Consider the following 55,714-nt stretch of genomic DNA (forward strand, 5'->3'; position numbering starts at 1 on the left):
CGGGGGGGGCCCCCCCGGCCCCCGCGGGCCCCCCCCCGGGGGGGGGGGCCCCCACCCCCCCCCCCCGGGGGGGGCCCGGGGGGGGCGGGGGGGCCCCCCCCGGGGGGGGCCCCCCGGGCGGCCACCGCTAGCCGGGGCAGCGGCTTGGGGGCCTGGCTGTACCGGCGCTTCGGCAGACCCTAGGCCCGGTTGCCGCTAGAAATAGCCCTTCGCGCCGTCGAGGAGCTCGCGGACGATGTCCGCGTGCCCCGCGTGTCGCCCCGTCTCCTCGACGAGGTGGATCAGCATCCAGCGGAGGTTGGCGCCGGCGGTGCGGTAGCCGGTGTGGCGGCCGACGTCGTCCAGGGAAGCCGCGGCGACGATCTCGTTGCTGCGGGCGCACTGGGCCTCGTACTCCGCGAGGAGCTCGGCGATCGGGCGGCCGTCGGTGTGCCAGTCGGCGTCCTCGCTCGACTCGTCGAACGCCGGGTTCTGCTTCTCGTCGCCGCCGAGGAACAGCACCTCCAGCCACAGGTGTTCGGTCCAGCGCATGTGGGAGATGAGGCCGGCCATCGTCATGGCCGGTGAGGTCGGGATGACCGGGCGGTGCGCGTCCTCGCCGTCCAGCCCCTCGCACTTCCAGCGCAGGATCTGCCGCTGCAGGTCCAGCCAGCCGATGAGCGCAGTCCGTTCGTCCGCTTGGAGCGGGGGGCGTTCCAGTTTCGATGCCATGTCGGCGCAGGCTACCGGCGCCGCCAGGAGAAGGCACCTGGATTTCCGGGCCGGCCCCTCATCCGGGCCTGCGCGAGATGACCATGAGGTATTCGCAGGGGGCGTCCGCCCGGTTGGCGAAGCCGTGGTCCGCGTCCGCCTGGAAGAACAGGGAGTCGCCCGCCTCCAGGGCCTCGCTGATCCCGCCGACCGCGACGGTGAGGGTGCCCCGGAGGACCACGATCTGCTTCTCGGTGCCCGGCGGGTAGGCGGGCAGTAGGCCGGTGGAGACCTGTGCGGGCAGGTGGTGGGCGACGATCTCGGAGCGCCCGGCGCCCGGGGCCGCCGAGACGATGTGCCGTTCGAAGCCGGTCTCCGGGTCGCGGAAGACGGGGCGGTCGGCCTTGCGCATCACGATGGCCGTGCCGGAGGCGGCGCCGGCCGGAGTGCCGATCAGGTCGGAGAGCGAGACGTCGAGGGCGTGGGCGATCCGGGAGGCGATGCCGATCGTCGGGCTCTTCTCGCCGCGTTCGACCTTGGACAGCATCGCCCGGCTGACCGAGGACCGCGTGGACAACTGCTCCAGCGTCAGGCCCGCCTCCTCGCGGTGCCGCCGGACGGTGGCGCCGAACGCGCCTGCCAGATCGTCACCGTGTTCCTGCTCGACCACCGTGCTCCTCGATCGATGGGGATTCCGCCGCCCACAGTGTAGGGTTTCTTCCATAGAAGACCTGATCTTCTATGGAAGACGACGGAGGGGGTTCCATGCGTCTCATCTCGACCGGCCGGCTCCACGCCACGTTCGACTTCGGCGGCCTACAGGTGGTCTCGCTGCGGGACGGGTACATCGACATGCCGCCGACCCGGCTCCGCGACGAGCACGGCTGCCCGCTGGAGCCGCTGCCGGCCGCGGTGCCGCTGGTCGGGGAGAACCTGCGGCTGGCGGTCAACGCGTTCTTCGTGACCGACGGCGCGCGGTCGGTGCTGATCGACACCGGCGCGTCCAATGCCTGGCACGACCCCACCATGGGGCTGATCTACGACGCGCTGGCCGAGGCGGGCGTCGACCGCGCGCGGATCACCGACGTGGCCATCACCCACCGGCACGAGGACCACGTGAGCGGCCTGATCGCGCCGGACGGGTCGGAGGCGTTCGCCGGGCTGGAGCGGGTGTGGATCGGTGCGGGGGACGCCTCGGTGTTCACCGGGCGCCTGGAGCCGATCCGCGACCGGGTGGTGCCCGTGTCGGGGGAGGTCGCGATCAACGACTGGACCACCGCGGTTCCGACGCCGGGACACACACCCGGGCACACCGTGTACGAGGTCAGGAGCGGCGGCGGCTGCCTCCTGGCCTGGGGCGACACGGTTCACGTTCCCGCGCTCCAGTTCGAAAAGCCCCGCGTCTCCTGGGAGTTCGACGGCGACCAGCCCCAGGCCCGGGCCGCACGGGCGGGCCTCCTGGAGCAACTGGTCCGGCCCGGCCACTTCGTGGCCGGCGCCCATCTCGACTCACCGGGCATCGCCCGGGTGGCGCGCTCCGGGGACGGGTACGCGCTGGAGTACCTCGCGCCGCCGATCGGCTGAGCCGGCCCGTTGGCGGTGAACTCCCCGGGGAGCGCCCTGCCGTGCCCGGCTGCTGCTCAGCTCCTGCGGCTGCTCAGGATGCAGAACTCGTTGCCCTCCGGGTCGAGGAGGGTCACCCAGTGCTGCTCGCCCTGCACGGTGTCGGCGCGCCGGGCGCCGAGGGCGAGCAGCCGGGCGACCTCGGCCTCCTGGTCGTCGGGGCGGAAGTCGGGGTGGAGCCGGTTCTTCGACGCCTTGCCCTCGGGGACGGGCACGAAGAGCAGTCCCGGCATCCGGTCCGGCTCGGGCCGGATCTCGATGATCTCCTCGGTCTCGTCGACCACGACCCAACCGAGAGCCTCGGCCCACCAGTGCCCGAGAGCGACGGGGTCGGCGGAGTCGACGATGATCTGTTCCCATTCCAGTGCCATGGGTCTGAGCATAGGCAGACCTGCGGCTTGGTCTCCAGGACGGGCGGGACCCACGATCGGCCGGGGCTTCTCGGGGAAGGCCGGGGAAGGAAGGCGGTGACGATGGGCAGGGGCACGGAGATGTGAACCGGTGGGCGAGTTGGTCGATTGCGGGGCGATCGGCGGGCTCGCCGGAGGCATCCGGTAGGCGGACGGATCCGGCACGCGCGGCCACGGAGCGTGTCCGCTCCCTTGAAGGGGTAGCCAAGTTGGCCGATCATCGGGCGATATGACGATGCCTCAGCCGCCGGACCCGAACTACCCGCCGCCGAACTACCCGCCCCCGAACTACCCGCCAGCGCCCGGGTACGCCCAGCCCGGATATCCGCCGCCCCCGAACTACGGCCCGCCCGGCTACCCGCCCACCGGCTACGCGCCGCAGCCCCGGTACGGCGGGATGCGGGCCAACGCGTTCATCGTGCTGATCCTCGCCGCCCTGGTGCTGGGCACGCTGGTGATGCCGTGGGCCGGGTACAGCGGCGAGAGCGGCGACCTGCAGTGGTCCGCCTCCGACTTCCTGAAGCACCCCGACCGGTTCGGCGACATCAAGTCCGCCGTCACGGGCATGGAGGTGATGCTCTGGGTGGGCCTGGGCCTGGTCGTGCTCTCGCTGCTGCGCCTGATCGCCCCGGCCGTCCGGCTCGGCTGGCTTGCGTTCACCGTCGCCCTGGCCCTGCTGATCGCGACCATCGCCACCGTGGCGAACTTCGCCCACGCACTCAGCCAGGGCGAGTACGCGCCGACCCTGCAGAGCGGCGCGGTGCTGTCCGTCGTCCTGGCGGTGCTCTGCGCGGTCGCCGCCGTCTTCGGGCCGGTCGCCCAGCGGCGGATATATCGCTGAACCCTTGGGGGTGCTCATGGCAAGATCGCGGATGTCCGAGTCCGTCCGCCCTGAGGAGTGCCCCCCGTGACGTCGATAGCCCTGGTGACCTGCAACGGTGCGCCGGACCAGGACCTGCCGCTGCTGCGGGAGGCGGTGGGCGCCGAGGTGGTGATCTGGGACGACCCGGCGGTGGCGTGGGAGCGGTTCGACCTGGTGGTGCTGCGGTCCACCTGGGACTACACCGCGCGGGCGGCGGAGTTCCTGGCGTGGACGGAGCGGTGCGCGGCCGTGACCCGGCTGGCCAACCCGGCGCAGGTGGTGCGCTGGAACGCCGACAAGCGGTACCTGGGTGAGCTGGCGGCCGCCGGGGTGCCGGTGGTGCCGACCCGGTACCTGGCGCCGGGGGAGGACGGGGTCGAGCTCCCCGCCGACCACGAGTTCGTGCTGAAGCCCGCCACCAGCGCCGGCGCCCGGCTGTCGGCGCGCTACCGGCCGGAGGAGCGGGAGCAGGCGCTCCGCCACCTGGCCCGGCTGCACGAGGAGGGGTACACGGCGCTGCTGCAGCCGTTCGTGCGGCGGATCGACAGCACCGGCGAGCGGGCCCTGGTGCACTGCGCGGGAACGTTCTCGCACGCCATCCGCAAGGGCAGCGTGCTGGAGCCCGGGGTGCGGTACGACGAGCAGAAGAACGCGCACCCGGGCGTGTCCCGCTGGGAGCCGACCGAGGCGGAACTGCGGGTGGCGCGGCAGGCGCTGGCCGCCGTGCCCGGCTCCCCGGAGCTGCTCTACGCCCGGGTCGACCTGGTGGACGGCGAGGACGGCGAGCCGCAGCTGATGGAGCTGGAGCTGATCGAGCCGCAGCTCTTCCTGACGGTGGACCAGGACGCGCTGTCGGTCTTCGCGACCGCGATCAGGAAGTCGGCGGAGTCGACGCGCTGAGCACCTCCGCCAGCCTTCGCGGCGGTGTCCACTCTTCTACTCTCCGTCAGACCGGTACCCGAGAACAAGACTGCAATTCTCCCCGGGGATTCGGGACCCTTGGTCTCCCAACGGGAGGGAGCCACCATGACCGGGACCTGGGATCCGCACGGCAGCCTGCGCCGGATGCTGTGGATCGGCGGCGCGCAGTGGGCCGGCAAGACCACGGTGTCCGAGCTGATCGCCCATCGGTACGGACTGACCGCCTACCACTACGACTACCACGACGCGCGCGGCCACGAGGACCGGCGGATCGCCCGCCGGGTCGCCCTCGGCGAGCCCGCCGCCGGGCCCACGCCGGAGCAGCGGTGGCTGAGCGGCACGCCGGAGGAGCTGGCCGCCGAGACGCTGGCCGGGTTCCCGGCGCGCTTCGCGTGGGTGCTCGACGACCTGCGGGCGCTGACCACCGGACGGCCCGCCCTCGCGGAGGGGTGGGGGCTGCGGCCGGAGCTGGTGCTGCCGCTGGTCGACTCGCCGCGCCGGATGGTGGTGCTGGTGCCGACCGAGGAGTTCCGCCGGGCCCGGCTGCGCGCCCTGCCTCGGGCCGGCGCGGTGCACGGCCCGGTGAGCGATCCGGCGCTGGCGCAGCGCAACCGGCTGGAGCGGGACCGGCTGGTCGGGCGGGACGCGGTGCTGCGGGCGCGGGAGCTGGGCGTGCGGGTGATCGAGGTGGACGGGAGCGCGGACGCGGAAGGGGTGGCGGGGATGGTCGCCGAGCACTTCGGGGAGTACCTGTGAGCTGGGAGGGGCTGTTCGAGGGGGAGCTGTCCGCCCTCGCGGTGCAGGGGTGGCTGATGGGGCTCGGGTACAACCGGGCGGCGCCGGCGCAGGTGCTGACCGCGCTGTTCGACGTCGGCCGGGCCGACTTCCTGATGCGGCGAACGGAGCTACCGGAGGGGGTGATGGATGCGGCGGCCGTGCACCCGCTGAAGAAGGTCTGGGGCAGCGCGGTGGACTCCTGCCGGTTGACGGAGGAACAGTGGGAGCGGTTGCTGACGGCCCGTGGGCGGCCGGCGCAGCTGGTGGAGCTGGCGGAGGAGCAGCGGGCTGCCAGGGGAAGGCCGCCGGGTGTGAGGGGGGTGGAGCAACCGCCGTCCCCGGAGGCCCGGCCGCCCGCGACGGCTGAGGAGCTGGCCGCGTTGGTGGCGGACGTGCCCGAGATCGACTCACGCGATCACACCCGTGCGCTCTGGTGGGTCGCCGCCCTGTTCGACGACCCGGAGGCGATGCGCCTGCTGGCCGCCTCCTCGAAGACCTGGGTCCGCCGCAGCGTCGCCCGTGCCCCGCACCTGCCGCGGGACGTGGCCGAGTTGCTGGGCCACGACGAGGACCGGACGGTGCGGCTCTTCCTCACCGAGTCCTGCGAGGACGCGCCGGCGGAGACCCTGCTCGAGGTCTGGAGCTGGTGGCAGGGCAGCCTCTCGTTCCCGGACCGGCCGCGCGGGCACCCCAACTTCCCGCGCGACGGTCTGCTCCGCTTCGCCGAGGACCCGCGGCCGCGGATGCGGGAGCTGGCGTTGGACGATCCGGAGTCGACGCCCGAGCTGGTGGAGCGGTTCGCCCGCGACCCGGCGGTCGAGGTGCGGCTGCGGGCCGCCGGGGATCCCCGGCTGTCGCCCGCCACGGCCGTGCGGCTGCTGGAGGACGAGGAGGAGAGCGTCCGGCGGCGGGCCCGGATGAATCCGGCGCTGCCGGTGGAGGTGCTGGTGGCGCAGCTGCGAGGGCCGCAGAGCGCGCGGGCGGCGGTGGAGAACCCCGCCATCCCGGTGGAGGTGATGACCCAGATGGTCATGAATATGATCATCCCGCGCACCTGACCATCCCAACGGGGGAGACCAGCATGATCGAGTTGTCCTCGGACCCCATGACCTGGGTGTTCACCGGAGACAGCATCACCCAGGCGGTGCTGCACACCCACGGTGAGCGCGGCTGGGTCGAGCACGTGCACGAGCGGATCCGCTGGCAGCTCGACCGGATCACCGACATCGTGGTCAACACCGGAGTCTCCGGCTGGCGGGCCCGCGATGTGGTGCCGCACTTCGACCACCTGATCGGGCGGTTCCAGCCCGACGTCGTGTCGATCTCGCTCGGCACCAACGACGCGCGGGCCGGGCGCGACGGGCTGGACGAGTTCCGGCAGTCGATGCGGGAGCTGGTGAAGCGCAGCGCCGGTGCCCAGCTGGTGCTGCACACCCCCGTACTGGTCAGCCAGGAGGGCAAGGCCGCGCGGGGTGCGATGCCCGCCTACTGCCAGGCGGTGCGCGAGCTGGCCGGGGAGACCGGTGCGCTGCTGGTGGACCACGAGGCCCACTGGCTGGCCGCCTTCCCAAAGTCCGACCCGATCCCGTGGCTGGACGACCCGGCGCACCCCAACGCCGTGGGCCACCGCAAGATGGCCGACCACACCCTGCGCGCCCTCGGCCTGGGCGAGCTGGACGAGCTCTAGGGTCTCAAGGCCTCAGGGCTGGACCAGGCCCGACTGGTAGGCCAGCACCACCAGCTGGGCCCGGTCCCGGGCGGCCAGCTTGGCCATCGCCCGGTTCACATGGGTCTTGGCGGTCAGCGGGGTGATGAAGAGCCGGTCGGCGATCTCCTCGTTGGAGAGGCCGGCCGCGACCAGGCCGACCACCTCCAGCTCACGGGCCGTCAGCACCGAGAGCTCGGCGGGCGGCCCGGCCGGGGCGGCCGGCTGCGAGAGGAACCGGGAGATCAGCGAGCGGGTCGCGGTCGGCGAGAGCAGTGCCTCGCCGCCCGCGACCACCCGGATCGCGCTCAGCAGCTCGCCCGGGTCGATGCCCTTGCCGAGGAACCCGCCCGCGCCCGCGCGCAGCGCCTCGGCCACGTGCTCGTCGTTCTCGAAGGTGGTCAGCACCAGCACCTTCACCGTGCCCAGCGCCGGGTCGGCGGTGATCTCCCGGGTGGCCGCGATGCCGTCCAGCTCCGGCATCCGGATGTCCATCAGCACCAGGTCCGGCCGCAGCGCCCGGGTCATCGCCACCGCCTGACGCCCCGTCCCGGCCTCGCCCACCACCTCCAGGTCGGGGGTGGAGTCGATCAGCAGCCGGAAGGTGCCGCGCAGCAGGGCCTGGTCGTCGGCGAGCAGCACGCGGATGGTCATCGGTCGGCCCCCAGGAGGTCGGTCACGGGTTCAGCTCTTGGGCCGCAGCGGGAGTTCGGCGTGCACCCGGAAGCCGCCGCCCGGGCGGGGTCCGGCCGTCAGGGTGCCGCCGGCCGAGCGCGCCCGCTCGTACATGCCGATCATGCCGTGGCCGGTGCCGGCCCCGCCACCGCGCCCGGTGCCGTCGTCGGTCACCGTCACCGCCAGCACCCCGCCGCCGTTGGCCAGCTCGACCAGGGCCGAGCCGGCGCCGGCGTGCTTGTGGGTGTTGGTCAGCGCCTCCTGGATGATCCGATAGGCCGTCAGCGCGGTGAGCTGGGCGGGTTCGGCGGGCGGGCCGTCCTGGCGCAGTTCGACCGCGAGCCCCGCGTGCCGGAAGGAGTCCAGCAGGGCCGGCAGCTCGGCCAGGCCCGGGGCGGGCTCGCGCGGCTCCTCGCCGTCGTCGCGCCCGCGCAGCAGGCCGACGGTGGCGCGCAGCTCGTCCAGCGCCGTCCGGCTGGTGTCCCGGATCCGCTCCAGCGCCTGGTAGGCGTGCTCCGGGTCACTGCCCATCAGGTGGTGGGCCACCCCGGCCTGGGCGTTCACCAGGGTGATGTGGTGGGCCACCACGTCGTGCAGCTCGCGGGCGATCCGGATCCGCTCCTCGGTGACCCGGCGCTGGGCCTCGGCCTCCTTGGTGCGCTCGGCCCGCTCGGCCCGTTCGCGGTAGGAGTCCAGCAGTTCGCGGCGGCTGCGGATGGCATCGCCGAGCGCCACCGCCGCCGAGCTCCAGCCGATCACGGCCAGGTTCTCCGGCAGCGGCGCCAGGCCGGGCCGGAAGACCAGCCCGGTGACCAGCAGGATGCCGGCCGCGCCCGCGCCGGTCCGCCAGGCCGTCTCCCGGTCGGTCTGCACGGCCACCGAGTAGAGCGCGAACATGGTGGCCGCGTTGGCGGGCGCGCCGGCCGGCCGGATCAGGTAGCTCAGCTCGGCCACCAGCACGCAGGCCGCCGCCACCGGGATCGGCCACCGGGAGCGCACGGTCAGCGGCAGCACCGAGAGCGCGGTCAGCAGCACGGTCACGGTGACCGACTTGTGCTGCTGGTAGGCGGAGGCCAGCGCGACCGGCAGCCCGATCAGCAGGCAGAGCAGTGCGACGGCGACGTCGGTCGCCCAGGTCCGGGCCCGCAGCCACCGCCGGCACTCCTCGATCATCGCCATCCTCCTACCGTAGGGCCGCGGGCTAGCGCACGGCCGCGAGCTCGCGGTCCGGCTGCTCCTCGTCGACCGGGTCGGGCTCACCCTCCACCGAGACGTGCGGCAGGAGCCGGTCCAGCCAGCCGGGCAGCCACCAGTTGGCCCGCCCGAACCGGTGCATCAGCGCCGGGACCAGCACCAGCCGGACCAGCAGCACGTCCACCAGCACCGCCACCGCCAGGCCGAGGCCGAACTCGGCGATCATGCGCTGGCCGCCGAAGACGAAGCTGGCGAAGACGGAGCCCATGATCACCGCCGCGGCCGTGATCACCAGTCCGGTCTCGCCGTGGCCGACCCGGACCGAGCGGTGGTTGTCGCCGGTGCGGTGCCACTCCTCGTGCATCCGGCTGATCAGGAAGACCTGGTAGTCCATCGAGAGGCCGAAGAGGATCGCGATGATCATCGTCGGCGCGAAGGCCTCCACCGGTCCGGCCGCGCCCGCGCCCAGCGCCTCCGAGCCCCAGCCCCACTGGAAGACCGCGACGATCACGCCGAAGGCCGTGCCCATGGTGAGCAGGTTCATCACCGCGCCGAGCAGCGGCACCAGCAGGCTGCGGAAGGCGATCATCATCAGCAGGCAGCCCAGGCCGACGATGATGCCGACGAAGAGCGGCAGCTTGGAGGTGAGCACCTGGGCGAAGTCCGCCGAGATCGCCGTCGTCCCGCCGACCAGCACCTTCAGCCCGGTGCCCTGCTCGGCCTGCGGGATCACGTCGTGGCGCAGGTGGTCGATCAGCGCGGAGGTCTGCGCGGACTGCGGGGAGGTGGTCGGGACGACCGTCACCGGGATCACCGGCTGGCCGGGCTGGGCCGGCATCTCGGCGACCCGGGCCACGCCCGGGGTGCTGCGCAGCTCGGTGACCAGGTGGTCCAGGGCCGCCTTGTCCTGCGCCTGGTCTGCGCCGGTCTGCGCGACCAGCAGCAGCGGGCCGTTGGAGCCCGGGCCGAAGCCCTCGGCCAGCAGGTCGTAGGCCTGCCGGGTGGTGCTGGTCCTGGGGTTGTTGCCCGCGTCCGAGGTGCCCAGGCGCAGCGAGGCGACCGGCGCGGCCACCGCGGCGATCAGCGCCAGCGCGACCACCGCCTTGCCCAGTGGCTTGGCCTCCAGCCGCTGTGCCCAGCGGGTGAAGAAGTCCCCGCGGGCGGCGGCCCGCGGCCGCCTGCCGGCCAGTTCGGCGCGCTGGCGGCGGCTCAGCACCCGGTGCTTCAGCAGCCCGAGCAGGGCGGGCAGCAGGGTGACCGCGGCGAGCACGGTGAGCGCCACGGTGACGGCGGCGCCGATCGCCATGCCGTTGAGGAAGCCGATGCCCAGCACCAGCATGCCGAGCAGGGCGACCACCACGGTCAGGCCGGCGAAGACCACGGCCCGCCCGGAGGTGTTCAGCGCCCGGACCACCGACTCCTCGACGCTCAGCCCGGCCATCAGCCCCTTGCGGTGCCGGTTGACCACGAAGAGCGCGTAGTCGATGCCGACCCCGAGGCCGACCAGCATGGCCAGCGTCGGCGCGGTGTCGGCCAGGCTGATCCCGTGGCTGAGCAGGCCGATGCTGAGCACACCGGCGCCCACCCCGGCCACGCCGGTGAGGATCGGCAGCACGGCCGCCCAGACCGAGCGGAAGATCAGCAGCAGGATGACCAGCGCGGCCACCACGCCGACCAGCTCGCTGGTGCCGCCCATGTGCCGCTCGGAGTTGGCGATCGCCTGGCCGCCCAGTTGGACGTCGAGCGAGGAGCCGCGGGCCTGCTCGGCCAGCTTGACCACCTTGTCCACGTCGCCCGCGGCCACGTGCTGGGCGTCCTGGGTGAAGGCCACCGAGGCGTAGGCGGTGCTGCCGTCCTTGCTGATCTGCGCGGCGCCGTGCGGGCCGTACGGGCTGGTGACGGAGGACACACCCGGGCTGTGCGCGATGGCGTCCAGGGTCTGCGTCATCCGCTCCTTGACCGCCGGGTCGGTGACCGGGCCCGCGGTGCTGTGCCAGACCACGGTGTCCGAGTCGCCCGCGGCCGCCGGCATGCTCGACTTCAGCAGGTCCAGGGCCTTGCTGGAGTCGGTGGCGGGCAGCGTCAGGCTGTTGCTGTACGCGGTGCCGAGACTCCCGGAGACGGCGCCGAGGCCGAGCAGCAGCCCGAGCCAGAGCAGCACGGTGACGACCCGGTGCCGGTGGCACCAGCGGGCAAGGACGGACATCTGACCTCCAGGATCCAGGTTCCGTCCCAGCCTGTCCGCCGCGGCCCGTCCCGTCGTCCGCCGTCCGCAGACTCCTGACCTGCTGCGTTCGCAGTACGCCGGGCCGCCGCGTACCGCGGGCGCGGACCCGCTGCCGCCCGCTGTCGGTGCGGCCGGGCAGACTGGGCCCCATGGTGCGCAGGAGCGAGAACCCGACCGCCGACGAGCTGAAGGCAGCCTGCCTGGAACTCACCGGTGCCGAGGAGACCTTCCCGTTCGGTCCGGAGACCTCGGTCTTCAAGGTCGGCGGCAAGGTGTTCGCGATCAGCGCGCTGGACGGGGAGCCGCTGCGGATCAGCCTGAAGTGCGATCCGGACCTGGCGGTGCGGCTGCGCGCCGACTATCCGGCGATCACCGGCGGCTGGCACCTCAACAAGCGGCACTGGAACACCGTGCTGCTGGACGGCTCGGTGCCGCGCCGGCTGGTGGACGAGATGATCGAGGACTCCTACGACCTGATCGTGGCCAAGCTGCCGCGCCGTCAGCAGCTGGCGCTGGACTGGCCGGGGCTGCGCGCCGGGAGCCAGCCGGGCTGACGGCCGGTCAGGCCTGGCGGGGCCGGGGCCGGCTCCGCCACTCGCCGGAGCCGAGCGGCAGCCAGCCGGCGCCGTCGCAGCCGGTGCAGTGCTCCGGCAGGTGGTAGCTACCGGTGGTGAGGGTGCCGTCCTCCTGGCGGCGCACGCCGCCGGTGGCGCGGTGCCGCACGCCGCCCAGGCAGCACGGGCAGAGCAGCCGGAACTGGAGGAAGCCGGGCGGTCGGTGGCGCGGGCTCTGGTCGGGCATCTGCTCCTCCGGCGCTCTGGTGCTCGGATCGTACCCGTCGATCGATGAGTATCACGGGCGGATGTCCGGCGGGCGGCCGGAGGCCGTGGATCGAGCGAACCTGCGCGGGATCGACGCATTCGGATCCCCGTGCGTCGGAAACCGACGGGGTTTCAGTCGGCGGCGGCCGCCCGGGTGCGGGCCAGGCGCTCCTCCAGGCCGTCCAGTACCAGCTCCAGGCCGAAGCGGAACCGGGCCTCCATCGCCGGGCCGCTGATCGCGTCGGCCATCGCCACCAGGTTGGGGAAGGTCTCCGCGGGCAGGCCGCGCAGCTGTTCGCCCGCCGCGGCGGCGATCTCGCCGCGGCCGGTGCCGGTGGTCTCGGCGGCCGCCAGCGGGGCCTGCTCCTGGAGCACCATGCCCTGGACGTAGCTGCTCAGGGTGTAGGTGGCGAGCGCCGCGTCCTCGGGGGTGAAGCCCGCCTCGCGCAGCCGGTCCAGCTGCTCCTCCAGCAGCCGCAGCACGTTGGGCCCGAGCACGAAGCGGCCGCCGACCACCTTGGCCGCGTCCCGGACCGAGAGCAGCAGGCGGCGGTGGATCAGGCAGTACTCGCGGAACTGGTCCCGCCAGGGGCCCTCGCGCGGCGGCGGCTCGGCGCCGGTCAGCAGCTCGTCGGTCAGCAGGTCGAGCAGCTCCTCCTTGTTGCGCACGTGCCAGTAGAGCGAGGCCGCCTTGACGTCCAGCTCCGCCGCCACCCGGCGCATGGAGAGGCCGGCGAGGCCCTCCCGCTCCAGCACCCGCCGGGCGGCCCGGGCGATCGCCGCCCTGGTCAGAGCCCCATCCATCGGCACCTCCAGCACCCGTCGAGAAGAACGCACTTGCCAATCTAACAGTGTTAGGTGCACGCTGGGCGCGCCGAATCCGGACTAACACCGTTAGGGAACCCCGATGGACCTGCCCGCCGGGCGCCGCCGAGCCGTGCTCGCCTGCCTCTGCGCCACGATGTTCATGGCGATGCTGGACAACGTCATCGTCAACAACGCGCTGCCGCGGATCGGCGGCGACCTGCACGCCGGGGTCAGCAGCCTGCAGTGGGTGGTGGAGGGCTACAGCCTGGTCTACGCCGCCCTGCTGCTCACCGGCGGCAGCCTCGGCGACCGGTTCGGGCGGACCCGGACCTACCTGGCCGGCCTGGCCCTGTTCACCGCCGGCTCGGCCGCCGCCGGCCTGGCCGGCGGCATCGGCGAACTGGTCGCCGCGCGCGGGCTGCAGGGCGTCGGCGCCGCACTGCTCACGCCCGGCAGCCTGGCCATCCTGCGGCACGTCTTCACCGACGAGCGGGAGCGGGCCAGGGCGATCGGCACCTGGTCCAGCGTCTCCGCGCTCGGCCTGGCCGCCGGGCCGGTGATCGGCGGCCCGATCGTGCAGCACGTCGGCTGGGCCGGGGTGTTCTGGGTGAACGTGCCGATCGGCCTGCTCGCGCTGCCGTTCGCCGCCCGGGCGCTGCCCCGCATCCCGGGCCGGGAGCGCCGGCTCGACCTGCCCGGGCAGCTGCTCTCCGCGCTCGGCACCGGCGGACTGGTCTACGCGCTGGTGGAGGGCCCGGCCCGGGGCTGGACCGACACCCGGGTGCTGGCCGGCGCGGTGCTCGCGGTGCTCGGCCTGGCCGCCTTCGCGCTGGTCGAACTGCGCACCGCCGAGCCGATGCTCGACCTGCGGCTGGTCCGTGACCCGGTGCTCGGCGGGGCCTGCCTGAGCGGGTTCATGGTCAGCTTCGGGGTGTTCGGCGCCGCCTTCTTCCTGCCGCTGCTGATGCAGGGCGTGATGGGCTGGAGCCCGTCCGCCGCCGGCATCGCCGGGCTGCCCAACACCGTGATGATCGTGCTCGCCGCCCCCGTCGCCTCCGCCGTGACCACCCGGTTCGGCCCGCGCGCCGCGATCGTCACCGGGCTGGCGCTCACCGCCACCGCGCTCGGCGGCCTGTCGCTCTACGACGGCCACGCGCACTACCCCGCCTACCTGTGGGTGCTGCTGGTGCTCGGCCTCGGCATGGGCCTGACCTTCACGCCCGTCTCGATCGCCGTGCTGCGCCGGGTGGAACCGCAGCAGGCCGGGATGGCCTCCGCCACCATCAACACGCTGCGCGAGCTGGGCGGGGTGGTCGGGGTGGCCGCGCTCGGCGCGGTGCTCAGCAGCCGGATGACGACGGTGCTGACCGGCGGGCTGGACCGGCTCGGCGGCACGCCCCGGCAGGCCGCCGAGATCTCCCGGGCCTTCACCGGCGGGGCCGGCGCCGCCCTGCCCGGGCCGGTCCGGGCCGCCGCCACCGGCGCCTTCGTCGACGGGCTGCACCTGGCGCTGCGCTGCGGCTCGGCGGCGCTCGCGGTGGCCGCCGTGCTGGTCGCGGTGCTGCTGCGGCCGGCCCCCGCGGCGCCCGCCGGCGCGCCCGCCGACCCGCGCCGCGCGCCTGCCGCGACCCGCTGACCGGACCCCGCGGATCCCGGCCGAACCGGTGAGCGCGCTGGTCAGCCGGGGTCCGTGCCAGCAGCCGAACACCCGCTCGGTAGCATGGGCGCATTGCCTGGCTACCCTCGAAAGATGAACTTGTGACTGTCAACGAAGACGTGTTCACGAACTGGATGCACCGCGAGGAGATCGCGGAGTCGATGATCCCGATCATCGGGAAGCTGCACCGCGAGCGGGACGTGAACGTTCTGCTGCACAGCCGCTCCCTGGTGAACAAGTCGGTGGTCAGCATCCTGAAGACCCACCGCTTCGCCCGCCAGATCGACGGCGAGGAGCTGTCGGTCACCGAGACCATGCCCTACCTGCAGGCGCTCACCGCGCTGGACCTGGGCCCCTCGCAGATCGACCTCGCGCTGCTCGCCGCCGGCCACAAGGCCGACGAGCGCGGCCTGAGCGTCGCCGAGTACACCGCCGAGGCGGTGGCCGGTGCCACCGGTGCCAACAAGCTGGAGCGCGGCGGCGCCCGCGACGTGGTGCTCTACGGCTTCGGCCGGATCGGCCGGCTGCTCACCCGCCTGCTGATCGAGAAGGCCGGCTCCGGCAACGGCCTGCGGCTGCGGGCCATCGTGGTCCGCCGCAGCGGTGACGAGGACCTGGTCAAGCGCGCCTCGCTGCTGCGCCGGGACTCCATCCACGGCCAGTTCCAGGGCACCATCACGGTGGACGAGGCCAACAACAAGATCATCGCCAATGGCAACGAGATCACCGTGATCTACTCCGACGACCCGTCGACGGTGGACTACACCGCCTACGGCATCAAGGACGCGATCCTGATCGACAACACCGGGCGCTGGCGGGACCGTGCGGGTCTCTCCAAGCACCTGCGCCCCGGCATCGCCAAGGTCGTGCTGACCGCCCCGGGCAAGGGCGACGTGCCGAACATCGTGCACGGTGTCAACCACGAGGACGTCAAGCCGGACGAGCAGATCATCTCCTGCGCCTCCTGCACCACCAACGCGATCGTGCCGCCGCTGAAGGCGATGGCCGACGAGTACGGCGTGCTGCGCGGCCACGTGGAGACCGTCCACTCGTTCACCAACGACCAGAACCTGCTGGACAACTTCCACAAGGCCGACCGCCGCGGCCGCTCGGCCCCGCTGAACATGGTGATCACCGAGACCGGTGCCGCCTCGGCCGTGGCCAAGGCGCTGCCGGACCTCAAGGCGAAGATCACCGGCAGCTCGATCCGGGTGCCGGTGCCGGACGTCTCGATCGCCATCCTCAACCTGCAGCTGGCCCGCGAGACCAACCGCGACGAGGTACTGGAGTACCTGCGCGAGGTGTCGCTGACCTCGCCGCTGCGCCGGCAGATCGACTTCACCAGCGCGCCGGACGCGGTCTCCAACGACTTCATCGGCTCGCGCCACGCCTCGATCGTGGACGCCGGGGCGACCAAGGTCGAGGGCGACAACGCGATCCTCTACCTGTGGTACGACAACGAGTTCGGATACTCGTGCCAGGTGATCCGGGTCGTGCAGCACGTCTCCGGCGTGGAGTACCCGACCTTCCCGGCGCCGGCCGTCTGATCCGGACGCCGCGCTGCCGGACCGGGCGGTCCCCCTTCGCGGGGGCCGCCCGGTCCGTTTTCAGTTGAGCGCCATCAGCAGGAGGACGAGGAGCGTGCCCAGGGCGGCGAAGAGGGCGATGGCGAGCCAGCGCTGATCGCGCTCCGGGGGCTGGTGGGGCTTCAGCGGCTGGAAGGACGGGGCCTGGAAGGCGGGGACGGGCTTGCCAGCGGGCTCGTCGGCGGGTTCTTCAACGGGCTCCTCGGCGGGCTCGACGGGCGCGGGCCCGAGGTCGCGGAGGTCGCGGAGGAGCTGCTGCCAGAGCACGGGCGGGAGGTCCGGGGGAGCGACGCCCGGCGGGGTGTCGAGGACCAGGCGCTCGAGCAGGGCGCGGGTGTGCGCGGAGCCGTGGCGGGCCAGCTCGTGCAGCAGCCCGGACAGGCCCGGCTGCTGGGCCGGATCGCGGACCAGCGGGGAGACCGCCCAGTCGAAGAGCCAGGCCGCGCGCAGCGCGTCGTCCTCGTCGGGCAGGTCCAGGCGGAGGTAGAGCCGGTGCCGCAGCAGGTGGGCGCAGAGCTCGGCGGCGAGCCGGTCGCTGCGGGGGCGGGTGTGCAGCACGGTGAGCGCGTCCCAGGCGGCGTGGGCGTCCCCGCCGGCGGCCAGCACGGTGTCCAGCAGGCCGCGCTCGACCGGGGGCTCCGGGGCCGGCCGGTGCTGGGCGGTGGCCTGCAGCCGGTGGGCGAGGGCGTCCAGACGGTCCGTCAGCGGGGCGTCGGCGGTGCCCGGGCAGTGGGCCAGCACCAGGCCCTCGGTGCCGTCCGGCAGCCGGTCCAGGAAGCGGGCGACCAGGGCGGCGGCCAGCTCGTCGGCGCGCTCGCCGGCCGGCGCGGCCAGGTCGACCAGGTGCGCGGCGCCGCCGGGCGGCTCCGGCACCGCCGTCACCCAGAGCCGCGGGGCGGTGTCATAGGTGGCGAAACTCCAGAACCTGTTCAGCCAGTTGAAGGTGATCCCGCGCAGGCCGAAGGCGACCAGGGCGGTCGGGTTCCGCTCGGGCCAGTCGGGGAGCGAGCTGCCGAGCAGGGCCAGCGGGCGGCGCGGGTCGGTCAGCAGGGCGGCGGTGGCGGCGGCCAGCACCGGCTCGACGGCGCGGAGTTCGTCCTCGCCGGGGAGCTGGCGGCGGGCCGCCTCGCGCAGTTCGCCGACCGGCACGGCGGTCAGCCGGCCGGTCGCGCGGGCGGCGAAGTCGCGACCGCGCAGGGTCAGTTCGTGCAGGCTGACGCAGGTGCCCATGCTCAGCGCGGCGACCGGGCCGATCAGCGCGTGGCTGATCGTGCCCGGGTGCCCGTCGGGGTCGAGCGCGGGCCAGCGCTGGATCAGGGCCGCCGCGCCGGAGGCGGTCCGGCAGCGGACCAGGCTCGGCTGCCGCCCGCCGTCCTCCGCGCGCAGCAGCGGGGTGAGCTGACGGGCCAGCAGCTCGGCGTCCTCCCGGTGGAAGGAGGCGGCCGCCGGTATCAGGTCACCGCCCTGCCGGCGGAAGACCACCTGATCGACCAGACCGGGATCCTCGCCGAGCCGCCGGCCGTGGTTCATCCGTCCCCCTCCTCCGCCCGGGATCGTCAGCAGAGGGTTCAATACCCGCTGTGCGCACACTCGTTCGCGATTTCGGCGGACGAATCGGTGATCGGATCGCCGAATAGCGGACCTGGAGCGCCGCACCCGTGTACGCTGACCGGCGTCCTCGGTTGTCAGGGGGGCGTCACCCGGGGCGGCGGAGACAGGTCCGGCCCCAGCACAGCCGAGAGCCGTGAGGGGCCGGTGCGAGTGGGAGCGGTGGGGCCGGCGCGGTCAGGCGCAGTCCGGGCAGAGTCCGCGGTAGGTGACCTCCACGGCGGAGACGGTGAAGCCGAACCGCTCCTCCGCCGGCAGGTGCGCCATCGGGTCGCCCGCCGGGTGCACGTCGCGGATGGTGCCGCAGCCCGAGCAGACCAGGTGGTGGTGCGGCCGGTGCGCGTTGGGGTCGTAGCGCCGCGCGCGGCCGTCGGTGGAGACCTCTATGACCTCGCCGAGCGAGACCAGCTCGCCCAGGGTGTTGTACACGGTGGCGCGGGAGATCTCCGGCAGCAGCTGTGCGGCCCGGGCGTGGACCTCGTCGGCGGTGAGGTGCACGTGGTCGCCGTCGAGCACCTCTGCGACGACGCGCCGCTGCGAGGTCAGTCGCCAGCCGCGCCCGCGCAGTCGCTCCAGCAGGTCGCTCATCTCAGTTCACCTATTCAGCCGCAGAGAGGTTCCGGAAATTTTAACAGCGAGTGTCCGAGCTCCGATCGGCTCCGGTACTGGTGTTCTTCTTGACTTGGACTCTGTCCATCGTAGGATCGGTTCCAGCGATAGCCAAGGGGTAGAGCGCCGTCGGTGCGGCCCAGGCGGTGAGCCGACCGCACCGGCACAGAGGAAGACAGAGGAAGGACTCCCATGTCTGAGAACCATGAAGCGAATGCTGCCGAGGGCCGTTGCCCGGTCGTGCACGGCCGAGCGGCCCACCCGACCCAGGGCGGCGGGAACAGCCAGTGGTGGCCGGACCGCCTGAACCTGAAGATCCTCGCCAAGAACCCCGCGGTGGCCAACCCGCTCGGCGCCGACTTCGACTACCGGGCCGCGTTCAACGCGCTGGACCTGCCGGCCGTCAAGCGGGACATCGCCGAGCTGCTGACCAGCTCGCAGGAGTGGTGGCCGGCCGACTACGGCAACTACGGCCCGCTGATGATCCGGATGGCCTGGCACAGCGCCGGCACCTACCGGATCAGCGACGGCCGCGGCGGCGCCGGCGCCGGCCAGCAGCGGTTCGCCCCGCTGAACAGCTGGCCGGACAACGCCAGCCTGGACAAGGCGCGCCGCCTGCTCTGGCCGGTGAAGAAGAAGTACGGCCAGAACCTCTCCTGGGCCGACCTGCTGATCCTGGCCGGCAACGTGGCGCTGGAGGAGATGGGCTTCGAGACCTTCGGCTTCGCCGGCGGCCGCGAGGACGTCTGGGAGTCGGAGGAGGACGTCTACTGGGGTCCCGAGACCACCTGGCTCGGCGACGAGCGCTACACCGGCGACCGCGAGCTGGAGAGCCCGCTCGGCGCCGTGCAGATGGGCCTCATCTACGTCAACCCGGAGGGCCCCAACGGCAACCCGGACCCGCTGGCGGCCGCCCGCGACATCCGCGAGACCTTCCACCGGATGGCGATGAACGACGAGGAGACCGTCGCGCTGATCGCCGGCGGCCACACCTTCGGCAAGACCCACGGCGCCGGCCCGGCGGACAACGTCGGCGCGGCCCCCGAGGGCGCGCCGCTGGAGGAGCAGGGCCTGGGCTGGAAGAGCGGCTTCGGCACCGGCAAGGGCGCCGACGCGATCACCAGCGGCCTGGAGGGCGCCTGGACCCCGACCCCGGTCGCCTGGGACAACAGCTTCTTCGAGACCCTGTTCGGCTACGAGTGGGAGCTCACCAAGAGCCCGGCCGGCGCCCACCAGTGGAAGCCGAAGGGCGGCGCCGGCGAGGGCACCGTGCCGGACGCCTTCGACCCGGCCAAGACCCACACGCCGATCATGCTCACCACCGACCTCTCGCTGCGGATCGACCCCGCCTACGAGGTCATCTCGCGCCGGTTCCTGGAGCACCCCGACCAGTTCGCGGACGCCTTCGCCCGCGCCTGGTACAAGCTGACCCACCGTGACATGGGCCCGATCGCCCGCTACCTCGGCCCCGAGGTCCCGAGCGAGGTGCTGCTCTGGCAGGACCCGATCCCGGCCACCACCCACCAGCTGGTGGACGCGGCGGACGTCGCGGACCTCAAGGCGCGGATCGCCGCCTCCGGTCTGAGCGTCGCGCAGCTGGTCTCCACCGCCTGGGCCGCCGCCTCCTCGTTCCGCGGCAGCGACAAGCGCGGCGGCGCCAACGGTGCGCGACTGCGGCTGCAGCCGCAGGCCGGCTGGGAGGTCAACGAGCCCGACGCGCTGGCCGTCGTGCTGCGGGCGCTCGAGGGCGTCCAGCAGGCCTTCAACTCGGCTCAGGCCGGGGACAAGCAGGTCTCGCTGGCCGACGTGATCGTGCTGGCCGGCGGCGTCGGCGTGGAGCAGGCCGCCAAGGCGGCCGGCTTCGAGGTCGAGGTGCCGTTCCACCCGGGCCGCGGCGACGCGACCCAGGAGCAGACCGACGTCGAGTCCTTCGCGGCGCTGGAGCCGACCGCGGACGGCTTCCGCAACTACCTCGGCAAGGGCAACCGCCTGCCGGCCGAGTACCTGCTGCTGGACAAGGCCAACCTGCTCACCCTGAGCGCCCCGGAGCTGACCGTGCTGGTCGGCGGCCTGCGGGTGCTGGGCGCCAACCACGGCGGTTCGGCGCACGGTGTCTTCACCGAGACCCCGGGCGTGCTGACCAACGACTTCTACGTCAACCTGCTCGACCTGGACACCACCTGGTCGCCCACCTCGGCCGACTCCACCACCTTCGAGGGCCGCGACGCCAGTGGCGCCGTGAAGTGGACCGGCACCCGGGCCGACCTGGTGTTCGGCTCCAACTCGGAGCTGCGCGCGCTGGCCGAGGTCTACGCGAGCGACGACGCCAAGGAGAAGTTCGTCACCGAGTTCGTGGCCGCCTGGACCAAGGTGATGGAGCTGGACCGGTTCGACCTGGTCTGATCCCCGCCCCTGGCAGCTGCCGGGCCGGCTCCCGTTCGCGGGGGCCGGCCCGGTCGGTTTTCTCATGACGGCGGCTCAGGCGAGCCGGCGCCGGACCGCCCGGGTCGCGGCGCGGACGGTGGCCGCCGCCGCGATGCCGAGCAGCGCGCCCGCCAGCACGTCGCCCGGGTAGTGCACGCCGGTGTGCACCCGGGAGCAGCCGACCGCCGTGGCCAGCAGCGAGAGCGGCAGCGCCGTGCTCGGCAGCTCCCCGCCGACCGCGGAGGCGAAGGCCACCGCGGCGGCGGTGTGGCCGGAGGGGAAGGAGGCGGAGCCGGGCATCGGCACGTGCCGGCCGGGGAACGGCGCGTCGGCGGGCCGCAGCGGCCGGGGCCGGCTGACCAGCTGCTTGCCGACCAGATTGGCCGTGAACGAGGCCAGGGCGAGGGAGGCCACCCCCTGCACGGCCGCCCGGCGGGGGCGGCCGGGCCGGACGGCGAGCAGGCCGGCGACGGTGAGCGAGATCTTGGAGTGGTTGGCGGCGGCCGAGAGCCGGCGCATGCCGACGTCCAGCGCCGGGGTGGGGGTGACGGTGACGACCTGGTAGACCGCCCGGTCCAGGGCGTCCAGGTCAGTGCTTAGCCGGGTCATGCGGGGCCTCTCCGTGGATGGCCAGGCGGACGATCTGCCGCCAGCGGACGGGCGGGGGAGCGGTGGCGGCGGCGCCCGGGCGGTGCCGGGGGACCCGGACCCGCAGGGCGGCGGGGCGGATCCGGCAGCGCACGGGGGTGGGCAGGGTCAGCGCCTCGCCGTCGACGGCCACCGGGAGCTCCGGCTGATCGGCCGTCACCTCCACCTGGCGGACCGTGAGGGCGTCGAGGCCGCGGGCCTGGGTGCCGAGCAGGGCGAGCCGGGCGGCGTCGGCGGCGCTCGCCACGGTGATCGCGAGCAGGCCGAGGGTGCCGCCGTCCAGCCGGGGGCGGCGGGCGCCGCCGAGCGGGTCGTCGGCGCCCGCGTAGGGGTTGTTGCTGACCAGCAGGGCCTGGGGCGCCGTCAGGGTGGTGCCGTCGGCGCTGGCCCGCAGGCCGGAGCCGTCGCCGATCAGACCCGGCAGCTCGGCGAGGGCGGTGCCGGCCTTGGCCTCGCGGTACTCGGGGCTCTGCACGATCGCCGCGTAGAGGCCGAAGGAGACGGTGTTCACGAACGGGCGGCCGGCCACCTCACCGAGGTCCACCAGCAGCTCCACGCCGTCGGTGAGGGCGTCCAGGCAGCGGGCGGGGTCGGCGCGGTCCAGGCCGAGGTCCATGGCGAAGTGGTTGCGGGTGCCGGCCGAGACGACCAGGAAGGGCAGGCCGTGCTCGGCGGCCACGGCGGCGACCAGCGCCTGGGTGCCGTCGCCGCCGGCCACGCCGAGCAGGTCGGCGCCGTCGGCGACGGCCTGGCGGGCGAGCGCATCGACGTCGGTGGGGCGGGCCGGGTCCAGGAGGTGCACCTGGGCGCCGAGGGCGCGGGCGCGGTCGGCGAGGCCGAACTTCTCGACCTTTCCGCCGCCGGACTCGGGGTTCATGATCAGCACCGGGCGGCGCGGCGGCGGGGTCTCGCGCGGGGCCATCGGGCGGGGGCGGGGGAGCCGGCGCACGGCCAGTCGGGCGCAGGCGAGCGCGAGCGCCCAGAGGGCGAGCACGGCGACGGCGAAGACCCACAGGCCGGTGAGGATGTAGAGCGCCAGCACGGCGGCGGGGGCGCCGACGGCGAGGACGGCGCCGCCGAACCGCTGGAGGCCGTGGCGGCTGACGGCCCACCAGACGCCGGCGGCGCCGAGCGCGAGGCCGAGGATGCCGATCAGCAGGGCGAGGACACTGCCGTAGCCGGCGGCGGCGAGCACCAGGAGGACGGCGGCGAGCACCGCGACGAGGGCCAACTGCGCCCAGCGGCGGGCCTGGTGGGTCGCCCCGCTGCCGCTCTCTGCGCGCATCCGCCCTCGCTCGGTGGTCGATCGGCCGTCCGGTCGATGCTCGCGCCGGTGGGCGGGGGCGGCAAACGGGGGTGGGCCGGGCGGGTGAGGGGGAGGGGCCGCCGGGGCGGCGGTCGCCTGGTGGACGGGCGTTGACGGGGTCCGTTCGGGTGACGTACGTTCGAGAACATGGCGCGTCCCCTCCGGCTCATCGTCCGAGGCCACATCGACTTGCTGCGAGTGGCCTCCGCGGCGTGTCCGCTGCCGCTGCCGCGCGGCTGACGCACTGCCAGTTCCTCCCGCACTCCGACGGCCCCCTCGACGGGCCCGGGCTGCGCTTCCACCAGCACGGCCGGTCCGCCCCGTTCGCCGGGGCGGAGCCTGCCGTGACGACCTGCCAGGAGAGCCGCCGCGATGACCTCGCGCCCCGCCGACACCTCTGTCGCCATCGACCCGCTGTTCGCCGAGCGCTGGAGCCCGCGGTCCTTCGACCCCGCGCACCAGCTCTCGGAGCTGGAGTTCGCCCAGCTGCTGGAGGCCGGGCGCTGGGCGCCCTCGGCCCGCAACCTGCAGCCCTGGCGGTTCCTGGTCGGCCGGCGCGGCGATGCCGCGTTCAAGCTGCTGTTCGACGCGCTGATGCCCGGCAACCAGCTCTGGGCGGGCAGCGCCTCGCTGCTCTTCGCCGGGGTGGCCGAGGAGTCTGCCCACCCCGGCGCCGCCTACGACCTCGGGCTGGCCGTCGCGCAGATCACCCTGCAGGCGCACGCCCTCGGCCTGCACGCCCACCAGATGGGCGGCTTCGACGCGGCGGCCGTCCGGGCCTCGTTCGGCGTGCCGGAGGGCTTCCGGCCGGTGTCGGTGGTCGCGATCGGCGCCGCCGCCCCGGCCGAGCTGCTGACCGACGAGGGGCTGCGCGAGCGCGAGGGCGCCGCCCGTGAGCGGCGCGAGCTCGGCGCGAGCTTCTTCGCCGAGTCCTGGGGCCAGCCCGCTATCTGACGGCACATCAGGTCATCTGGCGCAGCGTCGGATCCGAGACAGGGAAGGAGGTGCAGGGGTGAGGCGGTCCGCGCAGCATGCGCAGGTGCCGAGCCGCGGGGTGCTGTTGCACTCGCGGCCGGTCATCGACTTGGTGCGGGTTGCCGCCGGGCTCTGTCAGGACTGATCTCCGCGCCGCCCGGTCCCCCGACCCGGCGGCTCCGCACCGCAGATCAGGAAGGAACCCGCACGTGTCCGTGAACGACGCACCCCTGCACCTCGCCGCCGCCCTGGACGGGGCCGGCTGGCACCCCGCCGCCTGGCGCGAACCCACCTCCCGGCCCGGCGAGTTGTTCACCGCCCGGTACTGGGCCGACCAGGTCGCCGAGGCCGAGGCCGGCCTGCTCGACTTCGTCACCCTGGAGGACGCGCTCGGCCCGCAGTCCTCGCACTTCTTCCGGCTCGACGAGCGCACCGACCAGGTGCGCGGCCGGCTCGACGCCGTGCTCACCGCCGCCCGGGTGGCCCCGCTGACCCGGCGGATCGGCCTGGTGCCGACCGTGGTCTCCACCCACACCGAGCCGTTCCACGTCTCCAAGGCGATCGCCACCCTGGACTACGTCAGCAAGGGCCGGGCCGGGCTGCGGATCCAGATCACCGCCCGCTACCACGAGAACGGGCACTTCGGCCGGCGCACCCTGCCGCCCTTCAACCCCGACCACCTGTGGGACATCGAGGGCGAGGGCGTACGGGAGCTGAGCGAGGAACTGTTCGGCGAGGCGGCCGACCACGTGGAGGTGCAGCGCCGGCTCTGGGACAGCTGGGAGGACGACGCGGTGATCCGCGACGCCGCCACCGGCCGGTTCGTGGACCGCGCCAAGCTGCACTACATCGACTTCGAGGGGCCGCACTTCAGCGTCCGCGGCCCCGCCATCACGCCGCGCCCGCCGCAGGGCCAGCCGCTGGTCACCGCGCTCGCGCACTCCACCATCCCGTACCGCCTGGTGGCCAAGGCCACCGACCTGGGCTACGTCACCCCCTTCTCGCCCGAGGAGGCCCGGGAGACCGTCGCCGAGGTGCGCGGCTACCGGGAGGCGGGCGAGCGGGCCGGCGAACCGCTGCACCTGTTCGGGGAGTTCACCGTGGTGCTGGGCGCCAGCGCGGGCGCCGCCGCCGACCGGCTGGCCCGGCTGGACGAGCTGGCCGGCCAGGCCTACACCAGCGACGCCCCGGTCTTCACCGGCACCCCGGCCGAACTCGCCGACCTGCTGCTGGCCTACCGGGCGGCCGGGCTCTCCGGCTTCCGGCTGCGCCCGGCCGTGCAGAGCGTGGACCTGCCCGCGATCACCCGCGGCCTGGTGCCCGAGCTGCAGCAGCGCGGCGCCTTCCGCCGCGGCTACGAAGCCGACACCCTGCGCGGCCACCTGGGCCTGGACCGGCCCGCCAGCCGCTACGCCGCCGCCTGAGCCGGAGAGGACGCACCGAGCAATGAGCAAGCCCCGCAAGCAGATCCACCTCGCCGCGCACTTCCCCGGTGTCAACAACACCACCGTCTGGAGCGACCCGGCCGCCGGCAGCCAGATCGAGTTCGACTCCTTCGCGCACTTCGCCCGGACCGCCGAACGCGCCAAGTTCGACTTCCTCTTCCTGGCCGAAGGCCTGCGGCTGCGCGAACAGGGCGGCGAGATCTACGACCTGGACGTGGTCGGCCGCCCCGACACCTTCACCGTGCTGGCCGCGCTGGCCGCCGTCACCGAGCGGATCGGCCTGACCGGCACCATCAACTCCACCTTCAACGAACCCTACGAGGTGGCACGGCAGTTCGCCTCGCTGGACCACCTCTCGGCGGGCCGGGCGGCGTGGAACGTGGTGACCTCCTGGGACGCCTTCACCGGGGAGAACTTCCGCCGCGGCGGCTTCCTGGCGCAGGACCGGCGGTACGCCCGGGCCCAGGAGTTCCTGGCCACCGCGCACGAGCTGTTCGACTCCTGGAGCGCGGGCGCGGTGGTCGCCGACCGGGCGAGCGGCACCTTCGTCCGGGAGGGCACCGAGGGCGCCTTCCGGCACCAGGGCGAGGAGTTCGACATCGCCGGGCGGTTCAACGTGCCGCGCGGTCCGCAGGGCCGGCCGGTGATCTTCCAGGCCGGCGACTCCGACCAGGGCCGGGAGTTCGCGGCCGCCAGCGCCGATGCCATCTTCGGCCGGCACGGCACCCTGACGGAGGGCCAGGCCTTCTACCGGGACGTCAAGTCGAGGCTGGCCAAGTACGGCCGGCGCGAGGACCAGCTGCTGATCCTGCCCGCCGCCACCTTCGTGCTCGGCGACACCGACGAGGAGGCCGCCGAGCTGGCCCGCGAGGTACGCCGGCAGCAGGTCAGCGGCGCCACCGCGCTGCGGCACCTGGAGTTCGTCTGGAACCGCGACCTGTCCGGCTACGACCCGGACGGGCCGCTGCCGGAGATCGACCCGGACCCCGGCGAGCACACCGTGGCCCAGGGCCGTGCCCAGGTGCGGATGTACCGGGACCCGCTGGCCACCGCCCGGGAGTGGCGGGAGCTGGCGGCGAAGAACAACTGGTCGATCCGGCAGCTGGTGATCGAGACCGGCAACCGGCAGACCTTCGTCGGCTCGCCCGCCACCGTGGCCGAGAGCATCGACGCCCTGGTGCAGGCCGACGCCTCGGACGGCTTCATCCTGGTGCCGCACCTGGTCCCGGCCGGGCTGGACCGGTTCGCCGACCAGGTGGTGCCGCTGCTGCAGGAGCGCGGGGTGTTCCGCACCGACTACCAGGGGACGACGCTGCGCGAGCACCTCGGGCTCGACCACCCCGACGCCTGAACCGACGCCCGGCCCGAAGCCCGGCGCCGCGGCGGTCAGCCGCCGCGCCGGGCTTCGGCCCGGTAGCCGTCCAGCACGTCCTGGCGCAGCAGCAGGCCGAACCCGGCCGACTCCAGCCGCAGCCCGAACTGGGCCGCCGTCACCCCGAACTCCTCGGCCGTGCGGCCGAGGTGCCAGTCGTGGGCGGCCAGCCGGGCGAGCAGGTGGGCCCGGCGGGTCTGCTTCTCGGAGAGCCGGAAGGTCTTCAGGTAGGCCAGCCGGCCGTCCTGGTGGGTGATGGTCTCGCCGAGGTGGTTCTCCCGCTTGGGCACCAGCGAGGGCAGCAGCCGCCGCAGGGTGAACGGGCCCATCCGGTAGACCCGGCGGGCGGTGTACTCGGCGTCCAGCAGGCCGGCCGCGAGCAGCCCGTCGTGCTGCTCGCGCCAGTCGGCGGCCACCCGCTCGGCGGCGGCCCGCAGGTCGGCCAGCGAGGCGATGCCCGGCCCCTCGATCCGGGCCCGGAAGTCCGCCACCGGCGGCATCAGCACCGCGTAGTGGTAGACCAGTTCGCCGTAGAGGTCGTGCACCAGGCTGCCGTGCAGCGCCCGGTAGTCGGCCGGGTGCGGCACCACGAAGGCGCCGGCCAGCGCGTCCGCCAGGTAGACCAGCACCCCGCACTGGCCCGGGTGGATCTCGAACACCCGCAGTGCGTCGGCCAGTCCGCGCACCGACAGGCCCAGGTAGGCCTCCTCTGCGCGCGGCGACAGGCCGTTCCGGATCGCCCGCTGCGACCACTCGGCCCAGGCGATCGTCGGGCCGCCGAAGTGCAGCGCCAAGTACCCCTCCAGCGACAGGTGCTGGGGCAGGAAGCGGAGCCGGCCGGCGCCCTCGCGCCTGGCCGTGCGGCGGTGCAGCCGCAGCGGCAGGGCGGCGGGGGCGGGCAGATCGGCCTTGGGCGGGGCGAGTTGGGTGCCGTAGGAGGCCGCCGGGCTGCCGTCGCCGGTCCAGTCGGCCACGAAGGCGTGCGGGATGTAGGAGAAGTAGGAGGTGTCCCGGCCCAGTTCGACCAGACCGCGCTCCTGGCCGGGGAAGAGCCGGCGGTGCAGCCGCAGGTCGGTGATCGGCTGCTCGCGCAGCAGCGGCACCAGCCGCACCGAGCCCCAGACCTGTGCGGGGCCGGCGGTGAGGCCGGCCAGGTCCAGCCGGGTCATCGGGCGGCCTCCGGAGCGCTCAGGAAGGCGGCCACCCGGGCGTCCAGGTGGGCGCGCAGCTCGGCCAGCCCGGTGCGGCCCTCGGCGAACCGGGCCAGCTCCACCAGCGAGGGCAGGTCCTCGGCATCGCGCAGACCGGCCGTCGGCACGGTGGGCGCCAGCCGGTGCACGTCGAACCCCTCCGCGTCGTAGACCGGGTTGAGGTGGACGACGGCCGTCCGGCCGTCCGGGTCCAGCCGGGTGCGCCAGGCGCGCAGCACCTCGGCGGCCAGGCCGGGCGGTGCGTTGTCCCAGCCGTCCGAGACGATCACCAGCCGGTCCGGCCCGCCCTCCAGGGCGTCCAGCACCCGCAGGCCGAGCGGGGTCGGGCCGCTCGGGTGGGCCAGCAGCGGATCGCGGCGGCCCGAAGTCCAGTAGGCGCGGTAGTCGGTGGCCAGCGCAGCCAGCAGGTGGTGGCAGGCCAGCGCGGCCGCCAGCGGGCGGCGGCGCTTCTGGCCCGAGCCGTAGCTGGAGTAGCTGTCGTCCAGCACCGCCGCCACCCTGCCCCAGCTGCCGCGCAGCGGACCGGCGGCCCGCTCGGCGGCGGCGGTCAGCGCGGCCGTCAGCTCGGCGCGGCGCTGCTCGCGCTCCGCCGGCGGCAGGCCGAGCAGGTAGGAGGCGAGGCGGGTGAGCGGCATCCGGGCCAGGTCGACGGCCACGGCGCCGTCCGCCGACTCGCGCAGCCGCAGCCGCTCCAGGCGGGTCAGCCGCGGCTCGATCCGCTCCAGGAACTCGGTGCGGGCGATCCGGTGCTTGGCGGCGAAGCCCTCGGCCACCGTGTACGGCAGCTCGTAGACCGCGCCGCGCTCGTAGTGGGCGCGCCGCCAGGCGTCCAGCAGCGGCTCCGCGAAGGCGGCCTGCCGGGCCGCGCCGGAGAACAGGAAGCGCCCGAACTCCGGCTCGCGGGGCGGCAGATGGGCATGGCGCACGGTGGCCTTCAGGCCGCCGCGGTACTTCACCGCGTCCAGCGCCGGGTTGGGGCGGGCAGCCAGCCAGCCGCGGACGATCGCCCGGGTGCGGCGGTTGTTCACCCGCTCCCGGGCCAGCCGGGCGAACAGCTTGTAGACCCGCTGCGGCGGCAGCAGCGCGAGCCGGCGGGCGATCAGCCGGCCCTCGGCGCGGCGCTGCTCGGGCGAGGCCTCGGCGGCGGTGGCCAGCAGGTTGCGCACCATCAGCGCGGCGTTGTGGTCGTTCACGTCCAAGGCCAGGACGGCGGCGTAGAGTTCGCGGTAGTTGCCGAGCACGTACTCGTGCAGGAAGCCCAGCGAGAAGCGCTGCGCGGCGGCATCGTCGCGGAACTCGCGCTGGCCGGTGGCCGTGATGGCCGCGTTGACGAAGAGCAGCACGTCCTCGGCGGCGATCAAGTCCTCGTACGTGTCCACACCCGCTCCCCTCCAGGTCGGCCGGCCGGGGAGTAACGGGCACGAACTGCGAATCCATGCTGAAAAGGCATCTCCCGGAAGTCGCACCACAGTCCCGCGGCCGGCCGCCACGACGCTAACACGGAGCCGCGCCGGACCTGGGGGAATATCGGCCGCCCCGGAAGGCGGCGCCTTGAGGGGCCGTCAAGTGGACCGCTGGGTAGGCCGCCGACTGGTATGGCGACGGCGCGGGGGGCTCTGGTGGAGTGGGTCGGGCACCGCCACCCCGACGCCCGGCGTTCCGCGATCGTCACCCGATCCGATGCGGCGATCCCGGCGCGGCGACCCGGCCCCGGTGCCGGCCCACCCCACCGAACCCCGACAGGAGGCAGTTCCCCATGCCCTCAACACGTGCGCCCGCCGCCGCCGGCACGGTGAGCTGGAGCGCGGGGGACGGCGACCGGCCGCTCGGGTCCGCCGCCGGCATCCCGGTCCGGGTCGAGTCCCGCGAGGTGGCGGCGCCGGATCCGCTGCAGCTCTTCGAGGCCCTGCAGCGGACCCGGCCGCCGGGCGACAGCTACCTGCTGGAGAGCCTGGACGGCCCCGAGCAGGACCGGCACGCGGCAGTGGTCGGCTGGGGACGGCTCGCCGAACTGCGCTGCCACCCCGACCGCCTGGAACTGCACGGCAGCGAGCCGCTGCTGGCCCGGCTGGCCGAGGTGGTCAGCGAGGCGGTCGGCCGGCCCGCCGAGCCCAGCGGCGACGGCCACGGCTGGCCGCTGGCCGGCGGACCGGCGCTGTGGCGGGTGCTGCGCGCCGTGCAGCGCGGCTTCCGGGTGGAGACCGACGTCCCGGCCGGGCGCTTCGCCTTCGGCTTCCTCGCCGCCTTCACCTACGAGGCGGCCTGGGCCATGGAGGAGCTGCCGCAGAACCAGGTCCCGGCCGACCAGCCGCTCTGCACCCTGGCGCTGTTCCGGCACACCGTCTGGTACGACCTGGACGGCGGCGGCGCCCGCCACCTGGTCGCCTCCGGCCCGCAGCTGCCCGCCGCCCGGGACGGCGCGGACGCGCTGCCGCAGGCCCCCGCCGCCCCGGCGGCCGAGGTGCCGGCCGCCCCCGTGCCGCGTGCGGTGCGGGACAGCGCGACCGCCGAGGAGTACCACGCCTGGGTCAAGCGGTGCCTGGGCCACATCGAGGTGGGCGACAGCTACCAGATCCAGATCGGCCACCGGATCGAGGTCGAGACCGAGCTCACCCCGCTGCAGGCCTACCGCCGGCTGCGGCACCGCAACCCGTCCCCGTACATGTACGTGATCCCGTGGGCCGGCCGGACGGTGGTCGGCGCCAGCCCCGAGCTGTTCATCCGGATCGAGGACGGCCGGATCTCCATGCGGCCGATCGCCGGCACCGCCGTGCGCGCCGCCGACCCGCAGGAGGACGCCCGCCGGGTCGCCGGGCTGCGGGCCAGCGAGAAGGAGCGGGCCGAGCACATCATGCTGGTCGACCTGTGCCGCAACGATATCGGCCGGGTCTGCGTGCCCGGCACGTTGGCCGTGGACGCGATGATGGACGTGGAGCCGTTCGCCTACGTGCACCACCTGGTCTCCACCGTCTCCGGCACCTTGCGCCCGGAGGCCGACGTCTGGGCCGCGGTCTGCGCCACCTTCCCGGCCGGGACCATGACCGGCGCACCCAAGCTGCGCGCGATGGAGATCATCAACGGCATCGAGAGCACCCCGCGCGGCATCTACGCCGGTGCGCTCGGCCTGCTCGACGTCCGCGGGTTCACCATGCTCGCGCTCTGCATCCGCACCGCCGTCCACGAGGGCGGCCGCTACACCATCCAGGCCTCCGCCGGCGTGGTCGCGGACTCCGAGCCGGCCGCGGAGTGGCGCGAGACGCTCGCCAAACTCAGCGCCACCTACTGGTCGTTGACCGGAGAGGAACTGCTGCCGTGAAGATCCTGCTCGTCGACGCGTACGACAGCTTCAGCCACATCATCGACCAGTACCTGCTCACCCTGGGCGCGCGGACCGAGGTGGTGCGCTCGCGCACCCGCAGCACCGGGGAGCTGCTGGCCGCCGCGCCGGACGCGGTGGTGCTGGGGCCCGGCCCCGGGCACCCCGCCGACTCCGGCCACGTCGAGCTGGTCCGGGCCTTCGCCGGCCGGGTGCCGGTGCTCGGCGTCTGCCTGGGGCACCAGGCGATCGGCCTGGCCTTCGGCGCCGAGATCGCGGTGGCCAAGCACCTGATGCACGGCAAGGTGAGCCGGATCGAGCACGACGGCGCGGGCGTCTTCGAAGGCGTCCAGACCCCGCTGGCCGTCACCCGCTACCACTCGCTGATCGTCACCGAGCCGCTGCCCGCCGAGCTGGCGGTGACCGCGCGGGCCACCGACGACGGCTATGCGATGGGCCTGCGGCACCGCGAACTCGCGGTGGAGGGCGTGCAGTTCCACCCGGAGAGCGTGATGACCGAGTCCGGGCTGCGGCTCTTCGAGAACTTCCTGGCCGGGGTCCGCACGCCCGCGATGGCGGGGCGGTGAGCATGGACGGGGCCGCCGACCGGCTGGCCGTGGTCACCGGCGCGGCCGGCGGCATCGGCCGGGCGATCACCGCCGCACTCACCGAGGCCGGCCACCCGGTGGTGGGCCTGGACCTCAGGGCCGAGGCGGACCGCTCGGCGGTGGCCGCGCTCGCCGCCGACCTGACCGACCCGCAGCAGATCGAGGAGGCGTTCGACTGGATCGAGGAGCGGTACGGACTGCCCGCCGTGCTGGTCAACAACGCCGGCCGGTACGACGCCCGGGACTTCCTCGACTACACGCCCGAGAGCTACCGGGCCGTGCTGGACGCCAACCTGGGCTCCGCCTTCTTCTGCACCCAGGGCCTGGCCCACCGGCTGATCGCGGCCGGCCGGCCCGGCGACGTGGTGAACATCGCCTCGATCAGCGGCCAGACCGGCAGCCCCGACACCGCCTACTGCGCCTCCAAGGGCGCCGTCATCGCGCTGACCCAGGGGCTGGGCCGCTCGCTGGCCGCCCACCGGATCCGGGTGAACGCGGTGGCGCCCGGCGTCATCGACACCGCCATGGCGGCCGCCATCCCCGCCGAGCGCGCCCAGGAGTACCGCGAGCGGATCCCGCTCGGGCGCTTCGGCCGCCCGGAGGAGATCGCCGCCGCCGTCCGCTACCTGGTCTCGCCGGCAGCCCGGTACGTCACCGCCACCGTGCTGGACGTCAACGGCGGCCTGCACTAGTTCCGCACGCACCCTCCGAGAGGAAACGATCCGTCATGTGGCTGCCCAGCAGTGGCCCCGCCGTCGAGTTCGCCACCCGCTACCTCGACCTGCACCAGGCGTTCTACGACCGGAGCCTGCCCGCCGAGACCCTGGCGGCCTGGCGCGGCGAGCAGCTGCGCGCCGTGCTCGACCAGGTCTCCACCGGCTCGGCGTTCTACCAGCGGCACCTCAAGGACGTCGACCTGTCCGCGGTCACCCCCGACACGCTCGACCTGCTGCCCTTCACCACCAAGGCCGACCTGCGCCGCGAGATGCTGGACGTGCTCAGCCGCCCGCTGGCCGAGGCCGTCTTCTTCTACGAGACCACCGGCACCACCGGCCCCGCCACCCCCTGCCCGCGGGACGCCCGCGAGGTGATCGCCAGCAACGCCCACGTGACCGAGTCCTGGGCGTCGATCTTCCGCCACCACTTCGGCGAGCACGCGCCGCGGATCGGCCTGATGGGCCCGACCGAGGTGCACTCCTTCGGCGACACGCTCGGCGACGTGGCCCGCAACACCGGCTCGATGAACGCCAAGATCTGGCCGTACTCGCCGGTCATCGGCTTCCCCAAGGCGCTGCAGCTGATGCAGGAACTGGAGCTGGAGGTGATCTGCTGCACCCCCGGCGTGGCGCTGACCCTCTCCAAGGCCGCCGAGCACTACGGCTACGACCTGCGCAAGGACTTCTCGGTCAAGCTGCTCTTCGTCACCGGCGAGATGTGCACCCCGGCGCTGGCCGCCAACCTGGAGTCGGTCTGGGGCGCGGACGTCTACAACATCCTCTACGGCTCGCAGGAGGCCTTCGTCATCGCGACGGCCTGCCGCAACAAGCGGATGCACCTCTCGCAGACCAACTACCTGGTCGAGGTGGTGGATCCGGCCGGCGAGCAGTCCCACGGCCCGCGCGGTGAGGGCGAGCTCACCGTCACCATGCTGATGGACGGCGTCAAGCCGCTGGTCCGCTACCGCACCGGCGACGCCGTGGTGGTGGAGGAGTCGGACTGCGACTGCGAGCTGCCCGGCGACCTGGTCCGGATCGTCGGCCGCACCCTGGACCGGATCGACATCGGCGGGCGGCTCTTCACCGCCGGCCAGATCGAGCTGGCCGTGCTCACCGGCGTCACCGGCTCGGCCGGCTACCAGGTGCTGATCGAGCGCGACGAGGACGGGCAGGACCGGCTGACGGTGCGCCTGGAGTTCCTGAGCCACGTCACCGGGCGGCAGGAGATGGCCGACCAGGCCGCCGAGCGGGCCACCCGGGAGCTGGGCGTCCCGGTGCTGGTGGAGCTGAGCGACGGTCTGGACCCGATCGTCAGCACCGGCGCCTTCGTCAGCTGGAAGGCGGCCCGGATCGTCGACCGGCGCACCGCCCCCGACCACGAGACCCAGGTGGCGCAGCGGATGGCGGCGAACCGTGGTTACTAGCGCCGGCGCGGCGGCGGTGGAGCTGCCGGCCCTGCTCGGCGCGGACTACCAGGCCCGCTGGTCGCAGCTGTCGCGCCGGTGGGCCGAGCGGCCGGGCACCCGGCTGGGCACCCTCGGCCCCGAGGGCACCTCCAGCGATGTGACGGCCCGTTACCTGGCCGAGCGCTTCGACCTGCGGCTGGCCCTGCTGGGCAGCTTCGACGAGGTGCTGGACGAGCTGGTCCGGGGCGGGATCGACTCCGCCCTGGTGCCCAGCGCCTCGCAGGGGATCACCCGGTTCCACTGGCACCCCGCCGTCCGGCTGCAGGCCTTCTTCCCGCACCCGACGCCGGAGTACGGCATCGCCCTGCCGCGGACCGCCGCCGGCCCGCCGGCCGGGGAGGGGCCGGTGCGGGTGGCCACCATCTGGGAGGTCCGCCGGGTCTACCACGAGGTGGTGCCCGCCGCCCTGGCCGGCCGGCCGGTGGACTGGGTGGACGCCGCCTCCACCCAGCACGCCGCCGAACTGCTCGCCGCCGGCCAGGCCGACCTGGCCGTCACCAACTCCTCGGGCGTGGCCGCCCACGGGCTGCGCTGGCTGGCCCGGCGCCCCGGCGCGGAGATCGTCTGGACGGTCTTCGGCGGACCCGAGGACCTCGATGCACGCTGACCGGAACGGAGCCGCCACCATGCCGCGCAAGACCCTGCTGCACCGGGTCACCGTCCAGGAGGGCCTGGGCGAGGACTCGCGCCCCGAGCAGAGCGTGCTGCTCGACGGGGACCGGATCGAGGCCGTGCTGCCCGCCGGCCAGGCGCCCCTGCACGCGCCCGGAGTCGAGGTCGTCGAGCTGCCCGGACGCACCGTCATGCCGGGCATGACGCTGGGGCACACCCACATCGCCTACCTCGACGTGGTCGACGGCCGGGAGATGCTCTTCAAGTACTCCGTGCCGGACCTCGCGCTGGCCGCTGCCGAGAACACCAGCCGGCTGCTCTCGCTGGGCTACACCGCCTTCGTCGGCGCCGGCTCGGTCGCCGGGATCGACATGGCGCTGCGCCGGGCGGTCGACTCCGGCCGGCTGGCCGGCCCGCGGATCACCCCGTGCAGCCGGGACCTGATGGTCTCCGGCCCGCCCGAGCGGCGCAATCCCGAGGTCGGCAAGCGGATCCCCTCGGACCTGATGCGGCTGGCCGACACCCCCGAGGAGCTGATCGCCTACGTCGCCAAGGAGATCGCCGAGGGCGCCGAGATCGTCAAGGTGTTCTCCTCCGGCGACGACACCTTCCCCAATGCCCGCTCCCACGAACTGCTCTTCACCGCAGAGGAGTTGGTGATCGCGGCGCGGACCGCCCACGAGCACGGCGCACGGGTGCGGGCGCACTCGCGCGGGCTGGCCGGCATCCGCAATGCGATCGCCGCGGGCGTGGACGTGATCGACCACGCGACCTACGCCGACGACGCGGCGCTGGAGGCGATCGCCGAGCGCGGCATCTTCGTGGTGCCCAGCCTGCACCAGCCGCACCGGCTGCTCACCCGCGGCACCGAACACGGCAAGACCCCGGAGTACCTGGAGGGCATCGAGTTCCAGGCCGAGGTCGACAACACCCTGCGGATCCTGCCGCTGATGGTGGAGATGGGCATCCCGGTGGTGGCCGGCGACGACTTCGGCTTCGCCTGGACCCCGCACGGCAGCTACGCCGAGGAGCTGGAGACCTACGTCGGCATGGCGGGCATCCCGGCCCGGACCGTGCTGCAGTGGGCCACCGCCAACGGCGCCAAGCTGGCCGGCCGCGGCGACGAGGCCGGCACGGTGCAGGCCGGGCGGCTCGCCGACCTGGTGGTCACCACCGCCGACCCGGCCGAGGACATCACCGTGCTCAGCCGCCCCGGCGGCATCGAGACCGTGCTGCTCGGCGGCCGGGTCGTGGCCGGGACCCTCGCCACCCACCCCCTGACCCCGAACGGAGAGCTCTGATGAACGACAAGCGGGCGCTGATCCCGCCGCTGCCCCTGCTCGCCTTCGGCGCCTTCGCCATCGGCACCGACACCTTCGTGGTGGTCGGCGTGCTGCCGCGGGTCGCCCACGACCTGCACGTGAGCGTCGCCGACGTGGGCTGGGTGAGCACCGTCTTCGCGCTCTCCTACGGCGTGCTGGCCCCGGTGCTCGGGGCGCTCACCGGCAAGGTGGACCGCCGGACCCTGATGGTGCTCTCGCTGCTCGGCTTCGCGGCCGGCAACGTCCTCTCCGCGCTGGCGCCGAGCCTGACCACCCTGCTGCTGGCCCGGGTCGCCACGGCCGCCGCCGCCTCGCTCTACATCCCCTCCGCCTCCGCCACCGCGGGCGCCACCGCGGCGCCCGAGCGGCGCGGCCGGGCGCTGGCCGTGGTGCTCGGCGGGCTCTCCGCGGCCACCGTGCTCGGTGTGCCGTTCGGCACCTGGCTGGCCAGCGACATCGCCTGGCGGGCCACCTTCTGGCTGCTGGCCGGCCTCGGGGTGCTCTGCGCCGCGGCGGTGGCGCTGATGCTCCCGTCGCTGAAGCTGCCGACCGCGCCCAGCCTGGCCGTCCGGCTCGCGCCGGTGCGCGACCTCGGGGCGCTGCTGACGGTGCTCACCACGCTGCTCTTCATGACCGGCGGCTACACCGTGCTGACCTACATCGGCGCGGTGCTGGCGCCCGCGACCAAGGGCAGCGGCAATGTGCTGGCGCTGCTGCTGCTGGCCTTCGGCGTGGCCGGGTTCCTGGGCACCAACCTCGGCGGGCGCGCGGTGGACCGGTTCAAGCCGGTGCCGGTGCTGCTGGTCTCGCTGGTGCTGCTCGGCGCCGTGCTGGCCGTGGTGCCGCTGGCCCGGGACCGGGTCTGGACCGCCGCGGTGCTGATGGCGCTCTGGGGCCTGGCCGCGATGGCGACCCAACCCGCCCAGCAGCACCGGATGTTCGCGATCGCCCCGGCCTCCGGGCCGCTGCTGATGTCGCTGAACTCCTCGGCCACCTTCCTGGGCATCGCGCTCGGCGGCTACCTCGGCGGCCAGGTGGTGCACCAGGCCGATGACGCCAGCCTGCGGCTGCTCGGCCCGATCGGCGCCGGCCTGGTGCTGCTCTCGCTGGTGGCCGGGTACCTCGGCACCCGGGCGGGGGCGGCCGCCGCGCCGGCACCCGCCGCGGTGCCGGCCCGGACCGAGGCCGCACCGGCCCGGAACTGACGGAAGGGGGAGAGCGTGCCGACCAACCGCCCGATCATCCTGGGCATCTGCGGCTCCGAGCGGGCCGGCGGCAACACCGATCTGGCGCTGGAGTACACCCGGACGCTGGTCGAGCAGCGCGGCGCCGAGTTCCGGGTGATCCACCTGCGCGAGCACCGGATCTCGCCCTGCAGCCCGTGCGGCGACTGCAACTACCGCACCGAGCCGTGCGGCCTGCGGGACGACATGCCCGCCGTCGTGGAGCAGATGCGGCAGGCGGACGGCATCATCTACGCCGTGCCGGTGCACGGGTTCGGGCCCGCGCACCTGATGCAGGTCTTCATCGAGCGGGCGGGCGTGGGCTACCTGCGGTTCCAGCGCCCGCTCGCCAACAAGGTCGGCGGGATCGTGATCACCAGCCGCCGGTACAGCGACAGCGCGGTGCACAGCCAACTGGTCGACAACCTGCTGCTGAACCGGATGATCCTGGTCGGCAGCGGCTTCCCGGCCCTGCTTCGCAACACCGCCCCGCAGCCCGCGCTCACCGACCGGGAGGGCCTGGACGCGCTGGACCGCATGGTGCACCGGATGGTGGACATGGTCGGACTGCTGCGCCACCACGCGCAGGAGACCGGCCTGCCCCCGCTGCCGGTGGACGACCGCAACGAGCGCACCTCGCGCCCGGCCCGGAACTCCGTTCCGGCCACGGAGGACGAGGGTGCGGTGGCACAATCCCTCGCATGACAACTGATCAGGACGCCGCCGCACTGGCCGAGCTGCGGGCCGTCATCGACGGGCTGGACGGGCAGATCGTCGCGCTGCTCGCGGAGCGCACCCGGGCCGTCGGCCGGGTGGCGGCGTACAAGCACGACGCGGCGGCGGTGCAGGCGCCGGACCGGGTCCGCCAGGTGGTGGACCGGGTCCGGGCGCTGGCGGAGCAGCACGGGATGCCGGCGGAGATCGCCGAGGCGGTGTACCGCACGATGATCGAGGAGTTGACCCGGTACGAGATGGTGCACGCCGGACACGCCTAACCGTGCTGCTCCCGGCGGAAGGCGCCCGGGGTGCGGCCGGTCTCGCGGGTGAAGAACTTGCCGAAGTTGGTCGCCTCCGCGAAGCCCAGGGCCCGGCCGACCGCCGCCACCGGCAAGTCGGTGTGCGCGAGCAGGCGCTGGGCCTGCAGTGCCACCCGGGCGTCGGCCAGCTGCTTGGCGGTGCGGCCGGTGGCGGCCAGGCAGGCCCGGGTCAGGGTGCGCGGCGAGCAGCCGATCAGGGCCGCGTACTCCTCCACCGAACGGGTGGAGCCGTGCCGCTGCTCCAGGGCGCGGCGGAAGGCCCGGTAGAGCTCGCCGCTCGGGGCCGGCGCCCCGCCCAGCCGGGCCAGCCGGAGCAGCAGCGCCGCCAGCAGCTGGCGCAGCAGTTCGCCGGTCAGCCCGTCGGCCGGTGCGGTGCGCAGGGCCCGGTACTCCGCCGCGATCTCGGCCACCGCCCGGTCCAGCGCCGCGAACCCCTCGGGCGCCGGCTGACGGGCCACCGGGCCGAAGCCGTCCAGCAGCTCGCGCACGGCCGGCAGTGGCGGCGGGAAGTCGGCGGTGAAGAGCAGCAGCACCGCGTCCAGCCGGGCCGGCTGCCCGTCCGGGCCGGACGGCAGCCGCTGCACCTGGCCGGGCCGCAGGTGCAGCAGGGTGCCCGGTCCGCACGGGTGGGTGACGAAATCGACCATCGTGGTGCCGGTGCCGCCGCGGATGAGGATCAGCTGGTGGAAGTCCAGCCGGCTCGGGCGCTGGGAGACGGATCTCCTGAGCCGTCCGGTCAAGGCGTCGAAGCTCAGCACTTCGATGCCGGCCTGCCGCTGGTCGGGGTTGTCGTAGGCGATCTCGACGATCCCGGGCTGCTGTCCACTTTCGACCATCACGCGTCGTGACTGTACCTCGTCCGCGGGGCGGCCGCCGGGAGATCGTGGAGCCATCCGATCGACCCGATGGAGGGACCACCCCATGACCACCGTGAACCCTGTGATCCCCTTCCCCGAGCAGCTGCCGGTGCTCTTCCAGGACGCGCTGAACGCCGGCGACGTCGACGGACTGCTCGCCCTCTTCGCCCCGGAGGCCGGGATGCGGACCGTCCACGGCGAGTACCTGACCGGCGAACCGGCGCTGCGGGCCGAGCTCGAAGGCACCGTCGGCCGCCACGGCCGGCTGACGAATGTTCAGCGGCACACCCTGCCGGGCGCCGGAACCGCACTGCTGGTCACCGAATGGACCATGGAAATCGACGGCGAGGACGGCGAGCGACTCACCGCGACCGGCGCCACCGCCAACATCGCCCGCCGCGGCGGCGACGGCGGCTGGCGGTTCGCCCTGCTCAACCCGCTGGGATTGGACTGAACGTGTAGTGCCACTGGACCGGGGCTGCGTCGGCAACCCCTACTCGGCCCTGGTCCTTCTCATACGAACTTCCAGGAGGTCAAGCTCACACTTCTAGGGGTTGCTGTGATCCCCTTACCGGGCGTTAACCTCCGCACATGACGGTCTCGCCCGAAAGGCTCCCCCTGGCCGCCGAGTTCCCGGAAGCAACCCGTGAGCAATGGCAGCTCCTGGTCGAAGGTGTCCTGCGCAAGTCCGGCGCACCGGCGGCTGACGGTGCGTCGGCCGAGGACGCCCTCGCCACCGACATCGAGGACGGGCTGCGCGCCCGCCCGCTCTACACGGCCGAGGACACGGCGGCCGACCCCGGCCTCCCGGGCTTCGCGCCGTTCACCCGCGGCAGCCGGCCCCAGGGCGCGGTCGTCGGCGGCTGGGACGTGCGCCAGCGCCACGCCCACCCCGACCCCCGGTCGGCCAACGAGGCCGTGCTCGCCGATCTGGAACACGGCGTCAGCTCGGTCTGGCTGACCGTGGGCGAGGCGGGCCTGCCGGTGGACGGACTGGCCACCGCGCTGGACGGCGTCTACCTCGACCTGGCGCCGGTGGTGCTGGAGGCCGGGGCCGAGACCGCGGCCGCCGCCGAGCGGCTGTTCGCGCTGCACGCCGAGCGCGAGGTGCCCGCCGAGGCCGCCCGGGGCAACCTCGGCGCCGACCCGCTGGGCCTGCTGGCCCGCACCGGCCGGGACGACCGGACCGAGCAGCAGCTCGCCGAGGCCGCCGCGCTCGCCGTCCGCTGCGCCGCCGGCCACCCCGGCATCCGGGCGGTCACCGTGGACGCCCTGCCGTACCACGAGGCCGGCGCCTCCGCCGCCGAGGAGCTGGGCTGCTCGCTGGCCACCGGCGTCGCCTACCTGCGCACCCTCACCGCCGCCGGGCTCGACGTCGAGGCGGCCTGCGGCCAGCTGGAGTTCCGCTACGCCGCCACCGCCGACCAGTTCCTCACCATCGCCAAGTTCCGCGCCGCCCGCCGGCTCTGGGCCCGGGTGGCGCAGGTCGGCGGAGCCGCGCCCGCGGCCGCCGCGCAGCGCCAGCACGCCGTCACCTCCAGCGTGATGATGACCGAGCGCGACCCGTGGGTGAACATGCTGCGCACCACCGTCGCGGGCCTGGCGGCCGGCGTCGGCGGGGCGGACGCCGTCACCGTGCTGCCGTTCGACCACGCGCTCGGCCTGCCCGACGCCTTCGCCCGCCGGATCGCCCGCAACACCCAGGCGGTGCTGCTGGAGGAGTCGCACCTGGCCCGGGTGATCGACCCGGCCGGCGGCTCCTGGTACGTCGAGCAGCTGACCGAGGAGCTGGCCCGGTCCGCCTGGGCCTGGTTCCAGGAGATCGAGCGGGCCGGCGGCCAGCGCGCCGCCTTCACCGCCGGCCTGGTGCCCGAGCGGATCGCCGCCACCTGGGCCAAGCGCTCGGTGGCGCTGGCCCGCCGGCGCGAGCCGATCACCGGCGTCAGCGAGTACCCGAACCTGGCCGAGCAGCCGGTGGCCCGGCCCAGCGCCCCCGCCCCGCTGAGCGGCGGCCTGCCCCGGGTGCGCCGGGCCGAGGCCTTCGAGGCGCTGCGCAGCCGCTCGGACGCGGAACTCGCCGCCCACGGCGCCCGGCCCAAGGTCTTCCTCGCCTCGATCGGCCCGACCGCCGCGCACAGCGCCCGCACCTCCTTCGCCGCCAACCTGTTCCAGGCCGGCGGGATCGAGACCGTGGCCGCCGCCTCCGGCGAACCGGCCGAGCTGGCCGGGCAGTTCGCGGCCAGCGGCGCCACCGTCGCCTGCCTCTGCTCGAGCGACCCGCTGTACGCCGAGCACGCCGAGCGGGTGGCCGCCGAGCTGACGGCCGCCGGCGCCGCCAAGGTGCTGCTGGCCGGCCGCCCCGGCGACCAGCGCGAGGCCTACCAGCGGGCCGGCGTCGACGAGTTCGTCTACGCGGGCGGCGACGCGATCGCCGTCCTCACCTCGGTGCTGGACCTGATCATCAGTCAGAACGGAGCGGCGCAGTGATCCCCGACTTCACGCAGATCGGGCTCGACGACGAGGCCGCCGACACCGGGGCCACCGCCGAGCAGTGGCGGGCGGCCTGGGAGCAGGCCACCGGCAAGGCCGCCGAGGAACTGGTCTGGGACACCCCGGAGGGCATCGGCGTCAAGCCGCTGTACACCGCCGAGGACCTGGCCGGCGCCGACTTCCTGGACACGTACCCGGGCATCGCGCCCTACCTGCGCGGCCCGTACCCGACCATGTACGTCAACCAGCCGTGGACGATCCGGCAGTACGCCGGCTTCTCCACCGCCGAGGAGTCCAACGCCTTCTACCGCCGCAACCTGGCGGCCGGTCAGAAGGGCCTCTCGGTCGCCTTCGACCTGCCGACCCACCGCGGCTACGACAGCGACCACCCGCGGGTCACCGGCGACGTCGGCATGGCCGGCGTGGCCATCGACTCCATCTACGACATGCGCCAGCTGTTCGACGGCATCCCGCTGGACAGGATGTCGGTGTCGATGACCATGAACGGCGCCGTGCTGCCGGTGCTGGCGCTCTACATCGTGGCGGCCGAGGAGCAGGGGGTGCCGCCGGAGAAGCTGGCCGGGACCATCCAGAACGACATCCTCAAGGAGTTCATGGTCCGCAACACCTACATCTACCCGCCGCAGCCCTCGATGCGGATCATCTCCGACATCTTCGCGTACGCCTCGCAGAAGATGCCGCGGTACAACTCGATCTCCATCTCCGGCTACCACATCCAGGAGGCCGGGGCCACGGCCGACCTGGAGCTGGCCTACACGCTGGCCGACGGCGTGGAGTACCTGCGGGCCGGTCTCGCGGCCGGGATGGACGTGGACGCCTTCGCGCCGCGGCTGTCGTTCTTCTGGGCGATCGGCATGAACTTCTTCATGGAGATCGCCAAGCTGCGCGCGGCCCGGCTGCTCTGGGCCAAGCTGGTCGCCCAGTTCGAGCCGAAGAACCCCAAGTCGCTCTCGCTGCGCACCCACTCGCAGACCTCCGGCTGGTCGCTGACCGCCCAGGACGTCTTCAACAACGTCACCCGCACCTGCGTGGAGGCGATGGCCGCCACCCAGGGCCACACCCAGTCGCTGCACACCAACGCGCTGGACGAGGCGCTGGCGCTGCCCACCGACTTCTCCGCCCGGATCGCCCGCAACACCCAGATCCTGCTCCAGCAGGAGTCCGGCACCACCCGGGTGATCGACCCCTGGGGCGGCAGCGCCTACGTGGAGAAGCTGACCCAGGACCTGGCCGAGCGCGCCTGGCAGCACATCCAGGAGGTGGAGGCGGCCGGCGGCATGGCCAAGGCGATCGACGCCGGCATCCCCAAGCTGCGGGTGGAGGAGGCCGCCGCCCGCACCCAGGCCCGGATCGACTCCGGCCGCCAGCCGGTGATCGGCGTCAACAAGTACCAGGTCGCCAGCGACGAGCAGATCGAGGTGCTCAAGGTCGACAACTCGGCCGTGCGCACCCAGCAGATCGAGAAGCTGCGCCGGCTGCGCGCCGAGCGCGACGAGCAGGCCTGCCAGGCGGCGCTGGCCGCGCTGACCGCCTCCGCCGAGCGCGGCGCGGCCAACGACGGCTCGCTGGACGGCAACCTGCTCGCCCTCGCGGTGGACGCCGCCCGGGCGATGGCCACCGTCGGCGAGATCTCGGACGCGCTGGAGAAGGTGTACGGCCGCCACTCCGGCCAGATCCGTACCATTACCGGCGTGTACCGAGACGAAGCCGGCCCCTCCAGCGCCGTCGAGCGCACCCGCGCCCTGGTCGAGGCCTTCGAGCGCGCCGAGGGCCGCCGCCCCCGGATCCTGGTCGCCAAGATGGGCCAGGACGGCCACGACCGCGGCCAGAAGGTGATCGCCACCGCCTTCGCCGACCTCGGCTTCACGGTGGACGTCGGCCCGCTCTTCCAGACCCCGGCCGAGGTCGCCCGTCAGGCCGTCGAGGCCGACGTGCACATCGTCGGCGTCAACTCGCTGGCCGCCGGGCACCTCACCCTGGTGCCGGCGCTGCGGGCCGAACTGGCCGCGGCGGGCCGGGAGGACATCACCATCGTGGTCGGCGGGGTGATCCCCCCGCAGGACTTCGAGGCGCTGCGCGAGGCCGGCGCCGCCGCCGTCTTCCCGCCCGGCACGGTGATCCCGGAGGCCGCCCACGACCTGCTGACGGCGCTGGCCGCCGAGCTCGGTCTGGAACTCTGAGGCGCCGATGGCCCGCGTGATCGACCTCGACCAGTACGTCCAGGGCGTCCTCGACGGCTCGCGCGCGTACATCGCGCGGGCCATCACCCTCGTCGAATCCAGTCGGCCCGACCACCGGGAGCTCGCCCAGCGGCTGCTGGTGGAGCTGCTGCCGCACTCCGGCAAGGCGGTGCGGGTCGGCATCACCGGCGTCCCCGGTGTCGGCAAGTCCACCTTCATCGAAGGCCTGGGCACCATGCTCACCGGGCAGGGCCACCGGGTCGCGGTGCTCGCCGTCGACCCCACCTCCAGCCGGACCGGCGGCTCCATCCTGGGCGACAAGACCCGGATGGAGCGGCTGGCCGTCGACCCGAACGCCTTCGTCCGCCCCTCGCCGACCGCCGGCACGCTCGGCGGCGTCGCCCGGGCCACCCGGGAGTCCATGGTGGTGATGGAGGCCGCCGGCTACGACGTGGTGCTGGTGGAGACCGTCGGGGTCGGGCAGTCGGAGACCACCGTGGCCAACATGGTGGACACCTTCCTGCTGCTCACCCTGGCCCGCACCGGCGACCAGCTGCAGGGCATCAAGAAGGGCGTGCTGGAGCTGGCCGACCTGATCGCCGTCAACAAGGCGGACGGCGAGTACGAGCTCGCGGCCCGCGGCGCCGCCCGCGAACTGGCCGGCGCGCTGCGGCTGCTGCGGGCGCCGGACGCCGCCTGGACCCCGCCGGTGCTCACCTGCAGCGGCCGGGAGGGCAAGGACCTGGACACCGTCTGGGACCGGGTCCAGCAGCACCGGGCGATCCTCGACGGGACCGGCGCGCTGGCCGCCCGGCGGCGCGACCAGCAGGTGGACTGGACCTGGGCGATGGTCCGGGACCAGCTGCTCGCCGCGCTGCACGAGCACCCCGTGGTGCGGCGGATCGCGCCGGAGCTGGAGCGCGAGGTCCGGGCCGGCACCCTGACGGCGACGCTGGCCGCCGACCGGATCCTGGCCGGATTCCGCTCCGAGCCCCCGGCCTGAGGGCCTGCTGACGGCACTTCGGAAGCATTTCGATAACGAAGTGTCAAGATCCTTTCCAGCCGCTTTCGAAGACTCCCGATCAGGCCCATACTGTCCCGCGCGGCCCCGCGCGCGCGACAGGGCCAGACCGGACCCGGCGCGCCCGAGCCGTGAAAGCTGGGGGAATCGAGTTCCATGGTTGTCGGAATCGTCGTCGCCGTCGTGGTGGTCCTGCTGCTCTGGCTGGCCACCGGCGTGCGGGTGGTTCAGCAGTACGAGCGCGGAGTGGTGTTCCGGCTCGGCCGGGTGCGCGGCCGGGTCCGCCAGCCGGGCCTGACCCTGCTGGTGCCGGTCCTCGACCGGATGCGCAAGGTCAACGTCCAGACGGTCACCATGCCGGTGCCCGCCCAGGAGGGCATCACCAAGGACAACGTCTCGGTCCGGGTCGACGCGGTGCTCTACTTCCGCGTGGTCGAGGCGGTCCGGGCCACCGTGGAGGTGCAGAACTACGCCTTCGCGATGCTGCAGCTGGCGCAGACCTCGCTGCGCTCCACCATCGGCAAGAGCGAGCTGGACGACCTGCTCTCCGGCCGGGAGAACCTGCACCACGGCCTGGAGGTGATGCTGGAGACCGCGGCCGCCGCCTGGGGCGTGCACATCGACCGGGTGGAGATCAAGGACGTCACCCTGCCCGACTCGATGAAGCGCTCGATGGCCCGGCAGGCCGAGGCCGACCGCGAGCGGCGGGCCCGGATCATCACCGCCGACGGCGAGTTCCAGGCCGCCACCAAGCTGGCCGAGGCGGCCGCCCGGATGGCCGAGAACCCGGCGGCGATGCAGCTGCGCCTGCTGCAGACGGTGGTCGAGGTGGCGGCGGAGAAGAACTCCACGCTGGTGCTGCCGTTCCCGGTGGAGCTGCTGCGGTTCTTCGACTCGCGCAGCGGCGGTGCCGAGGCGGCGCCGGCGCAGGCGTCGGCGTCGGCGCCGGCCGAGACGGTGATCCCGGCGCAGGGGCCGGCCACCGGCGCCTGAGCCCGCGTCACCCGAGGAGCCGGCCGCTGCGGTGGCCGGCTCCTCCGCGTTCGGTGGAGGCGGGCTTCGGAGGCGGGCTTTGGAGGCGGTTTAGCGCGGGGCCGGATACTCCGGGGTGCCACCCACTCACGGGAGACGACACCCATGTACCGCGTTCTGTACGCCGTGGCCCGGCGCTGTGCCCGGCGGCTGCTGGCGGAGCTGGTCGCCTTCGGGCTGCTCTGGATGCACGTGCCCGACCCGCCCGCGCCGGCCGGCTCGGGGCCCGGGCCCCGGCACCCCGAGCGGCTCTGCCCTGAGGTGCCGCTGTCGGCGGTCGAGCTGCAGCTGGCGCGGGAGCTGGGGCTGCTGCCGTACCGCACCGGTTAGGGAGTGACGGTCCAGCCGCCGGTGGTCAGGTGGCGGGACAGCTCGGCCGTGGTGTCACGGGGGACCAGGAGGTCGACCTGGCCCTGACGGGCGGTCGGGGCGTGCTCGATCCGGATGTCCTCGATGTTGACGCCGAGTTCGCCGACCGCGGCGAAGAGGCGGGCCAGTGCGCCCGGGCGGTCGGAGATGGTGACCCGGACGGTGGCCGGGGCGGTGTCCGGGGCGACCCGGGTGCGGCCCTGGTCGCCGCTGCCCAGCAGGTCGTCGAGCTCGTCCATGGCCAGCTTGCGGGCGGTGTCCGAATCGCCGGCCAGGGCGCGCAGGGCGCTGATGGTGGCGTCCAGGTCGGTGGCGTAGTCGGCCAGCACGTCGGCGACGGCGTCCGAGTTGGCGTGCAGGATGTCCCGCCAGGGGACCGGGTCGCCGGCCGAGACCCGGGTCAGGTCGCGCAGGCCCTGGCCCGCCACCCGCATGCTCGACTCGGCGGCGTGCTCCAGCCGGGCCGCCATCAGGGCGGAGATCAGGTGCGGGGCGTGCGAGGTGAGGGCCACCGCGCGGTCGTGGTCGGCGGCGTCCATCACCACCGGGGTGGCCCCGCACATGGTGACCAGCTCCAGCGCCCGGTTGAGCGCCATCGGGGCCGTGCGGTCCGAGGGGGTCAGCACCCAGGGGTGGCCCTCGAACAGGTCGGCCCGGCCGGCCAGCGGGCCGGAGCGGGCGGGCGTGGTGAGCGGGTGGCCGCCGATGTAGCCGACCGGGTCGGCGCCGGCCGAACTCACCTCGTCGTGCGGCAGCGCCTTCACGCTGGCCACGTCGGTGTAGGTGCGGGCCAGCCCGCTGCGCTGGGCCAGGGCCAGCGCCCCCGCCACCTGGGCCGGGGGCACGGCCAGCACCGCCAGGTCCACCGGTCCGTCCGGGAGCTCCAGCGAGCCCGCGCCCATCGCCTCGGCGGTGCGGACGGCCGTGCTGCTGACGTCCTGGAGGTGGACCGACACGCCCTGCCGGACCAGCGCCAGGGCGACGGAGGTCCCTATCGCGCCGGTACCCACGACGGCCGCGCTTCTCATACCGCGATCTCCCGGAGTCGGTGAACGGTGAGCTGGTGCCGGGCCGGTGGTCCCGCGCTCCTGATCCTATGGGGCCCGCCACGGTTTTCCCAACCAGCCAAGAGTGAACGGGAATTGACGATCGTGGCAAGCGACCGCCGATTTCCTGACGGTGCGTCGGCGATCGGGTGGGGAGAGAAATGGCGGGCCGATTGCCGGAAGGCGGGGAAATGCGGCCGCACCTGGGCATGGCGCCCGTTCAACCGGGTACCGAACGGCGGTTGAACGCGCTGGTCGAACGGTGGATCGGCGGCCGCCCGCCGGCCTACGGTGGGGGCGTCCATGTCCTGTTCCGGCAAGGCGGTTGGTGCTGGTCCGATCCACCGGCGGACGGCGGCCGGCGCGATATCCCGTGCCGTTGATGAACCGCGGGTCGGGCGCGGAGCGCTCCGCACCCGACCCGCGGCTCGTCCAGGTCCGGTCGGTCTAGGATCGCCTCATGTCTGTGACGATGGACGACGTGCAGCGGTTCGAGGCCTTCCGGCCACGCCTGGAGGCCATCGCCTACCGGCTGCTCGGCTCCTCGAGCGAGGCCGAGGACGCCGCGCAGGAGACCTACCTGCGCTGGCAGGCCGCCGACACCGGGCTGATCGAGGTCCCGGAGGCCTGGCTGACCAAGGTGGTCACCAACCTCTGCCTCAACCAGCTCGGTTCGGCCCGGGCACGGCGCGAGACCTACGTGGGCCAGTGGCTGCCCGAGCCGCTGCTCGCGGGGGACCCGATGCTCGGCCCGCTGGACACCGCCGAGCAGCGCGAATCCGTCTCCTACGCCGTGCTGGTGCTGCTGGAGCGGCTGACCCCCGCCGAGCGGGCGGTCTACGTGCTGCGCGAGGCGTTCGACTACCCGCACCGGGAGATCGCGCAGATCCTGGACATCTCCGAGGCCGCCAGCCAACAGCTGCTGCACCGGGCGAAGAAGCACGTCGCCCAGGGCAGGGTGCGGGCCGAAGTCGAGGCGGCCACCGCCCGGCGAGTGGTCGAGGAGTTCCTGGCCGCCGCCACCAGCGGCCGGACCGAGCCGCTGGTGCGGCTGCTCACCGAGGACGTGGAGGCGATCGGCGACGGCGGCGGGAAGATCCCGGCCCGGGCCAGGGCGGTCCAGGGTGCGCTGGAGGTAGCGAAGTTCATGCGCGGCCTGTTCAAGCCGAGCCCGGCCAAGCTGGGGCTGGTGGGCGGCGCGGTCGAGTTCCACCTGGCCGCCGCCAACGACCGGCCCGCCCTGGTGGCGGTGGTCGACGGCCGGGTGGTCGGCGTGATGTGCCTGGAGATCAGCGCCGGGGGCATCGCCGCGTTCCGCAACCAGGTGAACCCCGACAAGCTGGAGCGGGCCACCGGGATCTGGGCCGCCACCGAGCACGATGAGCCGCTGGCGACCCTGGGCTGATCCGTGTGACGCAGGTCACTTCCTGCTCCTGTCAGGGAACGGCGGGCCGTCCGGTTCAGAGGACGACACCGCGAAAGACAGGAGCAGGATCATGCAGCACCGCGTCATCGTCCTCGGAGCCGGATACGCCGGAGCGGTCGCCGCCGGGCGGCTCGCCAAGCGCCTGCACCGCCAGGACGTCGCCATCACCCTGGTCAACGCCGAGCCCGACTTCGTCGAGCGGGTCCGGATGCACCAGCTGGCCGTCGGCCAGGAGCTCAGGACCCGCCGGTTCAGCGAGATGTTCGCGGGCACCGAGGTCGAGCTGAAGCTCGCCCGGGTCACCGCGGTCGACGCCGACCGCCGCACCGTCGCCCTCGCGGGCCCGGACGGCGGCGTGGAGGAGCTGGCCTACGACACCCTGGTCTACGCCCTGGGCAGCAGTTGGAACGACCACGGCGTGCCCGGCGCCGCCGAGCACGCCTACCAGATCGCCGGCCGGGCCGGCGCGCTGCGGCTGCGCGAGCGGCTGGCGGGCCTGGCGGCCGGCGAGCCCGTGGTGGTGGTCGGCGGCGGCCTGACCGGGCTGGAGGCGGCGACCGAGATCGCCGAGGCCCGCCCCGACCTCGAGGTCGCGATCGCCGCCCGCGGCGGACTCGGGGACTGGCTCGGCCCCAAGGGCCGGCAGCACCTGCGCAAGGTCGTCGACCGGCTGGCGATCACCGTGCACGAGCACACCGCCGTCACCGCGGTCGCGGCGGACCGGGTCGGCACTGCCGACGGCAGCGGGCTCCCGAGCGCGGCCACCGTGTGGAGCACCGGGTTCGCCGTCCACCCGATCGCCGCGGCCAGCGGCCTGGAGGTCGCCGAGGACGGCCGGATCGCGGTGGACCCGACGATGCGCTCCGTCTCCCACCCCGAGGTCTACGCCATCGGCGACGCCGCGCTGGCGATCGGCCCCGGCGGCAGGCCGCTGCGGATGTCCTGCGCCTCCGGCGTGCCCACCGCCTGGCAGGCCGCCGACGCCATCGCGGCCCGGCTGACCGGCGGCAAGCTCCCCAGGACGCCGATCCGCTACTTCAACCAGTGCGTCTCGCTGGGCCGCAAGGACGGCGTGATCCAGTACGTCACCGCCGACGACCGGGCCCTGGGCGCCGCGCTGACCGGCCGGCTGGCCGCCGTCTACAAGGAGTTGGTCTGCAAGGGCGCCGCCTGGGGCGTCGCCAACCCGACCATGGGCGTGCCGGTCCGGCGCCGCCGCACCACCGGGGAGCCGGCCCGCTCCGCGCAGGCCGCCGGCGCGACGGCCTGACGCGGGCCCCGGGCCGGTCAGCCCCGGCGCTCCAGCCGGCCCGCCAGGGTGGAGAGCGCCGTGTTGATCAGCACGAAGCAGGCCGCGGCGACCAGGTAGGTGGGCAGCACGGTGTGGTAGTACTCGCCCAGCACCTGTGCCTTGTGCAGCAGTTCGAGGTAGCTGACGACGTAGCCCAGGGTGGAGTCCTTGAGCAGCCGGACCAGCTGGCTGACCAGGGTCGGCACCAGCCGGCGGACCGCCTGCGGGATCACCACCCAGGCCATCGCCTGCCAGTAGGTCATGCCGAGGCTGTGGGCGGCCTCGGACTGGCCGCGGTCCAGGGCCAGCACGCCGGCCCGGAAGATCTCGCTGAACACCGCCGCGTTGCCCAGCACGATCGGGATGACCAGCTGCCAGAAGACCGGGAAGGTCAGCCCGGCCCGGGGCAGCCCGAAGAGGAAGGCGTAGAGCAGGAGCAGCAGCGGCACCGCCCGGAACAGCTCCGCGTAGCAGCGGGCCAGCGCCCGGGCCGGGCGGTTGCGGCTCAGCCGGACCAGCGCGACCGACGCGCCCAGTGGCAGCGCCAGTCCGGCCGCGACCGCGGTCACCAGCAGGGTCTTCTCGACGCCGTCGAGCAGGAACCGGATGATCGGCCACTCGGTGAACATCCGCCACTGACCGGCGGCCAGCTGGCCGTGCCGCTCGAACTGCCAGAGGGCCAGCGCGAGCAGGGCGGCGAGCAGCCCGGCGGAGAGGACGGTGGCGAGCAGGATCCGGCGCCGGCCGCGCGGGCCGGGGGTGTCGAACAGCTGGTACTCGTCCTGCCGTCGCCCGCTCACCGGGTGATCGCCACCTTCCGCTCGATCCGGCCGGCGATCAGGCCGGAGCCGAGGGTGATCACCACGTAGACCGCGGTGGTCACCGCGAAACTGGTCAGCGGGTTGTCGTACTTGAGCGTCACCAGCTGGGCCTGGCCGGTGAGTTCGGGCACCCCGACGGCGGCGGAGAGCGAGCTGCCGAGCGCCAGGCCGATGAAGACGCTGCCCAGCGGCTGCACCATCGAGCGCAGCGCCTGCGGGATCACCACATGGCGCAGGCACTGGGTGAAGGTCAGACCGAGGGCGCGGGCCGCCTCGATCTGCCCGCGCGGCACCGTGCGCACGCCCGAGCGCACCACCTCGCAGACGAAGGCCGCCCAGTAGAGCGCCATGGTCAGCGCCACGGTGGTGAACAGCGGGTAGAGCAGCCCGACTTCGGGCATCCCGAAGACGAACAGCACCAGCAGCACCAGCAGCGGGACGTTGCGGAACACCGTGACGTAGACCGCGCCGGCCCAGCGCAGCGGGGGCACCGGGCTGATCCGGCAGACCGCCAGCAGCACTCCCAGCAGCAGCGCGCCCGCGCTCGCCAGCGCGGTCATCTCCAGGGTGGTCAGCAGGCCGTGGGCGAGCTGCCCGAGCACTCCCGTCGGCGGCACCGGGCTCAGCTCCCGGCCACCGAGCCGATGGCGGGCGGCGTCGGCGCGTCACCGGTCAGGGTGGTGCCGATGGTCGCCTTCCACAGCTTGGCCCACTCGCCGTCCGACTCGATCAGCTTCAGCCAGTTGTTCACGAACTCCTTCATGGCGGGGGAGTCGAGCGGCACCCCGATGCCGTAGGGCTCGTTGGTGAACGGCTCGCCGACCACCTTGACGGCCTTGTCCCGGGCCGCGTCGCCCAGCAGCAGCGCCTGGTCCAGCACGTAGGCGTCGGTGCGGCCCTGCTCCACCGCCTGCTGGCACTCGGCGTTGGTCTGGAAGAGCACCACCTTGGCGCTCGGCGCGAACTGCTTGATGTCGTTGGCGGCGGTCGAACTGGTCTCGGTGCAGACCGACTTGCCGTTCAGGTCGGCGGCCTTGGTGATGCCGGTGTCGGAGGCCTTGACCAGGATGGCGTCGCCGGAGGAGTAGTACGGGCCGGCGAAGGCGACCTTCTGGGCCCGGGCCGGGGTGATCGTGTAGGTGGCCAGCACGGTGTCCACCGTGCCGTTCTGCAGGAGGACTTCGCGGGTGGTGACGTCCACCTGGACCCGGTTGGTGGTGGGCTTGCCGATGATGTACTTGGCGAGCATGTCGGCCAGGCCGGCGTCGAAGCCGGTCACCTTGCCGCTGACCGGGTCCTTGAGGGCGAACAGGGCGGCGGCGTCGGTGCCGCCGACGTTCAGGGTGCCGCGGGCCTTGATCGCGGCCATCGGGCTGCCGGCCGGGATGTCCGAGGCGGCGGCCACCGGCGCGGCGTCGATCACCTGCTGGTAGCTCTCGGCCGAGGCCGTGCCGGACCCGCTGGAGCCGGCCGGCGGCGGCAGGGTGCCGGAGGAGCCGCAGGCGGTCAGGCCGGCCGCGAGGGCGGTGGTGAGCAGCAGCGCCGGGACGGTGAGCGAGGAGCGAGGGGTCATGCGGGAGCCTCCCTGCGGTCGTGGGCGGAGGGTGCGTCGAACGGTGCGTCAGGGTGCGTCAGTGCCGGAGGATCTTGGCGAGGAAGTCGCGGGCGCGCTCGGTGGCCGGGCGCTCGAAGAAGGCGTCGGGCGTTGCGGTCTCCAGGATCCGGCCCTGGTCCAGGAAGGCGACCCGGTCCGCGGCGCGCCGGGCGAAGCCCATCTCATGGGTCACCACCAGCATGGTCATGCCCTCGGCGGCCAGCTCGGACATCACCTCCAGCACCTCGCCGATCATCTCCGGATCGAGCGCGGAGGTCGGCTCGTCGAACAGCAGCAGCCGCGGATCCATCGCCAGCGCCCGGGCGATCGCGACCCGCTGCTGCTGGCCGCCGGAGAGCTGGGCCGGGTGGGCGGCGGCCTTGTCGGCCAGCCCGACCCGGTCCAGCAGCTCCCGGGCCCGCGCCTCGGCCCGCTCGCGCGGCAGCCGGCGCACCCGGAGCGGGGCGAGCGTGATGTTCTCCAGCACGGTGCGGTGGGCGAACAGGTTGAAGGACTGGAAGACCATGCCCACCTGGGCGCGCAGCCGGGCGAGTTCGCGCCCCTCGGCGGGGATCGGCACGCCGTCCAGGGTGATCTCGCCGGAGTCGACGGTCTCCAGCCGGTTCACGCAGCGGCAGAGCGTGGACTTGCCCGAGCCCGAGGCGCCCAGCAGCACCACCACCTCGCCGGCCGCCACCTCGAGGTCCACATCGCGCAGCACGTGCGCCGGCCCGTAGTGCTTGTTGACGCCGCTGAGCCGCAACAGCGCCGCCGCACCGCCTGGTTCACCCGTCTCGGACACCTCGCACCCCGTCCCGCCCGCGGTTCCGGCCCGCGGGTCGCGGGGCCGGACCGGGTACCTACCCACAACGGGGCGCCACCAAGGCGGCGATGAGAGACCGTTATGTCGAGGGAGCGTCAGGAGTCGGGCTTCAGGCCGTCATCAGGGCGGTGATCTCCTTGGCGAGCTGCGGGCCGAGGGCGCCCCAGCCCTCCTTGTAGCCGTAGACGCCGGCCAGGGAGCGGGCCTCGTAGTCGCCATTCATGATCTCCACGTCGTCCGGGCTGATCAGGCCCGGGTGGGCGACGCCGACGGCGGAGGAGACCTTGAGCAGCTCGTGGCGCAGGGTGCGCAGGTAGACGGCGGCGCGGGTGGACTTGGAGGCCGGGTCGAGGCCGCGGGCCAGCCAGGCGTTCTGGGTGGCGATGCCGGTGGGGCACTTGTCGGTGTGGCACTTCTGGGCCTGGATGCAGCCGATCGACAGCATCGCCTCGCGGGCCACGTTGACCATGTCGGCGCCCAGCGCGAAGGCCACCGCCGCGTTGTCCGGCAGGCCGAGCTTGCCGGAGCCGATGAAGGTCAGCTCGTCGGTCAGCCCCAGCTCGGCGAAGGTGCCGTAGACCCGGGAGAAGCCCATCCGGAACGGCAGCGCCACCGAGTCGGCGAACATCCGCGGCGCCGCGCCGGTGCCGCCCTCGCCGCCGTCGACGGTGACGAAGTCGACGCCGCGGTCCCCGCGCGCCATCAGGGCGGCCAGCTCCTGCCAGAAGCCCAGCTCGCCGACCGCGCTCTTGACCCCGACCGGCAGCCCGGTCTCGGCGGCCAGCAGCTCCACGAAGTCGAGCATCGAGTCGACGTCGCCGAAGGCGGTGTGCCGCGAGGGCGAGGCGCAGTCCCGGCCGACCGGGATGCCGCGGATCGCCGCGATCTCCTCGGTCACCTTCGCGCCCGGCAGCATCCCGCCCAGGCCGGGCTTGGCGCCCTGCGAGAGCTTGATCTCTATCGCCCTGACCGGCGCGCTCGCCACCACGTCCTTGAGCTTGGCGAGGTTGAAGCTGCCGTCCTCGTTGCGGCAGCCGAAGTACGCCGTGCCGAGCTGCAGCACCAGGTCGCCGCCGTTGCGGTGGTGCGGGGAGAGGCCGCCCTCGCCGGTGTTGTGCAGGGCGCCGGCCTGCGCCGCGCCCTTGTTGAGCGCCGAGATCGCCGCGCCGGAGAGCGAGCCGAAGCTCATCGCGGAGACGTTGACCACGCTGGCCGGCCGGAACGCCCCGGCCCGGCCGCGCGGCCCGCCCAGCACCTTGGCGGAGGGCAGCGGCGCCTGCGGGTCGTGCGCGTCGGGCAGCGGGCCGGCGAAGGTGCGCTGCTTGAGGTAGGCGTGGCCCTGCACGTGCGCGACGTCGACCTCGGTGCCGAAGCCGGAGTAGTTGTTCTCCTGCTTCGCCGAGGCGTAGATCCAGCTGCGCTGGTCCCGGCTGAAGGGGCGCTCCTCCTCGTTGGAGGTCACGATGTACTGCCGCAGCTCGGGCCCGATCGTCTCCAGCAGGTACCGGGCGTGCCCGACCACCGGGAAGTTGCGCAGCAGTGCGTGCCGCTTCTGCAGCAGGTCGCGGGCGGCAAGGACCGCCACCGCCGTCGCGGCGACCGCGCCGATCTTCCGGGCGTGCATGAACGTTCCTCCTGGGTGCACGGCGGCCGCCCTCGTGGGGCGCTGCCGTGGTGCTCTGGTGCCTGGTCCGTCGTGGCGCGGGCGACGGCCGCGGCCGATCGGGCACCGGCGTCCCCTGGGAAGTGCGCCTCGATAGTAGGAGGCGCCCCGGGCGGGTCGGCGGCCAGGGTGGGCGGCCAGGGTCGGGCCCGGGGCCGCGGCGGGGGCCGGGGGAGGCCGGACGGTACGTCAGAAGGCGGCGGCCGGTGCTCTGGTAGGGTAATTCCGGCAGGGTTCCGCCTCTTGCTCGCCGTGACCCGGGCTGACAGGCTCGGTCCCGTGATCGCTGACAGCGCGTTCGCCGCAGTGGAGTCGCCTGCCCCCCCGATCGGGGCGCGGGCCCTCGAGGCGGCAGGGAATCCAGAGGTGCGGGACGCCGAGGCGGCGGAGTTCGTCGCGGCGGGGCTCGCGCTCGCGCCCGTTCGGCCGCCGGTGGTGCCGGCGGGGACGACCGGGTTCGCGGTGGTGCTGGCGCCGTTCGCCGAGCTGGCCGGGCGCCGGCTGGCCGCGCTGGTCGGCCCGTGCGCGGAACTGGACGGGATCCTCCAGGAGTTCACCACGACGACGGCGGCCGCGCTCGGCGCGCTGGCGGCCCGCACCCTGGTGCTGGAGCTCGGGGTGGCCCGGGTGGAGGGGCGGCTGGCCGGGGCCACGCCCGAGGAGCGGTTCCGCGGCTTCGCGGCCGCCGCCGGCACCCGGGACGGGCTGGCGCGGCTGTTCGCCGAGTACCCGGTGCTGGCCCGGCTGGTCGGGCGGGCCGGGGTGAACGCCGCGGCGGCGACCGGCGAACTGCTGAACCGGTACCGGGCCGACCGGGCCGAGCTGGTCGAGAGGCTGCTGGAGGGCCGCGACCCCGGCCCGCTGACAGTCGTGCGGCGCAGCGCCGGCGACGCCCACCGGCGCGGGCGCCGGGTGGCCGTGCTCCGCTTCGCCGACGGCCGGCAGGTGGTCTACAAGCCCAGGCCGCTCGCGGCCGACCGGCACTTCGGCGAGCTGGTGGACTGGTTCAACTCCCGGCCCGGCACTCCGGGGCTGTGCACCCCCGCGCTGCTGGAGCGGCCGGCCTACGGCTGGGTCGAGTTCGTCGAGGCCCGGGCCTGCGGCACGCGCGGCGAGCTGGACCGCTTCTACCGGCGGCAGGGCGCCCTGCTCGCCCTCGCCCACCTGCTCGACCTCACCGACCTGCACCACGAGAACCTGATCGCCTGCGCCGACCACCCGGTGCTG

Annotated in this window: 52 protein-coding genes (1 of these 52 cut by a window edge); 31 read left to right on the plus strand and 21 right to left on the minus strand. The window is 73.9% G+C overall.

Annotated features, from left to right (window positions below):
• Positions 1–195: 195 nt before the first annotated feature.
• Positions 196–711, minus strand: coding sequence for a DinB family protein (locus ACFYNO_RS28450; protein ID WP_388018561.1), 516 nt, complete (start codon positions 709–711; stop codon positions 196–198).
• A gap of 58 nt (positions 712–769) precedes the next feature.
• Positions 770–1,360: a helix-turn-helix domain-containing protein gene (locus ACFYNO_RS28455; RefSeq protein ID WP_388018564.1), complete on the minus strand. Its 591-nt coding sequence runs from the start codon at positions 1,358–1,360 to the stop codon at positions 770–772.
• Between the two features lie 95 nt (positions 1,361–1,455).
• Between ACFYNO_RS28455 and ACFYNO_RS28460 the strand changes: the two genes are divergently transcribed.
• The gene (locus ACFYNO_RS28460) at positions 1,456–2,274 is read left to right on the plus strand and encodes an MBL fold metallo-hydrolase (protein WP_388018567.1); all 819 of its coding nucleotides are present in this window, start codon (positions 1,456–1,458) and stop codon (positions 2,272–2,274) included.
• A 56-nt stretch (positions 2,275–2,330) separates the two neighbouring features.
• On the opposite strand, the gene ACFYNO_RS28465 is transcribed toward ACFYNO_RS28460, so the two are convergent.
• Positions 2,331–2,684 carry a VOC family protein gene (locus ACFYNO_RS28465; RefSeq protein WP_388018570.1) on the minus strand — a complete coding sequence of 118 codons (354 nt, stop codon included), beginning with the start codon at positions 2,682–2,684 and terminating at the stop codon, positions 2,331–2,333.
• A gap of 268 nt (positions 2,685–2,952) precedes the next feature.
• Between ACFYNO_RS28465 and ACFYNO_RS28470 the strand changes: the two genes are divergently transcribed.
• The 5 genes from ACFYNO_RS28470 (at position 2,953) to ACFYNO_RS28490 (ending at position 6,970) form a co-directional block, all read left to right on the plus strand.
• The gene (locus ACFYNO_RS28470; RefSeq protein WP_388018573.1) at positions 2,953–3,564 is read left to right on the plus strand and encodes a hypothetical protein; all 612 of its coding nucleotides are present in this window, start codon (positions 2,953–2,955) and stop codon (positions 3,562–3,564) included.
• Positions 3,565–3,630: 66 nt separating this feature from the next.
• Positions 3,631–4,485 carry a RimK family alpha-L-glutamate ligase gene (locus tag ACFYNO_RS28475; protein ID WP_388018576.1) on the plus strand — a complete coding sequence of 285 codons (855 nt, stop codon included), beginning with the start codon at positions 3,631–3,633 and terminating at the stop codon, positions 4,483–4,485.
• Positions 4,486–4,611: 126 nt separating this feature from the next.
• Positions 4,612–5,262, plus strand: a complete 651-nt coding sequence (locus ACFYNO_RS28480; RefSeq protein ID WP_388018579.1) for a hypothetical protein — start codon at positions 4,612–4,614, stop codon at positions 5,260–5,262.
• Complete coding sequence (locus ACFYNO_RS28485; protein ID WP_388018582.1) at positions 5,259–6,341, plus strand: hypothetical protein; 1,083 nt, start codon at positions 5,259–5,261, stop codon at positions 6,339–6,341. Before ACFYNO_RS28480 ends, ACFYNO_RS28485 begins: the two co-directional genes overlap by 4 nt.
• A gap of 23 nt (positions 6,342–6,364) precedes the next feature.
• Complete coding sequence (locus ACFYNO_RS28490; protein ID WP_388018585.1) at positions 6,365–6,970, plus strand: SGNH/GDSL hydrolase family protein; 606 nt, start codon at positions 6,365–6,367, stop codon at positions 6,968–6,970.
• Between the two features lie 12 nt (positions 6,971–6,982).
• On the opposite strand, the gene ACFYNO_RS28495 is transcribed toward ACFYNO_RS28490, so the two are convergent.
• From ACFYNO_RS28495 to ACFYNO_RS28505, 3 genes are read right to left on the minus strand one after another with little or no spacing between them, the layout of a single operon-like run.
• Positions 6,983–7,642: a response regulator gene (locus ACFYNO_RS28495; RefSeq protein ID WP_388018588.1), complete on the minus strand. Its 660-nt coding sequence runs from the start codon at positions 7,640–7,642 to the stop codon at positions 6,983–6,985.
• A 30-nt stretch (positions 7,643–7,672) separates the two neighbouring features.
• Positions 7,673–8,842, minus strand: a complete 1,170-nt coding sequence (locus ACFYNO_RS28500; protein WP_388018591.1) for a sensor histidine kinase — start codon at positions 8,840–8,842, stop codon at positions 7,673–7,675.
• Positions 8,843–8,864: 22 nt separating this feature from the next.
• Complete coding sequence (locus ACFYNO_RS28505) at positions 8,865–11,063, minus strand: MMPL family transporter (RefSeq protein ID WP_388018594.1); 2,199 nt, start codon at positions 11,061–11,063, stop codon at positions 8,865–8,867.
• Between the two features lie 170 nt (positions 11,064–11,233).
• Here ACFYNO_RS28505 and ACFYNO_RS28510 point away from each other — a divergent pair, with 170 nt between their 5' ends.
• Positions 11,234–11,638: an MmcQ/YjbR family DNA-binding protein gene (locus ACFYNO_RS28510; protein WP_388018597.1), complete on the plus strand. Its 405-nt coding sequence runs from the start codon at positions 11,234–11,236 to the stop codon at positions 11,636–11,638.
• A gap of 7 nt (positions 11,639–11,645) precedes the next feature.
• Here the strand turns inward: ACFYNO_RS28510 and ACFYNO_RS28515 are convergent, their stop codons facing one another.
• Positions 11,646–11,885 carry a hypothetical protein gene (locus tag ACFYNO_RS28515; protein ID WP_388018600.1) on the minus strand — a complete coding sequence of 80 codons (240 nt, stop codon included), beginning with the start codon at positions 11,883–11,885 and terminating at the stop codon, positions 11,646–11,648.
• Positions 11,886–12,037: 152 nt separating this feature from the next.
• Positions 12,038–12,709 (minus strand): TetR/AcrR family transcriptional regulator C-terminal domain-containing protein, encoded by a 672-nt coding sequence (locus ACFYNO_RS28520; RefSeq protein ID WP_388018603.1) that lies wholly within the window; start codon positions 12,707–12,709, stop codon positions 12,038–12,040.
• A 103-nt stretch (positions 12,710–12,812) separates the two neighbouring features.
• Between ACFYNO_RS28520 and ACFYNO_RS28525 the strand changes: the two genes are divergently transcribed.
• On the plus strand, positions 12,813–14,348 hold the full coding sequence (locus tag ACFYNO_RS28525; protein ID WP_388018606.1) for an MFS transporter: 1,536 nt from the start codon (positions 12,813–12,815) through the stop codon (positions 14,346–14,348).
• A gap of 122 nt (positions 14,349–14,470) precedes the next feature.
• A complete protein-coding gene (locus ACFYNO_RS28530) occupies positions 14,471–15,916 on the plus strand; it encodes a glyceraldehyde-3-phosphate dehydrogenase (protein ID WP_388018609.1) in 1,446 nt (481 codons plus the stop codon).
• A gap of 60 nt (positions 15,917–15,976) precedes the next feature.
• Here the strand turns inward: ACFYNO_RS28530 and ACFYNO_RS28535 are convergent, their stop codons facing one another.
• Positions 15,977–17,485, minus strand: coding sequence for a hypothetical protein (locus tag ACFYNO_RS28535; RefSeq protein ID WP_388018612.1), 1,509 nt, complete (start codon positions 17,483–17,485; stop codon positions 15,977–15,979).
• A 255-nt stretch (positions 17,486–17,740) separates the two neighbouring features.
• On the minus strand, positions 17,741–18,151 hold the full coding sequence (locus tag ACFYNO_RS28540) for a Fur family transcriptional regulator (protein WP_388018615.1): 411 nt from the start codon (positions 18,149–18,151) through the stop codon (positions 17,741–17,743).
• Between the two features lie 213 nt (positions 18,152–18,364).
• Here ACFYNO_RS28540 and katG point away from each other — a divergent pair, with 213 nt between their 5' ends.
• On the plus strand, positions 18,365–20,575 hold the full coding sequence (gene katG, locus ACFYNO_RS28545) for a catalase/peroxidase HPI (protein ID WP_388018618.1): 2,211 nt from the start codon (positions 18,365–18,367) through the stop codon (positions 20,573–20,575).
• 75 nt (positions 20,576–20,650) lie between these two features.
• Here katG and ACFYNO_RS28550 read toward each other — a convergent pair whose 3' ends face one another.
• Positions 20,651–21,205 carry a phosphatase PAP2 family protein gene (locus ACFYNO_RS28550; RefSeq protein WP_388018621.1) on the minus strand — a complete coding sequence of 185 codons (555 nt, stop codon included), beginning with the start codon at positions 21,203–21,205 and terminating at the stop codon, positions 20,651–20,653.
• Positions 21,186–22,529 carry a diacylglycerol/lipid kinase family protein gene (locus ACFYNO_RS28555; protein ID WP_388018624.1) on the minus strand — a complete coding sequence of 448 codons (1,344 nt, stop codon included), beginning with the start codon at positions 22,527–22,529 and terminating at the stop codon, positions 21,186–21,188. The genes ACFYNO_RS28550 and ACFYNO_RS28555 overlap by 20 nt, the downstream gene beginning before the upstream one ends.
• Positions 22,530–22,922: 393 nt before the next feature.
• Here ACFYNO_RS28555 and ACFYNO_RS28560 point away from each other — a divergent pair, with 393 nt between their 5' ends.
• The 3 genes from ACFYNO_RS28560 (at position 22,923) to ACFYNO_RS28570 (ending at position 26,321) form a co-directional block, all read left to right on the plus strand.
• A complete protein-coding gene (locus tag ACFYNO_RS28560) occupies positions 22,923–23,504 on the plus strand; it encodes a nitroreductase family protein (protein WP_388018627.1) in 582 nt (193 codons plus the stop codon).
• A gap of 236 nt (positions 23,505–23,740) precedes the next feature.
• Positions 23,741–24,949, plus strand: coding sequence for an LLM class flavin-dependent oxidoreductase (locus tag ACFYNO_RS28565; RefSeq protein WP_388018838.1), 1,209 nt, complete (start codon positions 23,741–23,743; stop codon positions 24,947–24,949).
• A 22-nt stretch (positions 24,950–24,971) separates the two neighbouring features.
• Positions 24,972–26,321 (plus strand): NtaA/DmoA family FMN-dependent monooxygenase, encoded by a 1,350-nt coding sequence (locus ACFYNO_RS28570; RefSeq protein ID WP_388018631.1) that lies wholly within the window; start codon positions 24,972–24,974, stop codon positions 26,319–26,321.
• Between the two features lie 35 nt (positions 26,322–26,356).
• Here ACFYNO_RS28570 and ACFYNO_RS28575 read toward each other — a convergent pair whose 3' ends face one another.
• Both ACFYNO_RS28575 and ACFYNO_RS28580 read right to left on the minus strand, forming a co-directional pair.
• Entirely contained in the window at positions 26,357–27,511 is a 1,155-nt protein-coding gene (locus tag ACFYNO_RS28575) for a hypothetical protein (RefSeq protein ID WP_388018634.1), read from the minus strand.
• The gene (locus tag ACFYNO_RS28580; protein WP_388018637.1) at positions 27,508–28,932 is read right to left on the minus strand and encodes a hypothetical protein; all 1,425 of its coding nucleotides are present in this window, start codon (positions 28,930–28,932) and stop codon (positions 27,508–27,510) included. The genes ACFYNO_RS28575 and ACFYNO_RS28580 overlap by 4 nt, the downstream gene beginning before the upstream one ends.
• 377 nt (positions 28,933–29,309) lie before the next feature.
• Between ACFYNO_RS28580 and ACFYNO_RS28585 the strand changes: the two genes are divergently transcribed.
• The 9 genes from ACFYNO_RS28585 to ACFYNO_RS28625 are packed head-to-tail and all read left to right on the plus strand — an operon-like array spanning position 29,310 to position 37,811.
• Positions 29,310–30,869, plus strand: coding sequence for an anthranilate synthase component I family protein (locus ACFYNO_RS28585; protein WP_388018640.1), 1,560 nt, complete (start codon positions 29,310–29,312; stop codon positions 30,867–30,869).
• Positions 30,866–31,456: an anthranilate synthase component II gene (locus tag ACFYNO_RS28590; protein WP_388018643.1), complete on the plus strand. Its 591-nt coding sequence runs from the start codon at positions 30,866–30,868 to the stop codon at positions 31,454–31,456. Before ACFYNO_RS28585 ends, ACFYNO_RS28590 begins: the two co-directional genes overlap by 4 nt.
• 2 nt (positions 31,457–31,458) lie before the next feature.
• Positions 31,459–32,169, plus strand: coding sequence for an SDR family NAD(P)-dependent oxidoreductase (locus ACFYNO_RS28595; RefSeq protein ID WP_388018841.1), 711 nt, complete (start codon positions 31,459–31,461; stop codon positions 32,167–32,169).
• A gap of 35 nt (positions 32,170–32,204) precedes the next feature.
• The gene (locus ACFYNO_RS28600) at positions 32,205–33,617 is read left to right on the plus strand and encodes a phenylacetate--CoA ligase family protein (RefSeq protein ID WP_388018646.1); all 1,413 of its coding nucleotides are present in this window, start codon (positions 32,205–32,207) and stop codon (positions 33,615–33,617) included.
• Complete coding sequence (locus tag ACFYNO_RS28605; RefSeq protein WP_388018649.1) at positions 33,607–34,266, plus strand: hypothetical protein; 660 nt, start codon at positions 33,607–33,609, stop codon at positions 34,264–34,266. Before ACFYNO_RS28600 ends, ACFYNO_RS28605 begins: the two co-directional genes overlap by 11 nt.
• Entirely contained in the window at positions 34,256–35,572 is a 1,317-nt protein-coding gene (locus tag ACFYNO_RS28610; protein WP_388018652.1) for an amidohydrolase family protein, read from the plus strand. The genes ACFYNO_RS28605 and ACFYNO_RS28610 overlap by 11 nt, the downstream gene beginning before the upstream one ends.
• Positions 35,572–36,798 (plus strand): MFS transporter, encoded by a 1,227-nt coding sequence (locus ACFYNO_RS28615; RefSeq protein WP_388018655.1) that lies wholly within the window; start codon positions 35,572–35,574, stop codon positions 36,796–36,798. Before ACFYNO_RS28610 ends, ACFYNO_RS28615 begins: the two co-directional genes overlap by 1 nt.
• A 15-nt stretch (positions 36,799–36,813) precedes the next feature.
• Positions 36,814–37,521, plus strand: coding sequence for a flavodoxin family protein (locus ACFYNO_RS28620; RefSeq protein WP_388018658.1), 708 nt, complete (start codon positions 36,814–36,816; stop codon positions 37,519–37,521).
• Positions 37,518–37,811: a chorismate mutase gene (locus ACFYNO_RS28625; RefSeq protein ID WP_388018661.1), complete on the plus strand. Its 294-nt coding sequence runs from the start codon at positions 37,518–37,520 to the stop codon at positions 37,809–37,811. The genes ACFYNO_RS28620 and ACFYNO_RS28625 overlap by 4 nt, the downstream gene beginning before the upstream one ends.
• Here ACFYNO_RS28625 and ACFYNO_RS28630 read toward each other — a convergent pair.
• Positions 37,808–38,689, minus strand: coding sequence for a helix-turn-helix domain-containing protein (locus ACFYNO_RS28630; RefSeq protein WP_388018844.1), 882 nt, complete (start codon positions 38,687–38,689; stop codon positions 37,808–37,810). The genes ACFYNO_RS28625 and ACFYNO_RS28630 overlap by 4 nt on opposite strands.
• Positions 38,690–38,774: 85 nt before the next feature.
• On the opposite strand from ACFYNO_RS28630, the gene ACFYNO_RS28635 reads away from it, so the two are divergent.
• From ACFYNO_RS28635 to ACFYNO_RS28660, 6 genes are all read left to right on the plus strand, one after another.
• A complete protein-coding gene (locus tag ACFYNO_RS28635) occupies positions 38,775–39,164 on the plus strand; it encodes a YybH family protein (protein WP_388018664.1) in 390 nt (129 codons plus the stop codon).
• A 137-nt stretch (positions 39,165–39,301) separates the two neighbouring features.
• Entirely contained in the window at positions 39,302–41,197 is a 1,896-nt protein-coding gene (locus ACFYNO_RS28640) for a methylmalonyl-CoA mutase family protein (RefSeq protein WP_388018667.1), read from the plus strand.
• Complete coding sequence (scpA, locus tag ACFYNO_RS28645; RefSeq protein WP_388018670.1) at positions 41,194–43,401, plus strand: methylmalonyl-CoA mutase; 2,208 nt, start codon at positions 41,194–41,196, stop codon at positions 43,399–43,401. The genes ACFYNO_RS28640 and scpA overlap by 4 nt, the downstream gene beginning before the upstream one ends.
• Before the next feature lie 7 nt (positions 43,402–43,408).
• Positions 43,409–44,404 (plus strand): methylmalonyl Co-A mutase-associated GTPase MeaB, encoded by a 996-nt coding sequence (gene meaB, locus ACFYNO_RS28650; RefSeq protein WP_388018673.1) that lies wholly within the window; start codon positions 43,409–43,411, stop codon positions 44,402–44,404.
• A 174-nt stretch (positions 44,405–44,578) separates the two neighbouring features.
• On the plus strand, positions 44,579–45,415 hold the full coding sequence (locus ACFYNO_RS28655; RefSeq protein ID WP_388018676.1) for a slipin family protein: 837 nt from the start codon (positions 44,579–44,581) through the stop codon (positions 45,413–45,415).
• A gap of 144 nt (positions 45,416–45,559) precedes the next feature.
• Entirely contained in the window at positions 45,560–45,784 is a 225-nt protein-coding gene (locus ACFYNO_RS28660; protein WP_388018679.1) for a DUF6059 family protein, read from the plus strand.
• On the opposite strand, the gene ACFYNO_RS28665 is transcribed toward ACFYNO_RS28660, so the two are convergent.
• Positions 45,781–46,851 carry a prephenate dehydrogenase gene (locus tag ACFYNO_RS28665; protein WP_388018682.1) on the minus strand — a complete coding sequence of 357 codons (1,071 nt, stop codon included), beginning with the start codon at positions 46,849–46,851 and terminating at the stop codon, positions 45,781–45,783. The genes ACFYNO_RS28660 and ACFYNO_RS28665 overlap by 4 nt on opposite strands.
• A 478-nt stretch (positions 46,852–47,329) precedes the next feature.
• Here ACFYNO_RS28665 and ACFYNO_RS28670 point away from each other — a divergent pair, with 478 nt between their 5' ends.
• Positions 47,330–48,274, plus strand: coding sequence for an RNA polymerase sigma-70 factor (locus ACFYNO_RS28670; RefSeq protein WP_388018685.1), 945 nt, complete (start codon positions 47,330–47,332; stop codon positions 48,272–48,274).
• Between the two features lie 91 nt (positions 48,275–48,365).
• Positions 48,366–49,565: an NAD(P)/FAD-dependent oxidoreductase gene (locus tag ACFYNO_RS28675; RefSeq protein ID WP_388018688.1), complete on the plus strand. Its 1,200-nt coding sequence runs from the start codon at positions 48,366–48,368 to the stop codon at positions 49,563–49,565.
• Between the two features lie 17 nt (positions 49,566–49,582).
• On the opposite strand, the gene ACFYNO_RS28680 is transcribed toward ACFYNO_RS28675, so the two are convergent.
• The 5 genes from ACFYNO_RS28680 to ACFYNO_RS28700 all read right to left on the minus strand — a co-directional run bounded on the left by ACFYNO_RS28680 (position 49,583) and on the right by ACFYNO_RS28700 (position 54,448).
• Positions 49,583–50,386: an amino acid ABC transporter permease gene (locus ACFYNO_RS28680; protein ID WP_388018691.1), complete on the minus strand. Its 804-nt coding sequence runs from the start codon at positions 50,384–50,386 to the stop codon at positions 49,583–49,585.
• A complete protein-coding gene (locus ACFYNO_RS28685) occupies positions 50,383–51,024 on the minus strand; it encodes an amino acid ABC transporter permease (protein ID WP_388018694.1) in 642 nt (213 codons plus the stop codon). Before ACFYNO_RS28685 ends, ACFYNO_RS28680 begins: the two co-directional genes overlap by 4 nt.
• 5 nt (positions 51,025–51,029) lie before the next feature.
• Positions 51,030–51,980: a glutamate ABC transporter substrate-binding protein gene (locus ACFYNO_RS28690; protein WP_388018697.1), complete on the minus strand. Its 951-nt coding sequence runs from the start codon at positions 51,978–51,980 to the stop codon at positions 51,030–51,032.
• A gap of 58 nt (positions 51,981–52,038) precedes the next feature.
• Positions 52,039–52,803, minus strand: coding sequence for an amino acid ABC transporter ATP-binding protein (locus ACFYNO_RS28695; protein WP_388018700.1), 765 nt, complete (start codon positions 52,801–52,803; stop codon positions 52,039–52,041).
• 130 nt (positions 52,804–52,933) lie between these two features.
• Positions 52,934–54,448, minus strand: coding sequence for an FMN-binding glutamate synthase family protein (locus ACFYNO_RS28700; RefSeq protein ID WP_388018703.1), 1,515 nt, complete (start codon positions 54,446–54,448; stop codon positions 52,934–52,936).
• A gap of 405 nt (positions 54,449–54,853) precedes the next feature.
• On the opposite strand from ACFYNO_RS28700, the gene ACFYNO_RS28705 reads away from it, so the two are divergent.
• Positions 54,854–55,714, plus strand: partial view of a type 2 lanthipeptide synthetase LanM family protein gene (locus ACFYNO_RS28705; protein WP_388018706.1) — the beginning only. The gene runs 1,836 nt beyond the window's last position; 861 of the gene's 2,697 nt are visible here — the first part of the coding sequence; it begins with the start codon at positions 54,854–54,856; the stop codon falls past the right edge of the window.

It is taken from the genome of Kitasatospora sp. NPDC006697, assembly GCF_042869935.1.
GTDB lineage: Bacteria > Actinomycetota > Actinomycetes > Streptomycetales > Streptomycetaceae > Kitasatospora.

Coding starts and splice junctions, on each gene's coding strand:
- ACFYNO_RS28535 (WP_388018612.1), bottom strand. CDS start 17,485: ATGAACCACGGCCGGCGGCTCGGCGAGGATCCCGGTCTGGTCGATCAG.
- ACFYNO_RS28515 (WP_388018600.1), bottom strand. CDS start 11,885: ATGCCCGACCAGAGCCCGCGCCACCGACCGCCCGGCTTCCTCCAGTTC.
- ACFYNO_RS28465 (WP_388018570.1), bottom strand. CDS start 2,684: ATGGCACTGGAATGGGAACAGATCATCGTCGACTCCGCCGACCCCGTC.
- ACFYNO_RS28625 (WP_388018661.1), top strand. CDS start 37,518: ATGACAACTGATCAGGACGCCGCCGCACTGGCCGAGCTGCGGGCCGTC.
- ACFYNO_RS28595 (WP_388018841.1), top strand. CDS start 31,459: ATGGACGGGGCCGCCGACCGGCTGGCCGTGGTCACCGGCGCGGCCGGC.
- ACFYNO_RS28505 (WP_388018594.1), bottom strand. CDS start 11,063: ATGTCCGTCCTTGCCCGCTGGTGCCACCGGCACCGGGTCGTCACCGTG.
- ACFYNO_RS28700 (WP_388018703.1), bottom strand. CDS start 54,448: ATGCACGCCCGGAAGATCGGCGCGGTCGCCGCGACGGCGGTGGCGGTC.
- ACFYNO_RS28615 (WP_388018655.1), top strand. CDS start 35,572: ATGAACGACAAGCGGGCGCTGATCCCGCCGCTGCCCCTGCTCGCCTTC.
- ACFYNO_RS28600 (WP_388018646.1), top strand. CDS start 32,205: ATGTGGCTGCCCAGCAGTGGCCCCGCCGTCGAGTTCGCCACCCGCTAC.
- ACFYNO_RS28560 (WP_388018627.1), top strand. CDS start 22,923: ATGACCTCGCGCCCCGCCGACACCTCTGTCGCCATCGACCCGCTGTTC.
- ACFYNO_RS28495 (WP_388018588.1), bottom strand. CDS start 7,642: ATGACCATCCGCGTGCTGCTCGCCGACGACCAGGCCCTGCTGCGCGGC.
- ACFYNO_RS28470 (WP_388018573.1), top strand. CDS start 2,953: ATGACGATGCCTCAGCCGCCGGACCCGAACTACCCGCCGCCGAACTAC.
- ACFYNO_RS28665 (WP_388018682.1), bottom strand. CDS start 46,851: ATGAGAAGCGCGGCCGTCGTGGGTACCGGCGCGATAGGGACCTCCGTC.
- katG (WP_388018618.1), top strand. CDS start 18,365: ATGTCTGAGAACCATGAAGCGAATGCTGCCGAGGGCCGTTGCCCGGTC.
- ACFYNO_RS28520 (WP_388018603.1), bottom strand. CDS start 12,709: ATGGATGGGGCTCTGACCAGGGCGGCGATCGCCCGGGCCGCCCGGCGG.
- ACFYNO_RS28550 (WP_388018621.1), bottom strand. CDS start 21,205: ATGACCCGGCTAAGCACTGACCTGGACGCCCTGGACCGGGCGGTCTAC.
- ACFYNO_RS28585 (WP_388018640.1), top strand. CDS start 29,310: ATGCCCTCAACACGTGCGCCCGCCGCCGCCGGCACGGTGAGCTGGAGC.
- ACFYNO_RS28640 (WP_388018667.1), top strand. CDS start 39,302: ATGACGGTCTCGCCCGAAAGGCTCCCCCTGGCCGCCGAGTTCCCGGAA.
- ACFYNO_RS28555 (WP_388018624.1), bottom strand. CDS start 22,529: ATGCGCGCAGAGAGCGGCAGCGGGGCGACCCACCAGGCCCGCCGCTGG.
- meaB (WP_388018673.1), top strand. CDS start 43,409: ATGGCCCGCGTGATCGACCTCGACCAGTACGTCCAGGGCGTCCTCGAC.
- ACFYNO_RS28500 (WP_388018591.1), bottom strand. CDS start 8,842: ATGGCGATGATCGAGGAGTGCCGGCGGTGGCTGCGGGCCCGGACCTGG.
- ACFYNO_RS28450 (WP_388018561.1), bottom strand. CDS start 711: ATGGCATCGAAACTGGAACGCCCCCCGCTCCAAGCGGACGAACGGACT.
- ACFYNO_RS28660 (WP_388018679.1), top strand. CDS start 45,560: ATGTACCGCGTTCTGTACGCCGTGGCCCGGCGCTGTGCCCGGCGGCTG.
- ACFYNO_RS28460 (WP_388018567.1), top strand. CDS start 1,456: ATGCGTCTCATCTCGACCGGCCGGCTCCACGCCACGTTCGACTTCGGC.
- ACFYNO_RS28670 (WP_388018685.1), top strand. CDS start 47,330: ATGTCTGTGACGATGGACGACGTGCAGCGGTTCGAGGCCTTCCGGCCA.
- ACFYNO_RS28540 (WP_388018615.1), bottom strand. CDS start 18,151: ATGAGCGACCTGCTGGAGCGACTGCGCGGGCGCGGCTGGCGACTGACC.
- ACFYNO_RS28490 (WP_388018585.1), top strand. CDS start 6,365: ATGATCGAGTTGTCCTCGGACCCCATGACCTGGGTGTTCACCGGAGAC.
- ACFYNO_RS28525 (WP_388018606.1), top strand. CDS start 12,813: ATGGACCTGCCCGCCGGGCGCCGCCGAGCCGTGCTCGCCTGCCTCTGC.
- ACFYNO_RS28610 (WP_388018652.1), top strand. CDS start 34,256: ATGCACGCTGACCGGAACGGAGCCGCCACCATGCCGCGCAAGACCCTG.
- ACFYNO_RS28675 (WP_388018688.1), top strand. CDS start 48,366: ATGCAGCACCGCGTCATCGTCCTCGGAGCCGGATACGCCGGAGCGGTC.
- ACFYNO_RS28570 (WP_388018631.1), top strand. CDS start 24,972: ATGAGCAAGCCCCGCAAGCAGATCCACCTCGCCGCGCACTTCCCCGGT.
- ACFYNO_RS28630 (WP_388018844.1), bottom strand. CDS start 38,689: ATGGTCGAAAGTGGACAGCAGCCCGGGATCGTCGAGATCGCCTACGAC.
- ACFYNO_RS28635 (WP_388018664.1), top strand. CDS start 38,775: ATGACCACCGTGAACCCTGTGATCCCCTTCCCCGAGCAGCTGCCGGTG.
- ACFYNO_RS28480 (WP_388018579.1), top strand. CDS start 4,612: ATGACCGGGACCTGGGATCCGCACGGCAGCCTGCGCCGGATGCTGTGG.
- ACFYNO_RS28510 (WP_388018597.1), top strand. CDS start 11,234: ATGGTGCGCAGGAGCGAGAACCCGACCGCCGACGAGCTGAAGGCAGCC.
- ACFYNO_RS28655 (WP_388018676.1), top strand. CDS start 44,579: ATGGTTGTCGGAATCGTCGTCGCCGTCGTGGTGGTCCTGCTGCTCTGG.
- ACFYNO_RS28575 (WP_388018634.1), bottom strand. CDS start 27,511: ATGACCCGGCTGGACCTGGCCGGCCTCACCGCCGGCCCCGCACAGGTC.
- ACFYNO_RS28690 (WP_388018697.1), bottom strand. CDS start 51,980: ATGACCCCTCGCTCCTCGCTCACCGTCCCGGCGCTGCTGCTCACCACC.